The sequence below is a fragment of the Enterobacter sp. SGAir0187 genome (genome assembly GCF_002952735.2).
In the GTDB taxonomy this organism is placed as follows: domain Bacteria; phylum Pseudomonadota; class Gammaproteobacteria; order Enterobacterales; family Enterobacteriaceae; genus Enterobacter; species Enterobacter quasiroggenkampii.
In genome coordinates this window covers 1,938,535-1,995,017 of the sequence record NZ_CP025034.2, presented here as the reverse complement: position 1 = coordinate 1,995,017, position 56,483 = coordinate 1,938,535, and the positions used below count along the sequence as shown (strand labels likewise).

General features: G+C 49.9%; 59 protein-coding genes and 1 tRNA gene (2 of these 60 only partly in view). 32 read left to right on the top strand and 28 right to left on the bottom strand.

What is annotated here, in order from left to right; all coding sequences use genetic code 11:
• Both argF and argL read right to left on the bottom strand, forming a co-directional pair.
• Positions 1-91 carry the beginning of an ornithine carbamoyltransferase gene (gene argF, locus CWR52_RS09610; protein ID WP_032675854.1) on the bottom strand. The gene continues 914 nt to the left of window position 1, outside the view, so 91 of the gene's 1,005 nt are visible here — the first part of the coding sequence; the start codon lies at positions 89-91; its stop codon lies beyond the left edge, outside the window.
• Positions 61-156, bottom strand: a complete 96-nt coding sequence (gene argL, locus CWR52_RS23330; protein ID WP_213014347.1) for a putative translational regulatory protein ArgL — start codon at positions 154-156, stop codon at positions 61-63. The genes argF and argL overlap by 31 nt, the downstream gene beginning before the upstream one ends.
• Before the next feature lie 99 nt (positions 157-255).
• Here argL and rraB point away from each other — a divergent pair, with 99 nt between their 5' ends.
• From rraB to CWR52_RS09545, 13 genes are all read left to right on the top strand, one after another.
• Positions 256-681 (top strand): ribonuclease E inhibitor RraB, encoded by a 426-nt coding sequence (gene rraB / locus CWR52_RS09605; RefSeq protein WP_023324077.1) that lies wholly within the window; start codon positions 256-258, stop codon positions 679-681.
• Positions 682-728: 47 nt separating this feature from the next.
• Complete coding sequence (gene miaE / locus CWR52_RS09600) at positions 729-1,487, top strand: tRNA isopentenyl-2-thiomethyl-A-37 hydroxylase MiaE (RefSeq protein WP_104949514.1); 759 nt, start codon at positions 729-731, stop codon at positions 1,485-1,487.
• A gap of 30 nt (positions 1,488-1,517) precedes the next feature.
• Complete coding sequence (locus CWR52_RS09595) at positions 1,518-2,240, top strand: hypothetical protein (RefSeq protein WP_045350682.1); 723 nt, start codon at positions 1,518-1,520, stop codon at positions 2,238-2,240.
• Positions 2,241-2,346: 106 nt separating this feature from the next.
• Positions 2,347-2,431, top strand: a tRNA-Leu gene (locus CWR52_RS09590).
• 189 nt (positions 2,432-2,620) lie between these two features.
• The gene (locus CWR52_RS09585) at positions 2,621-3,871 is read left to right on the top strand and encodes a tyrosine-type recombinase/integrase (protein ID WP_040252005.1); all 1,251 of its coding nucleotides are present in this window, start codon (positions 2,621-2,623) and stop codon (positions 3,869-3,871) included.
• Between the two features lie 110 nt (positions 3,872-3,981).
• Positions 3,982-4,791 (top strand): DUF6387 family protein, encoded by an 810-nt coding sequence (locus CWR52_RS09580; protein WP_104949513.1) that lies wholly within the window; start codon positions 3,982-3,984, stop codon positions 4,789-4,791.
• Between the two features lie 166 nt (positions 4,792-4,957).
• Positions 4,958-5,173 (top strand): helix-turn-helix transcriptional regulator, encoded by a 216-nt coding sequence (locus tag CWR52_RS09575; RefSeq protein WP_040252000.1) that lies wholly within the window; start codon positions 4,958-4,960, stop codon positions 5,171-5,173.
• 21 nt (positions 5,174-5,194) lie between these two features.
• Entirely contained in the window at positions 5,195-5,494 is a 300-nt protein-coding gene (locus tag CWR52_RS23425; RefSeq protein ID WP_024170864.1) for a hypothetical protein, read from the top strand.
• Between the two features lie 295 nt (positions 5,495-5,789).
• Positions 5,790-6,992, top strand: coding sequence for a tyrosine-type recombinase/integrase (locus CWR52_RS09565; protein WP_104949512.1), 1,203 nt, complete (start codon positions 5,790-5,792; stop codon positions 6,990-6,992).
• The gene (locus CWR52_RS09560; protein WP_072040436.1) at positions 6,985-8,289 is read left to right on the top strand and encodes a tyrosine-type recombinase/integrase; all 1,305 of its coding nucleotides are present in this window, start codon (positions 6,985-6,987) and stop codon (positions 8,287-8,289) included. Before CWR52_RS09565 ends, CWR52_RS09560 begins: the two co-directional genes overlap by 8 nt.
• Positions 8,286-10,160: a DNA-binding protein gene (locus CWR52_RS09555; protein ID WP_040251990.1), complete on the top strand. Its 1,875-nt coding sequence runs from the start codon at positions 8,286-8,288 to the stop codon at positions 10,158-10,160. Before CWR52_RS09560 ends, CWR52_RS09555 begins: the two co-directional genes overlap by 4 nt.
• Positions 10,161-10,174: 14 nt before the next feature.
• Complete coding sequence (locus CWR52_RS09550; protein ID WP_001062149.1) at positions 10,175-10,561, top strand: hypothetical protein; 387 nt, start codon at positions 10,175-10,177, stop codon at positions 10,559-10,561.
• A gap of 96 nt (positions 10,562-10,657) precedes the next feature.
• On the top strand, positions 10,658-11,083 hold the full coding sequence (locus CWR52_RS09545) for a hypothetical protein (protein ID WP_022065655.1): 426 nt from the start codon (positions 10,658-10,660) through the stop codon (positions 11,081-11,083).
• Between the two features lie 52 nt (positions 11,084-11,135).
• On the opposite strand, the gene CWR52_RS09540 is transcribed toward CWR52_RS09545, so the two are convergent.
• The 5 genes from CWR52_RS09540 to CWR52_RS09520 all read right to left on the bottom strand — a co-directional run bounded on the left by CWR52_RS09540 (position 11,136) and on the right by CWR52_RS09520 (position 14,077).
• Positions 11,136-11,450, bottom strand: a complete 315-nt coding sequence (locus CWR52_RS09540) for a hypothetical protein (RefSeq protein WP_040251977.1) — start codon at positions 11,448-11,450, stop codon at positions 11,136-11,138.
• A gap of 18 nt (positions 11,451-11,468) precedes the next feature.
• Positions 11,469-11,855 (bottom strand): hypothetical protein, encoded by a 387-nt coding sequence (locus CWR52_RS09535; RefSeq protein ID WP_022065656.1) that lies wholly within the window; start codon positions 11,853-11,855, stop codon positions 11,469-11,471.
• A gap of 41 nt (positions 11,856-11,896) precedes the next feature.
• Positions 11,897-12,169 carry a hypothetical protein gene (locus CWR52_RS23420; protein WP_072040435.1) on the bottom strand — a complete coding sequence of 91 codons (273 nt, stop codon included), beginning with the start codon at positions 12,167-12,169 and terminating at the stop codon, positions 11,897-11,899.
• Positions 12,170-12,393: 224 nt separating this feature from the next.
• Positions 12,394-13,671 (bottom strand): relaxase/mobilization nuclease domain-containing protein, encoded by a 1,278-nt coding sequence (locus tag CWR52_RS09525; protein ID WP_104949511.1) that lies wholly within the window; start codon positions 13,669-13,671, stop codon positions 12,394-12,396.
• Positions 13,640-14,077, bottom strand: coding sequence for a hypothetical protein (locus CWR52_RS09520; RefSeq protein WP_104949510.1), 438 nt, complete (start codon positions 14,075-14,077; stop codon positions 13,640-13,642). Before CWR52_RS09520 ends, CWR52_RS09525 begins: the two co-directional genes overlap by 32 nt.
• A gap of 274 nt (positions 14,078-14,351) precedes the next feature.
• On the opposite strand from CWR52_RS09520, the gene CWR52_RS09515 reads away from it, so the two are divergent.
• Positions 14,352-14,579 carry a hypothetical protein gene (locus CWR52_RS09515; RefSeq protein WP_047736981.1) on the top strand — a complete coding sequence of 76 codons (228 nt, stop codon included), beginning with the start codon at positions 14,352-14,354 and terminating at the stop codon, positions 14,577-14,579.
• Positions 14,580-14,598: 19 nt separating this feature from the next.
• Here CWR52_RS09515 and CWR52_RS09510 read toward each other — a convergent pair whose 3' ends face one another.
• Positions 14,599-15,213, bottom strand: a complete 615-nt coding sequence (locus CWR52_RS09510; RefSeq protein WP_000855770.1) for a hypothetical protein — start codon at positions 15,211-15,213, stop codon at positions 14,599-14,601.
• 477 nt (positions 15,214-15,690) lie between these two features.
• On the opposite strand from CWR52_RS09510, the gene CWR52_RS09505 reads away from it, so the two are divergent.
• The 3 genes from CWR52_RS09505 to CWR52_RS09495 are packed head-to-tail and all read left to right on the top strand — an operon-like array spanning position 15,691 to position 19,577.
• Positions 15,691-17,751 (top strand): HsdM family class I SAM-dependent methyltransferase, encoded by a 2,061-nt coding sequence (locus tag CWR52_RS09505; protein ID WP_104949509.1) that lies wholly within the window; start codon positions 15,691-15,693, stop codon positions 17,749-17,751.
• The gene (locus CWR52_RS09500; protein WP_104949508.1) at positions 17,744-18,856 is read left to right on the top strand and encodes a hypothetical protein; all 1,113 of its coding nucleotides are present in this window, start codon (positions 17,744-17,746) and stop codon (positions 18,854-18,856) included. Before CWR52_RS09505 ends, CWR52_RS09500 begins: the two co-directional genes overlap by 8 nt.
• Before the next feature lie 49 nt (positions 18,857-18,905).
• Complete coding sequence (locus CWR52_RS09495; protein ID WP_001122580.1) at positions 18,906-19,577, top strand: hypothetical protein; 672 nt, start codon at positions 18,906-18,908, stop codon at positions 19,575-19,577.
• Positions 19,578-19,641: 64 nt separating this feature from the next.
• Here CWR52_RS09495 and kwaB read toward each other — a convergent pair whose 3' ends face one another.
• The 6 genes from kwaB to CWR52_RS09460 all read right to left on the bottom strand — a co-directional run bounded on the left by kwaB (position 19,642) and on the right by CWR52_RS09460 (position 26,489).
• The gene (kwaB, locus tag CWR52_RS09490) at positions 19,642-20,589 is read right to left on the bottom strand and encodes an anti-phage protein KwaB (protein WP_104949507.1); all 948 of its coding nucleotides are present in this window, start codon (positions 20,587-20,589) and stop codon (positions 19,642-19,644) included.
• Positions 20,586-21,173, bottom strand: a complete 588-nt coding sequence (gene kwaA, locus CWR52_RS09485; protein ID WP_104949506.1) for an anti-phage protein KwaA — start codon at positions 21,171-21,173, stop codon at positions 20,586-20,588. The genes kwaB and kwaA overlap by 4 nt, the downstream gene beginning before the upstream one ends.
• A gap of 935 nt (positions 21,174-22,108) precedes the next feature.
• Complete coding sequence (locus CWR52_RS09480; RefSeq protein ID WP_104949505.1) at positions 22,109-23,239, bottom strand: beta family protein; 1,131 nt, start codon at positions 23,237-23,239, stop codon at positions 22,109-22,111.
• A 16-nt stretch (positions 23,240-23,255) separates the two neighbouring features.
• Positions 23,256-24,467 (bottom strand): ImmA/IrrE family metallo-endopeptidase, encoded by a 1,212-nt coding sequence (locus CWR52_RS09475; protein WP_104949504.1) that lies wholly within the window; start codon positions 24,465-24,467, stop codon positions 23,256-23,258.
• A complete protein-coding gene (locus tag CWR52_RS09470; protein WP_104949503.1) occupies positions 24,467-24,727 on the bottom strand; it encodes a type II toxin-antitoxin system HigB family toxin in 261 nt (86 codons plus the stop codon). Before CWR52_RS09470 ends, CWR52_RS09475 begins: the two co-directional genes overlap by 1 nt.
• Positions 24,728-25,619: 892 nt before the next feature.
• Positions 25,620-26,489, bottom strand: coding sequence for a phosphorothioated DNA-binding restriction endonuclease (locus CWR52_RS09460; protein ID WP_104950905.1), 870 nt, complete (start codon positions 26,487-26,489; stop codon positions 25,620-25,622).
• Between the two features lie 300 nt (positions 26,490-26,789).
• Between CWR52_RS09460 and CWR52_RS09455 the strand changes: the two genes are divergently transcribed.
• Positions 26,790-27,263: a SymE family type I addiction module toxin gene (locus CWR52_RS09455; protein ID WP_104949502.1), complete on the top strand. Its 474-nt coding sequence runs from the start codon at positions 26,790-26,792 to the stop codon at positions 27,261-27,263.
• Between the two features lie 74 nt (positions 27,264-27,337).
• Here the strand turns inward: CWR52_RS09455 and CWR52_RS09450 are convergent, their stop codons facing one another.
• The 5 genes from CWR52_RS09450 to trpS all read right to left on the bottom strand — a co-directional run bounded on the left by CWR52_RS09450 (position 27,338) and on the right by trpS (position 30,507).
• A complete protein-coding gene (locus CWR52_RS09450) occupies positions 27,338-27,709 on the bottom strand; it encodes a hypothetical protein (RefSeq protein ID WP_104949501.1) in 372 nt (123 codons plus the stop codon).
• 115 nt (positions 27,710-27,824) lie between these two features.
• Positions 27,825-28,304: an Hcp family type VI secretion system effector gene (locus CWR52_RS09445; RefSeq protein WP_045348372.1), complete on the bottom strand. Its 480-nt coding sequence runs from the start codon at positions 28,302-28,304 to the stop codon at positions 27,825-27,827.
• A 2-nt stretch (positions 28,305-28,306) separates the two neighbouring features.
• A complete protein-coding gene (locus tag CWR52_RS09440; RefSeq protein ID WP_104949500.1) occupies positions 28,307-28,654 on the bottom strand; it encodes a hypothetical protein in 348 nt (115 codons plus the stop codon).
• Positions 28,647-29,330 (bottom strand): hypothetical protein, encoded by a 684-nt coding sequence (locus tag CWR52_RS09435; protein WP_104949499.1) that lies wholly within the window; start codon positions 29,328-29,330, stop codon positions 28,647-28,649. The genes CWR52_RS09440 and CWR52_RS09435 overlap by 8 nt, the downstream gene beginning before the upstream one ends.
• A gap of 172 nt (positions 29,331-29,502) precedes the next feature.
• Positions 29,503-30,507 (bottom strand): tryptophan--tRNA ligase, encoded by a 1,005-nt coding sequence (trpS, locus tag CWR52_RS09430; RefSeq protein WP_104949498.1) that lies wholly within the window; start codon positions 30,505-30,507, stop codon positions 29,503-29,505.
• Positions 30,508-30,706: 199 nt separating this feature from the next.
• On the opposite strand from trpS, the gene fosA reads away from it, so the two are divergent.
• Positions 30,707-31,132 carry a FosA/FosA2 family fosfomycin resistance glutathione transferase gene (gene fosA / locus CWR52_RS09425; protein WP_104949497.1) on the top strand — a complete coding sequence of 142 codons (426 nt, stop codon included), beginning with the start codon at positions 30,707-30,709 and terminating at the stop codon, positions 31,130-31,132.
• Here fosA and CWR52_RS09420 read toward each other — a convergent pair.
• Positions 31,118-32,125, bottom strand: a complete 1,008-nt coding sequence (locus CWR52_RS09420) for a LacI family DNA-binding transcriptional regulator (RefSeq protein WP_028015352.1) — start codon at positions 32,123-32,125, stop codon at positions 31,118-31,120. The two genes, fosA and CWR52_RS09420, sit on opposite strands and share 15 nt — an antisense overlap.
• A gap of 185 nt (positions 32,126-32,310) precedes the next feature.
• On the opposite strand from CWR52_RS09420, the gene CWR52_RS09415 reads away from it, so the two are divergent.
• A complete protein-coding gene (locus tag CWR52_RS09415; RefSeq protein ID WP_104949496.1) occupies positions 32,311-33,399 on the top strand; it encodes a cellulase family glycosylhydrolase in 1,089 nt (362 codons plus the stop codon).
• Positions 33,400-33,449: 50 nt separating this feature from the next.
• The gene (locus tag CWR52_RS09410; protein WP_104949495.1) at positions 33,450-34,871 is read left to right on the top strand and encodes an MFS transporter; all 1,422 of its coding nucleotides are present in this window, start codon (positions 33,450-33,452) and stop codon (positions 34,869-34,871) included.
• On the opposite strand, the gene CWR52_RS09405 is transcribed toward CWR52_RS09410, so the two are convergent.
• The 4 genes from CWR52_RS09405 to CWR52_RS09390 are packed head-to-tail and all read right to left on the bottom strand — an operon-like array spanning position 34,834 to position 39,580.
• Positions 34,834-35,655 (bottom strand): alpha/beta fold hydrolase, encoded by an 822-nt coding sequence (locus CWR52_RS09405; RefSeq protein ID WP_032675870.1) that lies wholly within the window; start codon positions 35,653-35,655, stop codon positions 34,834-34,836. The genes CWR52_RS09410 and CWR52_RS09405 overlap by 38 nt on opposite strands.
• A 30-nt stretch (positions 35,656-35,685) precedes the next feature.
• Complete coding sequence (locus CWR52_RS09400; protein ID WP_024909511.1) at positions 35,686-37,305, bottom strand: MFS transporter; 1,620 nt, start codon at positions 37,303-37,305, stop codon at positions 35,686-35,688.
• Entirely contained in the window at positions 37,302-37,709 is a 408-nt protein-coding gene (locus CWR52_RS09395) for a DoxX family protein (RefSeq protein WP_104949494.1), read from the bottom strand. Before CWR52_RS09395 ends, CWR52_RS09400 begins: the two co-directional genes overlap by 4 nt.
• On the bottom strand, positions 37,709-39,580 hold the full coding sequence (locus tag CWR52_RS09390; protein WP_104949493.1) for an amidohydrolase: 1,872 nt from the start codon (positions 39,578-39,580) through the stop codon (positions 37,709-37,711). Before CWR52_RS09390 ends, CWR52_RS09395 begins: the two co-directional genes overlap by 1 nt.
• A gap of 218 nt (positions 39,581-39,798) precedes the next feature.
• On the opposite strand from CWR52_RS09390, the gene CWR52_RS09385 reads away from it, so the two are divergent.
• The 5 genes from CWR52_RS09385 (at position 39,799) to CWR52_RS09365 (ending at position 47,021) form a co-directional block, all read left to right on the top strand.
• Entirely contained in the window at positions 39,799-40,485 is a 687-nt protein-coding gene (locus CWR52_RS09385) for a hydrolase (RefSeq protein WP_028015361.1), read from the top strand.
• A 61-nt stretch (positions 40,486-40,546) separates the two neighbouring features.
• Positions 40,547-40,768 carry a DUF1427 family protein gene (locus CWR52_RS09380; RefSeq protein WP_024909508.1) on the top strand — a complete coding sequence of 74 codons (222 nt, stop codon included), beginning with the start codon at positions 40,547-40,549 and terminating at the stop codon, positions 40,766-40,768.
• Positions 40,765-41,025 carry a XapX domain-containing protein gene (locus tag CWR52_RS09375; protein WP_010427264.1) on the top strand — a complete coding sequence of 87 codons (261 nt, stop codon included), beginning with the start codon at positions 40,765-40,767 and terminating at the stop codon, positions 41,023-41,025. The genes CWR52_RS09380 and CWR52_RS09375 overlap by 4 nt, the downstream gene beginning before the upstream one ends.
• 23 nt (positions 41,026-41,048) lie before the next feature.
• Positions 41,049-41,429, top strand: coding sequence for a response regulator transcription factor (locus CWR52_RS09370; RefSeq protein ID WP_104949492.1), 381 nt, complete (start codon positions 41,049-41,051; stop codon positions 41,427-41,429).
• 9 nt (positions 41,430-41,438) lie between these two features.
• Positions 41,439-47,021 (top strand): trifunctional serine/threonine-protein kinase/ATP-binding protein/sensor histidine kinase, encoded by a 5,583-nt coding sequence (locus tag CWR52_RS09365; RefSeq protein WP_104949491.1) that lies wholly within the window; start codon positions 41,439-41,441, stop codon positions 47,019-47,021.
• Positions 47,022-47,024: 3 nt separating this feature from the next.
• Here the strand turns inward: CWR52_RS09365 and CWR52_RS09360 are convergent, their stop codons facing one another.
• Positions 47,025-47,642, bottom strand: coding sequence for a response regulator transcription factor (locus CWR52_RS09360; protein WP_104949490.1), 618 nt, complete (start codon positions 47,640-47,642; stop codon positions 47,025-47,027).
• A 273-nt stretch (positions 47,643-47,915) separates the two neighbouring features.
• Between CWR52_RS09360 and CWR52_RS09355 the strand changes: the two genes are divergently transcribed.
• Positions 47,916-48,518 (top strand): ATP-dependent Clp protease proteolytic subunit, encoded by a 603-nt coding sequence (locus CWR52_RS09355; protein WP_024909504.1) that lies wholly within the window; start codon positions 47,916-47,918, stop codon positions 48,516-48,518.
• A gap of 135 nt (positions 48,519-48,653) precedes the next feature.
• Positions 48,654-49,775, top strand: a complete 1,122-nt coding sequence (locus CWR52_RS09350) for a cupin domain-containing protein (protein ID WP_104949489.1) — start codon at positions 48,654-48,656, stop codon at positions 49,773-49,775.
• 61 nt (positions 49,776-49,836) lie between these two features.
• Here the strand turns inward: CWR52_RS09350 and CWR52_RS09345 are convergent, their stop codons facing one another.
• A complete protein-coding gene (locus CWR52_RS09345) occupies positions 49,837-51,255 on the bottom strand; it encodes a PLP-dependent aminotransferase family protein (RefSeq protein ID WP_104949488.1) in 1,419 nt (472 codons plus the stop codon).
• A gap of 176 nt (positions 51,256-51,431) precedes the next feature.
• On the opposite strand from CWR52_RS09345, the gene CWR52_RS09340 reads away from it, so the two are divergent.
• On the top strand, positions 51,432-51,593 hold the full coding sequence (locus CWR52_RS09340) for a DUF1127 domain-containing protein (RefSeq protein WP_104949487.1): 162 nt from the start codon (positions 51,432-51,434) through the stop codon (positions 51,591-51,593).
• 85 nt (positions 51,594-51,678) lie between these two features.
• On the opposite strand, the gene CWR52_RS09335 is transcribed toward CWR52_RS09340, so the two are convergent.
• Positions 51,679-53,067, bottom strand: a complete 1,389-nt coding sequence (locus tag CWR52_RS09335) for a PLP-dependent aminotransferase family protein (RefSeq protein WP_104949486.1) — start codon at positions 53,065-53,067, stop codon at positions 51,679-51,681.
• Between the two features lie 101 nt (positions 53,068-53,168).
• Here CWR52_RS09335 and CWR52_RS09330 point away from each other — a divergent pair, with 101 nt between their 5' ends.
• Complete coding sequence (locus tag CWR52_RS09330) at positions 53,169-53,648, top strand: carboxymuconolactone decarboxylase family protein (RefSeq protein ID WP_014882392.1); 480 nt, start codon at positions 53,169-53,171, stop codon at positions 53,646-53,648.
• Here CWR52_RS09330 and CWR52_RS09325 read toward each other — a convergent pair.
• Positions 53,635-54,537: a LysR family transcriptional regulator gene (locus CWR52_RS09325; RefSeq protein WP_104949485.1), complete on the bottom strand. Its 903-nt coding sequence runs from the start codon at positions 54,535-54,537 to the stop codon at positions 53,635-53,637. The genes CWR52_RS09330 and CWR52_RS09325 overlap by 14 nt on opposite strands.
• 100 nt (positions 54,538-54,637) lie before the next feature.
• Between CWR52_RS09325 and CWR52_RS09320 the strand changes: the two genes are divergently transcribed.
• Positions 54,638-56,053: an aldehyde dehydrogenase family protein gene (locus tag CWR52_RS09320; RefSeq protein WP_104949484.1), complete on the top strand. Its 1,416-nt coding sequence runs from the start codon at positions 54,638-54,640 to the stop codon at positions 56,051-56,053.
• 151 nt (positions 56,054-56,204) lie between these two features.
• Positions 56,205-56,483, top strand: partial view of an antibiotic biosynthesis monooxygenase family protein gene (locus CWR52_RS09315; RefSeq protein WP_023618387.1) — the 5' portion only. 45 nt of this gene lie beyond the right edge of the window; the window shows 279 of its 324 coding nt (coding positions 1-279); it begins with the start codon at positions 56,205-56,207; its stop codon lies off the right edge, out of view.

The following is a 56,483-nucleotide window of genomic DNA, read 5'->3' as shown; positions in this document are numbered from 1 at the left end:
TGAGCTGTGCGGCAAGGGTCAGCAGAGAAGTGAACTGTGCAGGGGTAAAGTCGAGCAATTTCAGAAAGTGTTTCTTGTACAGATCAGACATTTTATCCTCACATGGCGAACGCCACTTATTGAATTAAAATTCACTTTATATGTGTAATTATTCATTTGCAACCCCGTTTCACAAATCTTTCCAACAAAGGTGGAGGCAAACCCGTCCGTGTGTGAAAATAGAAGTATCTGCCGCACTTTAAAGAGGATTGAGCCATGGCAAACCCGGAATTACTGGAAGAGCAACGCGAAGAGACGCGTCTGATTATTGAAGAGCTGCTGGAAGACGGTAGCGATCCGGACGCGCTGTACACCATCGAGCACCATTTCTCTGCGGATGATTTCGACGCGCTGGAAAAAATGGCCGTGGAAGCCTTCAAGCTGGGTTACGAAGTGACCGAGCCGGAAGAGCTGGAAGTGGAAGAGGGCGACACCGTCATCTGCTGCGACATCCTGAGTGAAGGCGCGCTGAAGGCGGAGCTGATCGACGCGCAGGTAGAACAGCTGATGAACCTGGCCGAGAAGTTTGACGTGGAGTACGACGGCTGGGGAACCTACTTCGAAGATCCGAACGGTGAAGACGGCGAAGAAGGTGACGACGAAGATTACATTGACGAAGACGATGACGGCGTGCGTCACTAAGCGTTCCAGGCGGTGGCGCGCGCCACCGCTTTTTTCAAGGCAGAACCATGGATTACCCGCAGATACTCGCCCCCGTACTCAACTTCCTCCAGTGCCCGACCCCGCAAGCATGGATTGATAAAGCCCGCGACCCGGCAAACCTGCCGCTGCTGCTCACCGATCACATGGTGTGCGAGCTCAAGGCCGCCCAGACCGCGCTGCTGCTGGTGCGTAAATACGTCGCCGACGAAAGCGGTGCCGACGCGCCGCTCGACTGGCTCAAACCCTACGAACAGTTCACCTTCCGCGACGGCCCGGAGCCGGACTTCATTGCCCTGCAAAAGCAGATTGGCAAAAGCGTGATGCCCAAAACCGACGACCCGTGGGGCCAGGCGCTCATCGACAGCATGGTGCTGCTGATTAAAGAGGAGCTGCACCACTTCTGGCAGGTGCGCGAGGCGATGCTGGCCCGCGACATTCCGTACGTCAAAATCACCGCCAGCCGCTACGCCAAAGGGATGCTGAAGGAAGTGCGCACTCACGAACCGCTGACGCTGATCGACAAGCTAATCTGCGGCGCCTACATCGAAGCGCGCTCCTGCGAACGCTTCGCCGCGCTGGCTCCGTTCCTCGACGACGACCTGCAGAAGTTTTATCTCTCGCTGCTGCGCTCGGAAGCGCGCCACTATCAGGACTACCTGACGCTGGCCCAGCAGGTGAGCGACGACGATATCTCACCGCGCATACAGCTTTTTGGCGAAATTGAAGCCACACTTATCTCGACACCGGACAACGAGTTTCGCTTCCACAGCGGCGTGCCGGTGTAAACCGGCATAGCGAAAGGATAAGGATGCGAGATGAATAAAACGTGGACCCGTATTGTGATTGTCGTCGTCGCGGCCGCCGCCGTGGCGTTCTGGGTATTCTTCGATAAGCAGCGCGCCCCCGAACACCAGATTGATACCACCCTCAACGCGATGCCCGCCTGGCAGGTGATTAAGGAGCAGGAGCCCGCGCTGCATCAGCGCATCCTCGACCAGATGGCCGCTCTGCAAAAAGCGGGCGAGCCGGAGCAGCAGATTATCGACACCATCCAGCCGCAGATCCTGCATCTACAGATGTCGCGCCTGCAAAACGCCCCGGACGCCAACGTGGTGAACTACATGACCATCAACATGGAGCAGACCGCCGCCATCCAGAAGGTGAGCGACGACGCCTGCTTCCGCTTCCTCTACCCGATGGTGAAGGGCGGCGTGAACCCGATGCGCATGCTGGATAAAGACCTGATGACGCGGCGCATGCAGGCCGATGCCGACATGATGCGCGCGGCTTACGGCAAAAACCGCCACACCGTGACCCCGGCCGAACGCGAGGCGGCTGTCGAGGATGTGCGACCCATTATGAAGGCACTTGCCGATAAGTACGGCGAGGACATCCAGCTGCTGCAGATGCCGGAGAAGGCGGCGGGCAAAGAGAAGCTCTCCTGCGATATGGTGCAGGAGATGTGGGCAAAGGTGCTGGCGCTGCCGGAGCAGAAGGCGGCGAGGGTGATTCGGCTGGCGGTGTCTGAGCTGGACTGACGAAGGACGCTGGTTTTTTGGGCACTTAGCGCGGGTTTCGCGCGTCGTCGCTTGCATGGCGGCGCGCGACAGGTATAATCCACAACGTTTCCGCATCCCCTTCAGTGCCGAAGTGGCGAAATCGGTAGACGCAGTTGATTCAAAATCAACCGTAGAAATACGTGCCGGTTCGAGTCCGGCCTTCGGCACCATACAAAGCTTTTTTTAAGTCTACTAACGTCTACTTTAGTCCATAAAAACAGTAAGTTAAGCGAATTTCTGACTTGGCTTAGTCTGTTCACGTCTACTCAATTCCTTGAACATATACCAACCGATGATGGTATAACTGATGGTATTCCCGGTTCGATTGATTTTGGTACCAACACTGGAGGTATCAACTGATGGCTCTCACCGATATCAAAGTTAGGACTACCAAGCCCTCCGACAAACCTTTCAAACTCACAGATGGGCAGGGTATGCACCTGCTGATCAACCCCAATGGTTCAAAATACTGGCGACTTCAATACCGTTTCGATGGCAAACAGAAAGTTTTAGCATTGGGTGTTTATCCAATGGTCTCTCTTGGTGAAGCTCGCAGGAAACGAGATGAGGCCAAAAAGTTGGTATCTGTTGGTATTGATCCTTCTGAGAAGAAAAAAGCCGACAAGATCGAGCAGAGCGAAGCTCTTACTTTTGAATCTGTTGCCAGAGACTGGCATAAGGCTTGTAAAAGGAAATGGTCAGATTCCCATAGCGAAAGAGTTCTAAAAAGCATGGAAGATGGTCTCTTTACTGCTATTGGTAAAAGAAAAATATCCGAGCTTAGTACCAGAGATCTTCTTGCCCCTATCAAGGCTGTTGAAGCTTCTGGGCGACTGGAAGTTGCTTCCCGCCTACAGCAAAGAACAACGGCAGTGATGCGATATGCTGTCCAGAACGGGCTGATAGATTACAACCCTGCTCAGGAGATGGCAGGAGCTATTGCGGTAGCAAAAAGAACCCACCGACCGGCATTACCGTTTGATCGCTTCTCTGAACTCCTGGAGCGAATTGAAATATTCAAAGGTAGAAAGCTCACGAAGTTAGCCGTAAAGCTTACATTGCTCATTTTCATTCGTTCGAGTGAACTCAGGTTTGCTCGTTGGTCAGAGATAGATTTCGACAATGCCATGTGGACTATTCCTGCAGAGCGAGAGCCATTACCCGGAGTGAAACATTCGCATCGTGGTTCGAAAATGCGAACTCCACACCTTGTTCCTTTGAGTTGTCAGGCATTGTCTGTGTTGATGGAAATTAAAGAGATCAGCGGTGACCATGAACTCGTGTTCATTGGCGACCATGATTTCAGAAAGCCCATGAGTGAAAATACGGTAAACAAGGCTTTGAGGTCTATGGGCTATGACACAACCGTGGAGGTCTGTGGACATGGATTCAGAGCTATGGCTTGTAGTGCTTTAATTGAATCCGGTTTGTGGTCGAAAGATGCTGTTGAACGGCAAATGAGCCATCAGGAGCGGAACTCAGTTCGTGCTGCCTACATACATAAAGCAGAGCACCTTGATGAGAGAAAGCTTATGTTGCAGTGGTGGGCCGATTACCTTGACCTCCTTAGAATACGACAAGTTTCACCATTTGATTTTAAAAAGATTTAACTATGAATAAGTAGATTATCAATCGATCTCCCTTATCGATCTTGTTAAGGGAGAATTAATTCAAATAAGCAGTGTTAACTCATTTAAGCTTTGAATACAGTGGAGGATTAATGAAAGTAGTAAGCCCTTATGAAGAATTAAAAAGCTGGTTTAGTCTCGAAAACTATGAGCAGTTAAAATCACTTACAATCAAAGAACTGCATACTGAGCTTGCATTTAGAGAAGCGATTTTCGACAGTGTAAATTTTGGATGGGAAGATGATAATCAAAATTTAAGGTCTATCCTGGAAGGCAATCCTATTTTAAGCAGACGAGATAATAATCATGGTCATTTTGGCAAGGGGCAAAGGCATGTTGCGCAGGTTAGCTTTGGTGATATAAAAAAATTAGAGAACAAGTTAATAATGTTTAGCATGGATTTTTTTGAGGAAAATGGTGATTTCAAAAAAGAGTTGAAAAAGAAACCAATAACAAAAACTATGAGAGACTTTTTTCTAAACCAAAATAGTAGCAAGATGTATGTTTCCTTTGATTTAGGCTTATCCAGCGATGAAGAAATTATAACAGCCTTACAAACGATGTTACCAGATCTTAGGAAAGAATATGAAATTGAGCCAGTCAAAACAGAAAAAATTGGACTTGCAAAAATAAGAAAATTTGTCGATTACAATATTATCCCAATGATGGATCTATTGATTTGGGCAAAATTTAAAAAAGTAAAAATCTCAAATATGGTCTTGTCTCGTGTCTTGTATCCCGACTTTACAAGTGAGATCAGAGGAGAAGATCACATTAAAGATACAGACAGGCCTGTTGCAGAGAAGTCATTGAGTGGAGAAACAACCCGTAGTCTGGAACATTTTATCAGCAAAAACAGCCATCTCCTCAACATACCGATTTCGGAACTAGGCTCTTTCTAGTTGTAAATCATCATGTTAATTGTCAAGGGGAGGGCATAAATATTTTTCTTCCCTGGAATTTCCTTTCATTCTTCCCTCATCTAACTTTTCAGTTATCAGCATTCCCTTCATAGATACAAATCTGTGTGGCTAATATCTTCGTAACGGAAGCGGAGGAGGTAGCCAAATGAATACAACCGATACAACCAATCAAAGCTTAATTCGTTTACCAGAAGTCTTGAAACGAACTGGTTTCGGCAAGGCCTGGATTTATCGTCTGATCAGTGAAGGTCGGTTTCCGGCCCCCGTTAAGATCGGTGTTCGTGCCGTTGCTTTTGTCGAGAGTGAAGTTGACGAGTGGATTCAATCAGTTATCGAATCAAGCAGAATTAATGTTGCTTAATTAAACCTGGGAGAGATTTTTATGAATATCGAAGAATTTGTGAGTGAAGATAACCATATGTGCAATTTATGCGGAGATCGGTTTTACAAGATCTTTGACCAAGAAGTGATTTATGACTTACCCAATAACGAGTTTAATAAAGAAATAATTTACTGGCTCAGTCAGTACCTTGTAGGAAATTTGAGAGAACCTTTAGACTCGATCTCTGAGCTTAATGCTTCCAAACAGATATATGTTTACGAGACCTGGTTCTCGCTAATTAAATGCCCTGATGAAATGAAACTCTTGGCGAAGCGGATAATTCTATATCTGTTGGATTAAGAAATATTTATGAAAATGTAAAGTTTGGCTGCATATTTTTGCTTAAAACTTTACAGAATAACTTACATTATTTTTATGATCGTTTATTAGCAAGGCAGTGAGATAGTTTTCGAGGTATTAGGTGTACATAATAATAACTAGATCTACCAGATGATAATTTGACAGGAATAATCGTCTATCTCACTGTTTTAATTTAACTAAATGGCTTAATCGATTCAAATAAATTTGTAAATCTACGAAATGCTTATTATTAATATATTGGAATTATACTTTTTGTAAAGTTTAGGAGGAAAATATGTATAGTATTTGTGTGGATTCTTTTATGTTCGAAAATGGTGAGAGGTATTGTCATATCGTAAATAAAGATACTGGTGAACCATTGTATTATCCTAACTTGTATATAACAACACAGGTCAGGAATCGGTCAGAGTCTATATCAACAATGAAGGTTATTGCCGGTAGCATTTCATTGTTATATCGATTCTTTATGAGGAAAGAGATCAATATTGATGAAAGAATTCAGAAAAAAATATTTCTGGCTCCTCATGAAATTGAAGATTTGATTGAATTCACTTCATTCAATTTCCGAGATGGCGAGGATGATAATTTTAGAAGTTCAAATGTCAAAAAACCAACTAAGAACTTTCGGATTACAACCATAGCTAACTATCTGGAATGGCTGTGCAAAATACATCTTTCTCATAGAGGACAGAAGGATACTCTAAAATATATTTTAGATTTCATTAACAACATAAAACGAAAGAAACCGAGAAACAATGACAAATATAATATGGATATAGAAAAAAGCTTAGATAAAGAACAATTGGATTCTTTGTTTAGCATTCTTGCACCAGGTAATAACTTAAATCCTTTTTCAGGAAAAGTGCAAAAAAGAAACAACCTAATATTCCTGTTATTACACTGCTTTGGCCTAAGAGCAGGTGAACTTTTGAATCTGCGAATTGGTGATATAGATTTTGCAGAATCGACAATTGCAATAAGAAGAAGAGCAAATGATAAAACAGATCCGCGAGTGTATCAACCATTAGTTAAAACTTGTGAGAGGAAATTAATTGCTGATACAAAGCTCATGTTTGAAATTTCAGATTATATTCTGAATGATCGAAGAAAGATAAAAAATTCTAACAAACATGATTTCCTGTTTATTACTTATAAGGAAGGAAAAACTCAAGGGCAACCTATTTCATTTTCTTCATATCACAAAGTGGTGAGTGTTGTTCGTCAATCCTCCTCACTTCTAGGGGGATTGACAGGTCACAAACTCAGACATACATGGAATTATGAGTTTTCGAAAGCAATAGACAGGAATCAGGACATATCCGATGAAAAAGAGCAACAAATCCGTTCTTATCTCATGGGATGGCGACCGGGTTCAGAAACTTCAATGATTTATAATCGCAGGCATATTTATGAGCTATCGAAAAAAACTGCACTTGAACAACAAGAGCAACTATTCAAAGGAGAATTTGATGAATAATTTAATTAAAAATAAATCTGATAAAATGTCTTTGCATGAACATAAAATCGTCAGTTCGATTGAAAATAACGGAATCAATCTTACAAACTTAATATATGCTATGAACGAAAATTTGGTTTGTGGGTTTGTATATACAGTACAATATTATTTTAATAGCAACAGCTATTTGTATGTGAAAAATATTGTTAGAAATATGGAGAGTCTTATCCGTAAACTATCTCCTACTCATATTGATGATAAGGTTCTAATTGAATATCAAAATAATAAATTATCAAAAGCCCCAGCATCATTTCGCGTTTTACGACCATTTTTGATTAAATGGTTTGAGTTAGGATATCCGGGAATAGATGAAAGTGCGGTAGAACTGTTAAAGCATTTGGACCTAAAAATAAAAAAATCTGGTCAGTCTGTGCTTCAAGATGATCCAACAGAGGGACCATTAAATAAAGAAGAACATACTTCTTTGATTAAGGCTATGAATCATGCATATAGAAAAGGTGAACTGTCACTGCCACATTATGCAATATCACTATTGATCAGTCTTACAGGTAGAAGACCTCAGCAGTTAGTTATGTTGAAATATAAAGACCTTCTTCAAAAGAACTTAGATAATGGCAAAGTAGAATATGTAATTTCAGTGCCACGAGTAAAACAACGGGGTAAAGAACTACGATACCGAGAACTTGCAATAATATCAGAGGTTGCATCAATTGTTCAATTGCAAGCTAATCAATCAGTGAAACTTGTTGAGCAAGCTCTTGGAAAAACTCTTGATGATTATTCTAAACGAGAAGTTCCTATTTTCTTAAATGAGGAAAAACTCTCAGATTTATCCATAACAGGTTCAATTCTTCTGGAATATAATAAATTATATGCGAAGCCTACAATTGCTAATGTAGCATTGAAAAGTATTGTTAATAATGGGAATGTAATATCCAACCGTACCGGTTCGATACTAAATATTACTCCTCGTAGGCTTCGTTATACAATAGCAACTATGCTGGCTAAGAATGGGCATAATGTTAATACTATAGCTGAATTATTGGATCATTCATCTACTTCAAGTGCGGGGATTTATATTAAAAATCATGCTGACAGTGTTGAAAGGATTGATTCCGCTGTTTCAGAACAATTGTCATTTGTCGCTGATATTTTTATGAACGGAATCAAATCGAAAAAGAGTAGTCATTTCAAATTTTTTTCTTCAAGTAGATGCCAGAGTCAGAATTCAGGATTTCCTTGCAATCAATGTATGTTTTTTATTCCGATTGATCGCAGTGAGGTGAATCAACTATGAATAATATTATTTTGTTCAAATCAAAAAAACATATTCTTGTAGAAGAAAATTATAATGAGTTCATAAAATTTTGTCGCTATCAACTGTCCGGACTAACCCAAACTCAGGATTGGGAGCAGTATGCCTGGAAAGGATATGTCACATTTAGAAAAATAGGGATTGGAAATAAAATCTTTGATTCCATTGATGCAATGCACGAAGATTATATCAATTTTGCGAAAGCATATATCAGATATCAACACACATTGAAACCATTGAAAAATTATGGGGTTATTATGATGGCCTTGCGATGTCTCGAACAGGCCCTTTTGCAGGTTCAGAACACTGGTCTCATTTATAATGTTACAGCCGTTGTTTTCGATGAGGCAATGCAGATCGGGAGTAAATATTTTGAAGGTAACGTTTTGGCTAAATGTGGAATACAGCTTGAAAAAATATCAAAGTTTCTGTGTGAACATAATCTTGTGAAGTCAGGATATATCTCATGGAAAAACCATGTAAAACAGAAAGTCAAAAACAATTATCTTCCTGAGATTGAGGATTATCACCGAAGCGATAAGTTACCAGATGAAGAAGCATTGCTCGCTATTGCTGAAATTTTTTCTCAAAATGATGAGTTACTGAGTCCAAGGGATAAGTTCACCAGTTCAGTATTTGCACTTCTACTTTGTTGTCCGAGCAGAATTTCTGAAATTTTAGCCTTACCTGCTGATTGTGAGATTACACAAATAGATGGCAAGGGTATCGAAAGATATGGTTTGAGATTTTATTCGGTAAAAGGGTATGGCCCTAATATCAAATGGATTCCACGGGTTATGATACCAGTTGCAAAGAAAGCGATTAGAAGATTACTTTCCTTATCACAAAATGCAAGAGCACTTGCTCACTGGTGCGAAAAGTACCCGGATAAATTTTACCGACATGAGCTTTGCCCAACAGTTGATGAAAAAGCTAAATTGACCGTTGTACAAGTTTGCCATGCACTGGGGTATAATTTATTTGATCATAAATCATGTGTTTTAAAAATTAAAAGAACGAGTTTGGATGGTGGGAAAAGTTTCTTAAACCACAATGATTACAACTATTCATTGAGTAATTTGTGGGAAATTATTAGTTCTAATTTTAGCAGAGATTTTCCATGGTATGATAAAGAAAAATCCATAAAATTTAGTAATGCTTTATGCTTGCTCAATACTGATCAATTTTCTTTATCAAGAATGACTTCAATTTTCACATTTTACAAACCTACTAAAAGTTTCTTTTTCAGTGACATACAAAGAAAAAAAAGCTATGAGATGAATTATAAAAATATATTTTCTCGATATGGGTATTATGATGATGAAGGTAAACCACTACTTATTCGCTCACACCAGCCACGGCACCTTTTAAACACAATAGCCCATTATGGTGAAATGTCTGAACTGGATATAGCTAAATGGTCTGGTCGTATCAATGCGAATCAGAACAGAGTTTATAACCATGTGTCAGAAGAAGATATGTTAGATAAAATCAAAGCTATTAAATTGAATAGGAGTAATTACTGTCAAAGGGAGTCAATACCCACAAATGAATTGACAATTGATTTTGATAACCTTAATCAAGGTGCAATACATTTAACTGAATTTGGTTACTGTGTACATAACTATTTAATCAAGCCTTGTACAAAAATTAATCATCTTATTGAATGTGATAATGAAACACCGGACATTAACTCAGTAGATAGAATTAGACTGCAATCTGTCCGAGAGAAAGTAATGCAATTAAAGAGAATAACTCAGATCGCTTATGAAAATGGTGATTATGGTGCAGACAAATGGTTGCAACACCATGAAAAAAATTTGGAAAGAATTAATAAGCTTTTGAATAATTAAAACAGGAGATACTTATGGCAAAACATTTGAACAGGAGTGAAATAAAAGCAATTAAACACATTATACTGACTTGGGACGGTAAAATCACATGGAGTGATTTATGTGAATCAGTGTATAAGAATCTAAACAGAACTATCACAAGGCAATCTTTAAGTGCTCATGATGAAGTTGTTGAAGCATATAGAATAAAGAAAAGTTTGTCCAATTTGAAAAAATCTGGTCTAAAGAAACCAGCTAACTTAACTATTGCGGCACAACAAATAATAAACCTTAAAGCCGAAAACGAAATGTTGAAAAAACAGAACAATAGATACAAAGAGCAATTTAGCTATTGGCAGTATAATGCTTATAGACACGGTCTTACTATGGAACAGTTGAATAGGCCATTTAATAAAAAATAATATTTGATAGGTTACACCTATTGACAAGTTTAATAAATGCGATAAATATAAATATATGGTCAGGAAGACTATTTAACTAATGCAAGGATGCATTTTATGGACAAGAACATTATCTATCCAGAGTTTACTCTGGAAGAGCAACTTATCATTATCGTCGATAAATATATCTCAAAACGATACCAGCCAGGTGATAAAAATTTCTCATACCAGCTTTACTTAATTTTTGTGGGATACCATTTGAAGTATTTCTACCCTAAAAGGATTTATTCCAAATCCAATCGTAATATTGATAACATAATGACTATGTTTAGCTCGGTATACAAAAGTCTGACAAGCAATCTTCTACAACGATTAAATAACAAAGAAGGAGTTATTAGGGAACTAAACTCGCTTGTTAATTACATAGATAACAATCAAGAAAAAGCAGAGGAAATCTATGCTACTGTCAGAGCACAATACGAAATGAAAGTAATTGAGAAAGAGTTAACCCATGAAGTTCGCGTAAGAACCGTCAGGTTATAGGCAATAAATAGCCCCTATGCAGGGGCTAAAAGAGACTTCTTGATATAGGCTACTACTGAACTTCTTTCCAGATACCATCAGCTTTCACAAGCTTAACAGGCTTTGTCTGTTTCATATTGCTAATTGAGGCATCGACAATGCAGTTATAAACATTATTTGCTTCTTCTGTGCAACTAACTTTTCTTACATAATCAATTTTCAAAAGGTCTTTTTCGGGAATACTTGAGTTCAGAGCTTTCATACTTGCATTTGATCTATCTACGACACTTTTGAAAGCATTGTATATATCGTCTTGGGATGGCTCACTGTTACATGCGGTTAAAAGAAGTGTGGTAAGGAAAACTGTGAGGATTGAGTATATTTTCATTTTCTTATCCAGAAATAATTAATTAAGAATACCAGTCTTGGTGTTGTTGTTATCAGAGGAGAAAGTCCATTTACTTACGGTCTCTCCCTTGAAGTCGATCTCAAGAGTTTTAGACTGAGTCTGAGAACCGCCAGTAAACAGCCCCACAACTGGAATGAAAGTCGTTGCACTGAACTGATTGTTAGACATGAAATATTTCCACTGCTCATTTCCGTCATCGAGTGTGGTTCTTGTATCAGGCTCACCTAACTTAGAGAGTAATTCTGTCTTAGTTGTTTTGTTTTTAATGATCTTTGACTGGAGGCTTTGTGGTGTTTCGTTTTTAAGGTTCTGGTTCCCTGATGTTGAACAGCCAGAAAGCAGGAAGACAATAATAAAAAAAGAGGACGTTATAAATCGGTTCATTTACTTTCTCATTTTATGTTTGCGATAGTGTGAAATTAATTTCACCGTATAAAAACAACTCTGTCTGCATACATTCTTTTGATTTTATAGATAAGAATAATGATGCTTACGAAAAACGTAATGACTGATACAAGAGTGCTGTCGGTCCACGAAAATGCTAACCACGCGAGACCAAATGCCACGAATTGAAACAGGAATGCCACACTGAGCGGGCTTTCACCGTAAGCAACCTTTGCATGACACCCTTTGCAAATCCGCACACCATGAGGACTTTGTGTAAAGCAGAACGGGCAATTTATTGTTTCGTCTTTCATATCAACCCCAGGGTGGAAGATTAAATGGTGCGTTTACAGAGATTCTCGATGACCGGCTCGCTTTAGTAAAATTGCTTGTACCGATCGATGGTTGTTACTTGATAGGTTGTATCTATCATAAATGTTTTATCGATCTGTAATAACGATCAAAATTTTTTTGACTAAACACAAATTTATTACTAGGGAATAGAGTGTGGTTACGAAAGATGTTTACAACTAGCTGTCTATAAACGAATTTTTCTTGCGGGTTTCAGATGATGTGTTGAATAGACTTCTGAGAAGTTTGTAGGAACCTTGTGGAGGATGCTCCTTCCATATTTTCTGAGAAGCTCTATGAGCCGTTGTAAAAAGGGAATCCAGCCGGTGAGCCTGAGATGCTTTTGCTGTTTGACTGCATTCTTTTGAAGAATCTTTTCTACGATTTCGTTCCGTTTGTCTTCTCTGAGCCGTAGTTCCAGTTCTGCAATTTTTTTACCGATACTTTCCTTTCTCTCAGCGGTTTTCAAAACTGTTGCAGGAGCAGGAGCAGGAGCAGGAGCAGGAGCAGGAGCAGGAGCAGGAGCAGGAGCAGGAGCAGGAGCAGGAGCAGGAGCAGGAGCAGGAGCAGGAGCAGGAGCAGGAGCAGGAGCAGGAGCAGGAGCAGGAGCAGGAGCAGGAGCAGGAGCAGCAGGGTGGTCTTTTGTTGGTGTGTTGGTTCGTATCGCTTCTAAGTGGTCAGGGTTGTAGCTAAGTTGCTTTTGAAGATTTGCCCAAGAGTAACCCTTGCCTAACTGCGAAGCTTTGAAAGCAATATCGCGGTAAGAAAATGAGAAGCCGTTCATTTTCCCGGTAGAAGCGACATTCGCCGTCCAGCCGACTTCTGCTTCTTCCAGCCTCTTGATAAAAGTTAAAAGGTCAGGTGTATCTGCCAAACTTTTATCGAGTATCTGCTGGAGAGCTTTTTTTGAGGAGGGAAGGCCAGTCCGTTCTGAAAGCATCTGTTCGTTGCGAGAGATTCTTTTCCGCTTCGGTTGTTGATTTGGGAGGGATGGTGCTGTCTTGGTCACTGTCAGACCGTGAGCGATTTCGAGTTCACTAATGATCCGTGTGCTTATAAGGTTTTCGTTCCTACCCAAGTAGAGCTTCCCACCGGCTATGTCGATTCTGCTGGCGATAATGTGTATGTGCTGACCAGCCGGATCGTCATGAAGCACATAGCAACGAAGGTGTGTATCACTGAACCCCATCCTCTTCATGTAGTCATCTGCTATGTTTACCCATTGGTCATTTGATAATGTTTCTCCGTCAGGCAATCGTAGCGAGTTGTGCCAAACTGGTTTCTGAACATCGGGCCGAAGCTGTTTAGTGTCATCAAATTCAGTGATCAGTTTAGAGGCTGAATCACCTAACATGTTCCCGCCAATGACGACTGGATCGCTTTTATGATGTGCTCCCGGCTTCAATGCATATTGAACAACACCTGCGAAGCTTTTACCCCTCTTGATCTTCCGCATACCCTTCACGTGGGATACTCCAAAAATCTGTTCTTAACAAGTTGTGACGAAGCTCTTCAAGTTGTCGCTTCACAGCGAAAAGCTCTGTATGAGTAAGCTGGCTATCTTTGCTCTTACCATCGATATGGATCGCAATTCGATTTAACTTTTGCGATATATCAGTTAAAGCTTTCCAGGCTTTGGTATTAATCGTTGGTATAACAGGAGGCAACTTTTGAAGGGAAGCCATACGAAGCCACTCTCCTTTTTTATAAGAGCCTCGCTTTATATTCAGGAGTTGCAGTTCTTCAACATTCAATCGGACACTGACACAATAACTTCTTACTGCTTCTGAAGGAATTTTAATTTTATTAAAACCACCACGGCGGGAAGTTTTGGATAGATCTAAATTATCTGTATAAATACTCTCTTTCATATAAACTCCATTTTATATGTTACTGATTGATAAGCATAATCCGTATGCTTCATATATCATTTATACAATTAATTAGTAGTTTGTCAATCAGCAATCTTGATTGTGTAGGTGTTCTTTTATTGTCTGACTGAAAGGAAGCAAGAAAAGCAAGGGCTTTATAGAACGGTGCAACCGCTTCTATAAATTAGCTCTTGCTTAATGCCGCTACATAGTTATTTGACATTCTTGTTTTTTAATGATAAAGGATAATAAACTAAACAGGAGGTAATAAAAAATGAAAAAAATAAATTTCCAAATGATGAATTATTTAATATTCTCTGTACTGGTATTGATTAGTGCCATGTCCTTTCTTTATGTGTATTTTAAACATAGCGAATGGCAAGAAGCATTATTAATATTAACCAGTTTAAGTGGATGTGCATTTGGTGGATGGTTAGCTTTCACAATGATTTTTTTACCAACATTCTCTTCCTTTAAAATTTTTGAAATAAAAGGCAGATAAAACCTGCCTTTTTCGTAAGCTATTTGTCTTTATAGTTTTTTAAATCACGTAAAGAAATTAGGAACTTAAGAACGGCAGATATAGCGAATGTGGTAATTATTGAATATACAAGAGTAAAGATAACAGCAAAGAAAAATTGAGAAATCAAATTTCCATCATGTAGGGCATATATTTTCCCTATATAAGGATTCTCAGAATCAATAGTTTTAAATATAAGTATACATGCTGTCAATCCAGATGAAGCGAAAGTAATTGTGTCTACAAATTTTTTAAAATAGTCTAAGTCAACTGTGCCGCTTTTAACAACCATAGTATTAAGTATTATACCAAAAATGATAGGTATTAGAAAAAGAATTAAATGAAAGTTAGAGTCAAAAATCAAATCAAATATTATTGCTATCAGAAGAGCTAGAAATGGCAAGTAAAAATAAAAGCACATTTGCCATTGGGTTATTTTTCTGGGCAGCTTTGATATGTCAGATTTGTTTTTAACAGCATCTTTAAATGTTAATTCAATATCGCATTTCAGTTCAATACCTTCTATTTCCCCTTTCAACTGAGCAATTCCAACATTGCGGGGAATGTTTTCATTGTTTGATTTGCATTTTTCTTTATTAACATCATTTGTTTTCATTAAATTAACCTCGCAAATAAATATATTAAACAGAGTGAAAACTTAAATTTCATATTAAATTAATATTAATCAAAAGCAATCTCAATATTTTCAGAGTTTGTGCTGCATTGTGACTATACAAAAAGAGTCGTTCTATGGGACCCTCTTTCTTTAAGAAACTTAAGAGCTTTTTCTTTAGTTTTATCAGAGTGTTGAATCTCATCGCTCATAGTTAACATTCCTTAGATATCAAAAAATTTGGTTGTGTCAGATTGGTGTTGATTACTGATGCTACCAATGAAAATAGATTGTATATCTAACTCATCGTTATCACTTATGGTGGTACAGTTGATATCACTTTTCATCGAGATGCAATATTTATGTTAATGGATTGATATGTAATGCTTTTTTTTTGAATAAAAGATGGGGTTTTGAGCTTTATTGTGGTAACATGGTGAAAATTTTTCTGTCTGATAACTTACGATATAGAGTTTTGATATGAGTGAAGAGCTAATTCAGCTATCCCCAAAATCCTTAGGTCGATATCTGTACTATCGAGTAGGTAGTTCTACCCTATCTCAGCTTAAAAAGAATAAAGTAATAAAAACGAAAGTTAATGCTGATATTGCTACTAAGAAGCCAGATGGTCTGGTAGTACTCGCTGGCGGTGATGTAAAAGCAGTCATCGAATATAAACAGCCTTCTGAACTTAGAACAAACGCGTTGATTGAAAAGGCGATTAATCAAGAGATTGAGGTAGCCAAAAGCTTGTGTAAGTTACTTATTGTCACTTGTGGCAGTAAGACTATATGGATCAATGCCTTGAATGGTGAGCGAATTCATGATGAAAACGGACATGAATTAAAAAAGCTCTTTGACGTCAAATATATTGAGGATGGTTCTCTTACAAATGAGCAACAACTAGAATTTGAAAAGTTAATAGATAAAATCGACTATTCGCTGACTGAGAATAACAATACTATTACTTTGCCAGAAGTATTAGATCCATCACAACTGGCTAAAACATTATGGCAAAAAATTTGGATTAATACAGGTAAGGAACCAGAAAGATGTTTATATAATGTTGTTGAACTTTTTGTATTTAAGTTCTTAAGCGATGTTGGTGTATTAAAGAAACATCTTAATTTTACTTCTGTTTATAATCTTTTGCAAACCGAATCTTCTTCAGAAGCTCTTAAACATTATGCAAATACTTGCCGTAAAGAAATTAGAGATCTCTTTCCAAAAGGGGCTGACGGCACTACGGTCATAAACGGCACCATTTTTGTTAATGAAAAAGGTGAACCTAATACTGCTCAATCGAGTTTGTTCGGTGAGGTATTAAAAGACCTACAAGATTATGATAGTAAATTTGGTTCTTTCAAATATATTCGCCGGGAGTTTAAAACACGTTTATATGAATCTTTTTTAAGACAGAATGCAGGAGTAAGATCTCTTGGGCAATATTTTACACCTCGAAATGTTGTTCGAGCCATCGTTTCTATGTCTGATTCTTCTAAACTTAAAAAAGGAGCGAGAGTCTGTGATCCATTCTGTGGAGTTGGTGGATTTTTGCTCGAACTAATTGCAGAAAACAAAAATATTTGGAAAGAATTTGAACCTAAGAATGGTTCGATTGATCCTGCAATTGATATTGTTGGTTATGATAAAGGAAGTGACGAAAAGGAAGACGAAAGAACAATTATATTAGCTAAAGCTAATATGCTTATTTATTTTTCCGATTTATTAGTGAAATATCATACTCCGGATTATCTTAAAGCTTTTTCGGAAGGTGCTTTCAACAAAGTTTTCCATTTATTAAGATCAAATTTAGGTACATTTGGTAAAGTTAACGATGAACCTTATGATCTCATCTTAACAAACCCACCATATGTTACGAGTGGTTCCAGCAGTTTAAAACGTTCTATCGATGAAGAAGGTTTAGCTACTTATTACACTTCTAATGGTCGTGGTACTGAAGCTCTTGCTATGGAATGGATCGTCCGAAATCTTAAACCTGAAGGGCAGGCTATAGTTGTGGTTCCTGATGGGTTATTAAATCAAGAATCTATGCTTGAATATTTAAAAACTCATTGTTTCATTGAAGGAGTAGTTTCCTTACCAACTAGGACGTTTTATTCTACACCTAAGAAAACCTACATCATATGTTTAAGAAAAAAAGCTGATATAAACGAGCAACAAAGAAGCTCTGTTTTCGCTTATCTTGTTAGCGAGATTGGTGAGACAAGAGATGCTAAAAGATGGGTTACTGAGGAAAATGACTTAGATCAACTTGTCAATCTTTTTAATCAATTTAAAGGTTCGCCAAATTATTTCACTACAGATAATAAGAGATGCAAAGTTATAAAATTTGAAGAGTTTGGTGAAAAAACTAATTGGATGATCGAAAGATGGTGGTCTAAGGATGAACGAGTAGCTTTGGGGGTAACTTCAGAGGCAAATGAGATCACTCAGGCGGAGTTAATTGATAAAATCACATCAATTTCACAATTAATTAATGAATTCATTGCAACTGTAGATGAGGTTAACGATGAATAATTCAAAAATTATTAGTCTTGGTGACAATAAAATTTTTGAGTTCGTTTCCCTTAAAACCGGCTGGACTAAAGAGGTTTATACTAAATTTGATACTAAGGATAGTTCAGTTGGTTATCCTGTATATACGGCCGCTGAATCACCAGTAGCTCATGTTGAGGTTGAGAATGATAAACTAATTTTAGTAAATGAAAGCGATCAAATATTCTCTTTTGCTTCGAATGGCGATGGTAGTGCTGGACGCAATTTTGTAATACACAAAAGCAGTTTTTATATTAGTAATGATAGAACCGTAATTAAAATTAAAGATTCCACTATCGATATTGGTTATGTGTTGTTTAGCATTCGGAATATGAAGGAAGATTATGGTTTTGATTTTTCCTATAAGGCTATTCCAGCTAATGTTTCTCTTGTCACATTGAATATTCCTTTGGATTCTACTGGTGGGTATAACCTTCTGGAGCAAAAGAAAGTCGCGGAAAAATATAATCGGATTACTGATTTTATACAAAATGCTGAATTCTTTATCAATGAACTTGATGAGTGCTCTGTGTCATTAAAAGAATTCATGAGTGGCTGTAATACGATAGAAGTTTCTTTATCCTACAGCAACTCATTTTTATCTTCCATCGGTGATAGATTATTAAAAAAAGACCAATTAACCCAAGGCATTGAGGTATATAGTGCTAATGTTAATAAACCTTTTGGTTACGTCAAAGAGACCAAATTAGATAATTTTAAAATGCCATCACTTATTTGGGGTATAGATGGTGTTTTTGACTGGGCTTATATCCCTGAAAATAAAGTTTTTGAAATCACAGATCACTGTGGCCGATTGCAAATAATTAACAATAAAATTTTCCCAAAATATGTTTATTATTTTTTGAAATCGACGAAGGATCAATATGGATTCGATAGAACTTTTCGGGCATCGCTAACTAACCTCAAAGAGAATGTAATTATTGAGTTACCTATTGATGTTAATGGTGAATACGATTATCAAAAACAGGTCGAAATTTCTGAAAAATATGAAAGAATTTTCTCTTTTAAAAACATGATTGTTAGGAATTTATCAGAAACCATTGAAGATAATATTCAGATTGATTAAATGAGTAAGATAGGCAGAAGTATCTGCCTATTATTCATCGGAGACAATTATGCCTATACGTGAATTCAGCGATGAAGAATATCAAGGTCGATTTATAACTGAATCCAGAATTAACAATAATGCATTGCAACAAGCTTTGGATATTCGGAAATATGAGATAGATCATTACTGGAAACGAGCAACTTATTTCTGGACCTTTATAGCGGCAACTTTAGCTGGTTTTGTTGCTATACAGACTTCCTCTTCTACAGCTAAGACTGATTTATCCGTGTTACTATGTTCACTGGGTATTGTATTTTCATTCGGTTGGCTCTGTGTTAACCGTGGTAGTAAATATTGGCAGGAAAACTGGGAAAAACATGTCGATATGTTAGAAGATAATATTAATGGTCCACTATATAAAGTGGTGTTATCTCGTGCAAAACCGAAAGGAATAAAAGAGGTTTCGGTTCATTTACTTACTGGTCCATCTCCAATATCAGTATCTAAGATAAACCAAATTATTAGTTTATTTATAACTATTGTATGGATAGGGTTGCTGGTGTATTCGTTACCTCCTTTTGATTTGAAAGCTCCGCTTAATTTCTATTATGTTTTCCTGATTTTAATGACAGTAATTACCTGTACTGGATTTATTACTATAGCAAGAACATATAGTGGTGGGTATTGGCATTCGGCAACAATTAGAACATCCAGCATAAATAATCAAGCACGCGAATGATTAGTAATAGTGACAAATATATTTCAAGAATGGTTTATAATATTTGTCACTTCTACTTAAAATTCTATTCATCTAATCTGTCTTTTGCTATGCTCATGTATATTATTTTGGTTAGATCTGATTGTAAATAATCATCGCTCATGAGTTTAATGAAATGCTTCTGTGATGTCTTGGTTTTAATTAATAACTTATCTCCCGCTTCATTAATCTGAAGTATTGCAGATAAATATTTATGTTGGGATACATAATCAATAATTGTTTTAGTATCTATTTTCCCCAAAACAGGAGAATGTTTGGAGATTTTTGCCAACTTTCTAGCGAATGAAATTTCTCTCGAACTCTTTTCTAAACCTGATATGTCTTCAATTAGTAGTGAATCCCGTAAAGAATTTAAAGCAATAACTGCTTGGGCTTCAATCACTTGATGAAATTTCATTTGAGTTTCAAGAGTCTTGTGATTTTTAATGTAAAAATCCTCACCAATTGAAAATAGATCATAATTGAAATCTAACCGTAATATCTCATTAGGGAGTTGTTTCAAGTATCCATCAGGGTCAGGGACTAAATTAAACATTTTTCTGCTATTTCTCAATACTGCAAGGTTAGTTTTGTTTTTATAAAGAGCCAGGCATTTGTTATCTCCACTTATTAAAATTATAATTCCTTTCACATCTGTGAATTTATTTAAAGGGTTATAATAATCTTGTGAGTTAGGAGGGATAGCGATGGCCTGAGTGATTTTGTTAAATTCTTCAGGATATTGTTCGTAATCAAATTTAAACAAGGCATTTTTTCTATCATCAAAATTGGACAGCAATGGTGAGGTGAGATCTTCATTATTTATAATGTCTTCTTTGATTTTGTTAATAAACCCTTCAGCTATGCTATTTAATGCACTCCCTTCAATTCTGGAAAGCTTTAGTTCATTAGCAGTAGTAGTAAATACAACCCTGATTCCGCTAAAGTTATCAATTATTTTTGAAATTTTTTCTTTTAACTGCTGAGTAGTCATATTTTTTTCCTTGCTATAAAAACAAATTCATCAAAGAAACTATAATAAACATTATCGTCCACTTTTAATACATCATTTGAAATAGCTATCAGATTTTTTGTTTCTCCACTTCCTGGGTGTAGTATATTTACCCTGTATAGTTTAAAGCCAAACAGAGCTAAAGTTGGATTCGCATAATACTTGTCTGTTTTAATAAAAATAATGCCTATTACTACTACAAGCAAAAGATATGCTATATTCTTTTGCATGTCTTCAAAACTAAACCCCATAAAAGGTACAATGTATGTTGCTAAGAATGTTAAACTTTCATAGCTTTCGCTTTGACATGATGTTATTTTAACGCTATCTTGTCCATTGTATTTTGTTATGTTTTTTAATCTATTATAAAAATAAATACTAAATAGCAAAAATACAAAGCAAACAATAGGAACAATATTTTTTAATACAAGTTTCTTCAAACCTATGAAGCTACAATCCGAAGTGAAGCAAAAGGGGATTTTGGCAGTCAGGATAATAATAAAAACAAAAAGCATAGCTAAAGATAGGATGTATAGACCTACTTTGTTGTATGTGTTCCTTTGCATAAACACCCTCCTATCCGACAAATGTATTATAAATGTTCAACAATTGAACACAATAGTGATTCTACCATTTTTTACTGGGTTTATATACAGTTGTTTTTGGTGTGTTAACTATATGAAATGAAATGTAGTTTTTATATGAAATTATTTTTCTTAAGTATTGTGTTAAAAATTTTTCCACTGCATTAAAATGGTAGATCAAAGCATTCAATCTTATGTTGAAGCATAAATTGTTTAGTCATATTTTATTACTGTTCGATTATCATCAATCGGGTCTGATGGTATCAATGATGGTATCATCGACAATGTAGATTGCTTTAATTACTAAAGATCATAAGGATAGTTGCGATGTTCGAGTCCGGCCTTCGGCACCAAAAGATGCAAATCAAAGTCGCTTAAGGGCGGCTTTTTTTGTGTCCATATTCATCTAAATTTACTCATCTCCAAATGTAATAAAATCAAGTTTATTGGTGATAGATAACAATAGATATTGCGTGAACATGCTGCATATAAGTGGTCCTTTCCCGGCAGAGTTTGAAAAGCAGAATGTTAAACAGGATGCTTAACAAATCCCTGGCAATATTATCGTTACCACTTTCCCTTATGTGCATGAGCATGGTCCAGCTTGAGTGGCATAGCATCCGCGTGTCCAAAGCTACGGTTGAACGCTGCAAGATGGCAAGGCGTACAAAGATGCACTTTCACATAGTTGCTGTCGGCATATGCCCTGTAGGGTAGGATCGTCTACCGGGGCGGGGTCAGTCCAAGAAGGCCGAAGATGTGGAGTTGAAAATGGTAGCAGAGGCGAGGACATTTAGCTGAGTTCAGCTAATCATAAAGAGGTCGATTATAGTGGCGATTGATATGTACACCATCGTTGTTGAGGCATTTAAAACCAATATAGAATCACGCCCAAATTAATGGGCGTGATTTTTTTGTTATATGATTGCTGTTTTTTTTGCTGCTCTATCTCTATTGAACTCAGTGATTTCTTCAACCACATAACTTATATGGTGGTTTGTGTCATGACTGACCCATTCAGTGTTACCACCCAATATCTCTTTTTTACTACATGCCAGAATACATTCATCACCCCAACTAAACTCTGGGCCTAAATAATGTGGGGATTTTACTAATATTTCAGATAATCCATGAAGTTGCTTGTATTCTTCGTCTTTGTTTTTTGCGTAACCACGAACGACAAAGTATTTATCGTCAATGGTGTATCGGATTTTACCATTTGCATTAGGGGCTATAACATCATCTTTCGCTTTAGGGTTTCTGATACCATAATCAGAAAAAATAAGTGGTGACGTTGAATCATCAACGAAAGATTTCCAGACGTGAATCTCGCGTCTTGTTACATAATCTGTTGAATTTTCATCTTTAACTGCTTTATTTATGAATGCGGGGAGGGAACCGCCTGAAATAATAATGCACGAAAATTCATAATCGGAAAATATATTTAACACATGCTTAACATGATCATTTAATGACTCAATTGATTTATTTGTAATGTCATCAAAATCAAGCATTATCATAACTTCTTTACTTGATAACCCAAGATCCTCCATGATTTTTTCAAGGGTACCAGTGAAATAATCGACATCGTAAGAATCATCGATAATAGAAGATGAATCAATTCTAATGCAATAGTTAGTCCCGTCAGGGATGTTTAAGTTTTTCAATGCTATTTGGTAATCTAAAATATCCCATCTATCGAATCCCACCACAGGATGAATAATCGCGCCGCTTTTGGATAATTCTTTGTGAAGATAGCTTAGTACATGCTCACCACTTTCAATATAACTGTCAGCTTTCCATTGCGTGATGTCAAAGAAAAAGGCATTAGATTGACAGGAGGAAACGAGTTTTTTTGCCGTTCTTTTCAGATGATCCGTTAAAGGCTGTGTCGATTCCACGAGCCACTTTGGTTCTTTTTGTTTTCTTACTAAAATAGGAATCTCGAAAAATGGTGCTATTTTTTCGGAGTAAGCAGCCTTCAGTTTTTTTAAAGCGGTGAATTCACCTTTTTTTGCTTTGAGAATAGGTACATATGTAGGGTACATAATAACTCTCCTGCGTTTAGTTATCGAAGGCCGGAACCAATAGTGCTTTTACTTCACCTTGACCAATCAATTCATTGAAAATTCTATAATTTCCGCTTTCACGCCTTATCCGACCTGCAATAATCGCAGGCGTAATTTTTAGCTCTCTTGAGAGGCTATCAATTGCCTCTTTAGATGGGGATGAATAAGCCTGGCTTCGCTTCCATGTTGACCTAGGTATAAATGCTTCCCTGGCAAGCCGATTTGCTTCTGACTCCTGTCTATCATCTGTATTAGAGTCGATGTCATCCAAGAAAATCTCATTAGAATCAATGTGTTTCCATATGTGGGCAACTTCATGCAACAAAGTAAACCAAAAGTTATCTAACCGATCATATCGTAAGCTCAAACCAATGATCGGCAACCCGTCAACGTCTTTTAGCGCAGCTCCATCAATCCTAGTTCCCTTTAGACATGGCTCAATCACTATCGCAATGCCATGTTTTTCAAGGAACTCAATTGCTAATAAAGGGCCTTTTTCGAACCAACTTAATTGGGCAAGATCACGCAAAAAGCTGGCTGATAAGACATCTGGATTGAAGATACCTAAGGAGTTCTTGCGTTTACGTGCCTGTTGGACCACTCTGCTGACCCATGCAAACAGCGCATATTTTGTAGCAGGTGAATAAGCATCACCAGAAAGCGTCCGTTTGAATGAAACGCTGCTACTTGCCTGCCAACCCACTTGATCAATAAAGTTCTTTATAATTTCTTCGGTATTTTTCTTAGTTCTATCAACTACATCTGGAAGCCAACCTCTGTTTATCATTTCCTTAACTGGAAATTTAGACCAGTCAATGTGATCTTCAGAAGAATGCTCATTACCAGCATTTATCCCAACTAACGTATCTGTGGAAATGCCCAGTCCAATAGAAAGCGCTTTGATCATTGACACCGTCAAAGGTCTTTTACGGGCAAGGATTTCTGAAACCCTGCTTCTTGTTCCCAGATAGGGTACAAGATCAACCTGCTTTAGACCTTTCTCATGCATTCTGAAAAGAATGGCATCAATGGGGTCAGGAGGTTCGATTGGATACTTAGAGTTCTCATATGCTTCCACAATAGTTATTAGCAATTCTAGGTCTTCATGCGCCTTAGAATGAATGGGGGGCATTTCCAGCATTAAAGAGTGAATCTTCTTTAAATACTCCTGATGCTGTTGCTCTGTTTTTATAACTTTGATATCCATTACATTACCTTTATTGAGGTAATAAGCACCAGTAACATGTTGAAATCAATGATGGTTTCAACAGCGATGTTGCTACCATCAACTTTGAATATGAAAGAGCGTCCATCAATACTGGAGGCGTTTGGAAACTGGTTCATAACGTCATGGACTGATTTCCAAACCACCGAATCTATCTCTGCTGCCCATGCATTGATCCAAACAATACAATCTGGTGTGGTTTTCTTTAACTCATCCAGATGATTTCTTCCGCACAATCTCATAGTTTGTTCCTAATATGGGAACATCATAGTGTTCTCTGTTTGCTGTGTCAACTTGTTCCCAAAAATGGAACCTAAGAAATTTCAGTGGTTACATTTTACCCCGTTACAGTAATTATTTTCATGAATTTAATCAACAGAATAGCCATTTTTGCTTTTAGTGATTGTAACGTCTCTTACTGCTCAAACCAGAAAATCAACCATCAATCGGTTAATTTTTCTACATGCTTCATCAATCTGAATCCGCTGTATTGTAGGTTTTCAAGCTTGTGATCTGTTCTGCGCTGATAGTTGACAACAAGCGCTTATGTTCTGCCCACCTTGTGCCAGAAGCTGTCAATGATAATATTGTGAAATAGAACAACTAGTGAGGGTCAGGAGAAATGATTGTAACCAGGGAAAGCATGAAACAATGGATCATCGAGTGTCTTCGGGAGCGAGGTGGTAGTGCTTGGCCGCGTGAAGTTTCAAAATACGTATGGGACAGTTATGAGGCGGAGCTTAGGGGGCAGGGGATATGTTGTATACGTGGCAATATGACATTCGTTGGGCCGCTCAACAATTGAGAAACGAGGGTACTCTAAAACCAGTAAATAGACGCAGAGATTTGCCATGGGAACTAAGCATAGCAAAGTAAGGTTTAATGTTCATTTCGCGGCCATATCTGACTTTGTTCTGAGTGGATGGGAATTGATACCTCTGAATAAAATTTCCCTATCTGCCAGAATCTTGCTTTGATGACTATATCGCTGTTCTTCTGGTAAGGCTTTATACCCACTAGTAATGTCTATTTTTTGGTTTGTGGGTACAAGTGAGGATATAACTATTTATTTCTGCTTATAAACTACATTGATATCAGTACATTAGGTGTGAAATTTGAGTCCAGCCTTCGCACTCATCCTCTAAACACCTCCCTCCGATGCCATTCCACAAACCCTTCCCCTGGATAATTCCCTTTCACCATCGGCAAAGCAATCTCCTTCCCGGCAAAATCCCAAAACAGCCGCCCAACAATCCCGCCCCCATTCACCGCCTCGGAAACCAGCACCCGCATACTCTCATCCAGCCCAATCGATCCCTTATCAAACGCCTTATGATGAATCGCACACAGTGCCAGTCCGTTCGGAATCTCACACGGCCCGCCAAACTGCTTCCACTTGATATGTGCGGCTTCAAGTCCAACAGAGGCGTTATCATGTCGCATGTTAAACCCGCAGATTGCACACTCATAGTTATAAGCTCGCAGAACCTCCTGGCGGAACAGCGGGTCGCGAACCTTACGAATCTGCTGGATATCAAAACCCATCTCATCCGCAATATCTTCCTGTATGCTTTCTGGAAAATACGCTTCAAGGATTTGCTGCGCCAGCGAGCCGATCAGGTTTTTGTTCTTACTCAGCAGCGCAAAGTGTTCTTCATCAAATCCGCCTGCGACGTTATGTTCTACAAGTTCTTTAACAGGCGGTTGTTTACTGCCAGTGGTCGAACAAAACTCAGTATTCTTCAGATCCCAAAAACCGTCTCCTTTGAGCCGCCAGAAGGGCATATTTGGATAATGTGCCTTCCTCTGCGGGCCAAAGCGTTCAAACAGGTTAAGTAGCTGCCCGTGGACCTCAGTTCCGTAATCAAACAGTCGCGCATGCCCCTGCTGATAGTGCGCCAGTACGTACAGAAGCAATAAAGGCTTATGCGGCGCACGCTGTTCGCCTTTGCGCCAGATGGTGATGTCGGCAATTGCCTGTTCGAGAGTTTTGCTGGAAGCTATCGCGTTACGGAAGAAGGTAAATAATTGCGATGATGCTCGCAAAACTCAGGACAGGCAACCTACAATCAACTAAAACATGACCTTACCGCACACTACGCTATTTCCTGAATCCCCCTCGCAAATTTCAAATTTACTCCACACCAAACCGCTGTATTTATATTCAGCCCTGTATAATGAGCACCAGAAATTACGCCGAACGGCAAAGGAAGTATCGAAGAATATTTAAATAAGAATTCGCGATATGAAGGTGCTGCAACACCCCCATACCGCTAACCACAAACAACTATAGAGGAGTTGAAAATGGCTGCGACGAATTTTAAGCCAGAGTTTACTGTTTGCAAAACAGAATCAGACGCTTTCACCGGCATGATTGAAAACCGCGAGCTGGTACGCAAAAATAGCGCCCGCCGTCTGCACGGCAACCCGCCCAACGCGGCGCCCGTCCACCCTCGCGCGGAAACGCCGCAGGACAGTGCCGCCTGCTGCGAACTGTATGCACGCATAGACATGAAATATCTTCTCCTGGGCGGCGAGTGGTTAACCCGTGCGGGCTTTATCGACGGCATGCCCGTAAAAATCCGCGCCATGAAAGACTGCATTGTGATTACGCCGCAGCATACAAGAGAATTATGGGGATGCCTGGAAGGTATGAGTGTGGTGAATATCAATAAACAGAAAGTCGCGCAGTGGTTGAAGACCTTTCCGGGAGCGCTGAATGATACAGGCGATATACCGGCTGTTAAGCGTGGAACAGGGCAGGCGATGTCGGAGTAACTGTGCTTCCCATATAATGTAACGCTTGAAGCAATAAAACGGGCATGTCATGTCATGCCCGTTTTAAGTAAAAATCAATCGTGCTTAACCTGCTCTTTCACCGCCTTAACCAGCGCAGCGTGAAGTTTGCCGACGGTTAAATCACATATAACAGGTTCGGGTATGCCACGTATCCAACGGATAAACCGACAGATGCCAAAAAAGTCTATGCCTTCACCCGTAAACAGATACTCATTCTCTGCGAGAGAGAACGTTTTCCTGTAGCCATCTTCTTCCGTGGCAAGTTTAACGCCAAACGCTTCTTCGCAGTCTTCCAGTAGGTCTTCGCCGTCGATACCGCAAATATGCAAATCGGCCTCAATCAACGTATTGCTATCGATAGGTTTACGATGCTCACCTGAGGAGTTTCGAACAACCTCAATGACTTGAGAGAGTGTGGGTTCCATAATGATGCTCTCCTTTAAGGCGGTAGAAATAATCGCCAGCGCTTCCCGGCGGCGCTCCGCTTGGTCGGACCGACAAGCGCAACGTTACCCCGGCCCGAGAAATTTTAAAGTCGGTTCAGGCTATCGCCATATGATTCCAGGCATCTCTGTAAACAATATTCCCGTCACAGTGTTTCCAGGTGATTGCCTCATATCTTAGCTCGATCGTCTCTGTATGCGTTCCTGTTCCAGAACCCGGGAACAGATTTGGCGTGATACCCGTGATTTTTACATTCTCCAGGATAATGTTGAAATATTCTCTCTCGATTCCTGCATCATCAATTTGGTACATTTTTATCGTAGCCGATTTCAGTGTTTGGTTTTCACACAGTGCCCTGATGAGAACCGGTGTCGTTTTATCAAACTCTTTCTGAACGGCAATCGGTGTATGTACGCGGGTACCTGTTAGTCGGCCTGTATTTTCACTCACAGGAATGGTGAGGTGATGAGCGACTGCCTTTAATTCAATAGCACCAAACCGGCCGGACACCATGGAACCTCCTACGACGGGTGAGCCATTAGCATCGGTTAACCAAAGATACGCTGGATTTGACATAATTATTCCTCATCTATATTTACATAAGAAGGTAGGTGCAACATCGCCACGACCCATATGAATAAGCCAATAATTTTCAGCGGCCAGGGTTCAAGTACAGCTATACAAGCAAATGCACCGATGATCAGTAAGGGACCTGATAACACATCCAGGATCCCGCCAAAAATATGTATCTTTCCTGGCAGTAATTTATTCATTATTAATGAAATAATGTAAGCGCTTAGGGTAATGATGCAAAAGGCGATTGTTTTATCATGCCAGGTTTCGAATTCAACCCAGCTAAGGATATAGGCTAAAACTAAATATGAGCAAAGAAGCAGGTTTATAATGGGGATGATAAACTTACTCATACGCGCCTGCCGTAGTGTATGCAGTTAGTTTTTCATTAACTTTCTTCATGATCTGATTAAATACAGGCTTTCCTTCTGAATAACCTGCATGGATAGCATCTACGAAAGGCTGGACGGCATCAGCGAACAGAAAATAAAGTAAGTCATAGTCTCTTGGTCTCAGAAGTTGATATACCTCTGGGGCTTCGGCTTTGAGTCTGTCAGATGTTCTAATTGAACGTTCAGCCATTCCCCCAAACAAAAGGAGTGTGCTCAGTGCCGTGATTGGGTTTTTTTTCCCTTTGAAAACAACAAACGTGAAGGATGTTCTTTCAATAACATGCTTTGCGATTGTTGATGCGATAATATTGGTTGATATTCTACCTGCAATTGAAGTCATTACAGATCTGTATATTTTATCCTGCTCATCCTCGGTTAAATATCTATTGAACACTTTAAAAATAATTTTAACTGCGTTGACAATGTTCTCGTAATTCAAAATGTCGTTTTTTATGGCAGTCATCATTCTTATACGTTGAGTTTCACGAGCATACCTGGAATCCGTATCAAAGATTCCATAAACCAGATATCCATAATCTAGCGGTACAGATAGTCCTCCATTTATAAGCCCAGTAACTGTATCAGGAGAAGCTATTATGTTGCATAATCTCCGGGCTATATCTTCTACATCGGCCATAATAATCCTTTAAATGCGCAATAAAGGATTTATCAATGTAATATTAATGTGACTGAAGCAATTTATTTTATCTAAACAAGAAATTAAGAATTGTTATAGGTATGAATTTTATCTTTAATGAGATAATCAGCGGCTTCATGCCATTTCCCCGCATTCCACCGCTAAATCGACTTTAACTAAACACCGGCACCCCCAGCCCAACCTTCACCTCCTTCAACGTCTCCTGCGTCACCCCCTGCGCCCGTTCCGTCCCGCGCTTCAGCATCGCCATCAGCTCCCCCTTATCCCGCATATACATCGCCCTCCGCTCCCGCATCGGCGCAATCAACTCCTGCAAACACGCCTCCAGCTCGTTCTTACACGCCCGGTCACCCAGCCCACCCGCCTGATAGTGTGCCTTCATCGCCGCCACTTTCTCCTTGTCCGGATGAAACGCGTCGAGATACGTAAACACCACGTTCCCCTCAATCTGCCCCGGGTCGCTCACCTTCAGGTGGTTCGGGTCGGTGTACATGGCGCTGACCGCACGGTGAATCGCCTCTTCGCTGGCCGAAAGGTGCAGCGTGTTGCCCAGCGATTTCGACATCTTGGCGCTGCCGTCGATGCCGGGCAGGCGGCTGGTGTCGCTCAGCATCGCCTTGCAGTGGCGCAGCACCGGGGCGGGCAGCAGGCTGTTCATCTTGTGCACAATCTCGTTGGTCTGCTCAATCATCGGTAGCTGGTCGTCGCCGACGGGCACGCATTCGGCCTTGAACGCGGTGATGTCCGCCGCCTGGCTGATGGGGTAGGCCATAAACCCGACCGGCAGCGAGCGGGCGAAGCCCTTCTGCGCAATCTCGTTTTTCACCGTCGGGTTACGCTCCACGCGGGCGACGGTGACGATGTTCATATACAGCATCGTCAGCTCGGCGAGGGCGGGCAGGGCGGACTGCAGGCAGATCGTGGTCAGGTTCGGGTCGATGCCAGCGGCGAGGTAGTCGGCCAGCACTTCGGGGATGTTGTCGCGAATTTTTTGCGGGTTGCTGCCGTTGTCGGTCAGCCCCTGCAGGTCGGCGATCAGCACAAACTGGTTGTGCGTCTGCTGCAGCGCCACGCGCTGGCGCAGCGATCCGACGTAGTGGCCGAGGTGCAGCGGGCCGGTTGGGCGATCGCCGGTGAGGATGGTTTGCGGGTTCATAAAGACTCCTTAACGTTGTAATGCCGAAAGGGGTCTTAGAAATGTGAAAGCCGCCTTTCGGCGGCTATCTGAAAATGGGGAAAACTACTCCGTGCCGCCTTTAAGAAGGCAGCCACCAGCGGTTTACGGTGAGCACGGCGTGGTTTATGTTCATCTCTTTACCGTATCACGTCCGGCGCGAAAAACAAAAGGGCACGTCATGCTGCAATCACTCAACCATCTGACCCTCGCGGTCAGCGACCTGCAAAAAAGCGTCACTTTCTGGCACGCGCTGCTGGGCCTGACGCTGCACGCCCGCTGGAATACCGGGGCCTATCTCACCTGCGGCGATCTGTGGGTCTGCCTGTCGTACGACGAGGCGCGCCAGTACGTGCCGCCGCAGGAGAGCGACTACACCCACTACGCGTTTACCGTGGCGGAAGAGGATTTTGAACCGTTCTCGCACAGGCTGGAGCAGGCGGGCGTCACCGTCTGGAAGCAGAACAAAAGCGAGGGGGCGTCGTTCTATTTTCTCGACCCGGACGGCCACAAGCTGGAGCTGCACGTGGGCAGCCTCGCCGCGCGGCTGGCGGCGTGTCGCGAGAAGCCCTATGCGGGCATGGTGTTTACCTCAGACGAGGCTTGAGGCGCGCACCTTCAGCCTGCCCGCCAGCGTCACGTGCGTGGCGGCATCTTCCTGATTGCACAGGTACTCCACCGCCAGCCGTCCCAGCTCGCTGTAGGGTAGCTGGATACTGGTCAGCGGCGGGGTGAGCTGCTCGGAAATCTTCTGGTCGTCGTAGCCCGCCAGCAGCATGTCCTGCGGGATGCGCACGCCGTTCACCGCCAGCGCCTGATAGCAGCCAATCGCCAGCCAGTCGCTGGCGCAGAAGATGGCGTCCGGGCGCTCGGCCAGTTCCAACAGGGACGTGGTGGCGGTAAAGGACTCGCTGAACTGCCAGTTGGTCTGGCGCACCAGGCCGTCGTCGCACGCGAGTCCGGCCTGCTGCAGTGCCGCCTGGTAGCCCGCCAGACGCTGGCGCGAGGCCTCCATCCAGCTCTCGCCGGTGATGTGGGCGATGCGCGTTGCGCCGCAGGCGATGAGGTGTTTAGTGACCTGGAAAGCGTTGGCGTAGTCGTCCGGGATAAACGACGGCAGCAGCGGCGAGCCGGGGTCGCGCTGGTTGAGCAGCACCAGCGGGATGCGGGTGCAGTCCTGAAATGCCGTCATGTCCACCAGCGTGGTGACCGGGGATGCGAGAATAATCCCGATGCAGTTGCGCTTCTCCAGCTGGCGGATGATGTTCAGCGCCAGCTCGATATCGTCGCCGTAGTCGTAGACGGTGAGCAGGGTCTCGTTGCGCCACGCCGCTTCCCGCGCCTGGCTGATGGCGTCGATAAACGGGTCGAAGCTCTGCATGGAGCTCACCAGCAGGGCGATCTCTTCCTGGTTGCGCGGGGCGTGAACGGCGGGGAGGCGGTCGTAGCCGAGCTCGGTGGCGACGCTAATCACCCGCTGGCGGGTGTCGTCGCTGAGCTTGATGTTGCGGGACTGGTTAAGCACCAGCGATACCGTCGCCTGCGACACCCCCGCCGCCCGCGCAATATCGTTCATCGTCACTTTTGTTTTTCGCTTCATCCGTCCTCTCCCTTTCGCGAATTCGCATCATACCCTAACCGCACGCTTACGCGCCGTCGATCACGTTTCTCATTCATCGAAGCGCGAACTTTGTGAGGGGCATCGCTTTTCTTCGTGCGGGAAATTGCGCATTTATCCCGCAGCTAATATTTATTAGCTAAATATTATCAGTAAGAGGACGCGTAATGAAAGAGCAGTGGAGCAGGGAGCAGGCACAGGCGTGGTATCAGCAGAAGGGCTGGCTGTGCGGGTTTAACTATCTGCCGTCGACGGCGGTGAACTGGACCGATATCTGGCAGGCAGAGACCTTCGATGCTGAAACTATCGACCGCGAGCTGGGCTGGGCGGCGGAGGCGGGCTATAACACCCTGCGCATCAACCTGCCGTTTATCGTCTGGGAGCACGACCGCGACGGGCTGATGGCGCGCATCGACCGCTTTTTGACGATTGCTGACGGCCACGGGTTCAGCACCATGCTGACCCTGATGGACGACTGCGGCTTCTCCGGCGACGAACCGTACCTCGGCCCGCAAAAGCCGCCGGTGCCGGGCAAGCACAACAGCCAGGCAGCGGCGAGCCCGGGGCGCGACAAGGTGTGCGATCCGGACTGCTGGGCAGACATTGAGCGCTATATCCGCGACGTTGTCCGCCAGTTCCGCGAGGATAAGCGCGTGCTGTTGTGGGATCTCTACAACGAGCCGGGCAACCGCGGCATTTTCGCGACGGGCACGCAGGAGGTGCAGTACGACGCGAAGCTGGAGACCTGCGCCCACGAGTTGATGAAGCTGGCGTTCCAGTGGGTGCGTGAAGAAGATCCAACCCAGCCGCTCACCGTCTGCGCGTGGCGCCTGCCGCCGGAAGAGGAAGGCGAGACGTTCTTCCAGCATCCGCTGGACCAGACCGCGCTGGCGCTCTCGGACGTAGTGAGCTTCCACGCCTACACCCACACGGGGCGCATGACGGCGATTATCCAGCAACTGCAACAGCTTGGCCGACCGCTGTTCTGTACCGAATGGCTGGCGCGCCACGTGGGCAGCACCATCGAAGAGCAGCTCCCGCTGATGTACGCGGCGAAGGTCGCGCCGTACCAGTGGGGGCTGGTGCGCGGTAAAACCCAGACGTGGCTGCCGTGGCCGGTGGTGATGAAGGAGTCCACGGACTACTGCCGCCTCTGGTTCCACGACGTGTTTGAGGAGAACGGCATTCCGTTCTCGCGCCGTGAAATCGCCCTGATGCAGCAGTTGCGCAAGATCGCCCCGCAGGCGCAGGACTAATAATATCGACCCGGCGGTCCACCGCCGGGCAACCAGGCAGGCATATAACAATGGCAACGACAATGAAAATACCGTCTCGCGAGCTGTGGTCTTATTTTGGTTATGGATTAGGTCAGTGTTTTAGCTTTGGTTTAGTGGGTTCGTTTATTAACTATTTTTACACCGACGTGCTGGGGATCTCGGCGCTGGCGGCGAGCACCATCTTCCTGATTGCCCGCGCGTGGGACGCGGTTCACGATCCGCTGTTTGCCAGCATTATGGATACCATTAACAGCCGGTTCGGCAAGTTTCGCCACTTTTTGCTGATCGCCCCGCTACTGATCACCGGCGTCACGCTGCTGTCGTTCTATAAAATCGAAGCGGACATGACCACCAAAATCCTCTACGCCGGGGTGACGTACATCCTGTGGGGGACGCTGTACGCCATCTCCGATATCCCGTTCTGGTCGATGTCGTCGGTGATGACCAACGACTCCGGGCAGCGCACCCGCGCGGTGACGGCGGCGATGCTCGGGGTGAACGCCGGGATTGCCTGCGCCAACATCTTCTTCCCGAAGCTGGCGGCCTACTTCGCCCAGTACAGCAATGACAAAGGCTACTTTATGGCGGCGCTGGTGATGATGCTGGTGGGCCTGCCGCTGATGCTTAACGGCTTCATGCAGATCAAAGAGCGCGTGCCGCCGAGCCCGGAGAAGGTGACCATCCGCGACACCTTCCACAACCTGCGTCAGAACAAGCCGCTGTTTATCGTCCTGCTGTCGTTCTTCTTCTGCGTGTTCCACAACGTGGCGGGCGGTCTCTATATCTACTTCTTTATCAACAACCTGGGCGACGGCAGCCTGCAGATGGCGATTGGCGTGATGGGAATAGTCGCGGCGGTGTTGTGCCTGGTCGCCCCGATGCTGACGCGCCGGATGCAGAAGCGGAAGCTGTTTATGATCCTCTGCGGGCTGGACGTGGCGGTGCGCGTGGTGATGTGGTTTGTGGGCTATCAACAGGTGACGATGCTGTTTATTCTGCTCGGCCTGAGCACGCTGTTCGTGATGATGACCAACATCCTCACCTCGTCGATGATTGCCGACACCATCGAGTACGCGGAGTACCACACCCACAAGCGCTGCGCGGCGATCACTTTCTCCGGGCAGACCTTCACCGGCAAGATGTCGGTGGCGGTAGGCGGCGGGTTAATCGGCGTGTTTCTGACGATGATCGGCTACGTGCCGCAGGCGCAAATTCAGAGCGAGAGCGTGCTGTCAGGGCTGTTCTTCGGGATTTGCCTGCTGCCGGCGATTGGGTCGCTGATCCGCATGGGCTTTATGTCGCGCTTTACCTTTACCGAGGAGAAGCACGCGGAGATTTGTCGGCTGCTGGCGGAGCGGAACGCGTCTGCGAAAGCGCCGGGTGGCGGCTGCGCCTTACCCGGCCTACAGAAAATTACAGCGACTTCACAAACGCCAGCAGGTCTTCGTTGAGCTGGTCCTGGTGGGTCAGCGCGAAGCCGTGCGGCGCGTTGTCGTACACCTTCAGCGTGGCGTTTTTGATCATCTCTGCCGCCAGCTTGCCGGTGCTTTCAAACGGCACGATCTGGTCGTTGCTGCCGTGAATAACCAGTGTCGGCACGTCGATTTTCGCCATATCCGGGCGGAAGTCGGTTTCGCCGAACGCGGTCACGCAGTCGATGGTGCCCTTCAGGGACGCCAGCAGGGCGATGTTCAGCGTCTGCGTCAGCGCGCCTGCGGACACGGTCTGCCCGGCGTTGGTGCCGTAGAACGGGGTGGCGAAGTCGCTGATGAACTGGGCGCGATCTTTACGCAGTCCGTCGCGAATGCCGTCGAACACGCTCTGATCCACACCCTGCGGGAAGGAGTCGGATTTGCCGAAGATTGGCGTCACCGCGCCCAGCAGCGCCAGACCGGCCACGCGCGCGCTGCCGTAGTTGTTGATGTAGCGAGTCACGTCGCCGCCGCCCATGGAGAAGCCCACCAGCGTCACGTCCTGGAGGTCCAGGGTGGTGATCAGGTCGTTGATGTCAGACGCAAAGGTGTCGTAGTCGTAACCGTTCCACGGCTGATCCGAGCGGCCAAACCCGCGACGGTCAAAGGCGATGGCGCGGAAGCCGCGCTCGGCCAGGTAGTTCAGCTGGCTGTCCCACATGTCGCCGTCCAGCGGCCAGCCGTGGCTGAAGAGAACCGGTTTGCCCGCGCCGCCTTCTTTGTAGTAAATCTGCGTGCCGTCTTTTGCCTTAAACGTTGCCATAGTGTGTTCCTGTGCAGGTGATGGTTGTGGTTATACCGGCGCGACCAGATAACGAATGGCCGGTGATGTTGTGCCCTGATGAAAAGCCAGAACGCGGCTCTGCAGCAGGAGGTCATTCATGGTGTGGCGCTCCTGCTGGCGCAGATGCTCAATCCAGGAGCCCATCAGGAAGGTCTCGATAAACAGGCCGGGACGCTCAATATCCTCGTACACTGCCCAGCTCATCGCCCCGGCGCGGCGTCGCACCCGGCGCAGCTCGTGGACCGCCTCCAGGAAGGCTTTCGCGTTGTGCGGGTCGATGATGTACTCGTGCGAGACCAGCACCGGGCCGCGCTCGTTCGGCAGGTCGATCTCCACGCCGTCCAGCGGCTGGCCGCTCAGGTCGAGGTTTAATTCCGGGTCTTTCTCCAGCTTCCAGCGGAACACGGTGGCGCTTGCCAGCACCATACCCAGCGTGGCGACAACCAGCGCGGTCGGGGTGCCGAACCGGGAGGCAATCTGCCCCCAGATGGCGCTGCCCGTGGTCATCGAGCCGAAGAATACCGTCAGGTAGACCGCCAGCGCGCGGGCCTTCACCCAGCGGGCGGCGCTGCGCTGGGCGCCGAGGTTCAGCGTCGAGAGCACCGCAATCCACGCGAAGCCGGTGAAGAACTCAAACAGGTTGAGCAGCCAGACGTGGCGCACAAACGCCAGCGCCAGCATGGTGAGGGCAAAGACCAGGCTCGCGGCCACCATCAGGCGGTCAGCGTTCAGCCGCTGGCGCAGGCGCGGCAGCAGAATGGCCCCGGCAATCGCCCCCAGGCCAATGCACGCCAGCATCACGCCGTAGCCCGCCGGGCCCAGGCCCAGCTCACGGCGCGCCACCAGCGGCAGCAGCGCCCAGCCCGCGCTGCCGAAAACGAAGAAGGCCACGGTACGCACCAGCACGTTGCGCAGCACCGGGGCGGCGTGCACGTAGCGGATGCCGGTGCGCACCGCAGAGAAGAAGTGCTCCGGCGGCAGACGCTGAATGGACGGGGCCGGACGCCAGCGCCACAGTACCCATGCCACGCCCACCACGGACAGCGCGTTCAGGGCAAACACCATCCACGGCCCGGCAAGCGACAGCAGGAAACCGCCCAGCGCGGGGCCAATCGCCCGGCTGATGTTCACCCCGAGCGAGTTCAGCGCCACGGCGGCGCCCAGCTCCGGCTTGCTCACCAGATCGGGCACCACGGCCTGGAACGGCGGCGAGCTCATCGCCGCCCCCACGCTCAGCAGAAACGTCGCCACCAGCAGCACGGTGGGGGTGACGTGTCCGGTGAAGGAGAGCGCCGTCAGCCCGGCGGCGGCGATGAACACCCACAGCTGGGAGAAGAGCAGGTATTTACGCCGGTCAACGATGTCCGCCATCACCCCGGACGGCAGGGCGAAGAGGAACATCGGCAGGCTGCTGGCCGCCTGCACCAGCGCGATATCCAGCGGGTCGGCGCTCAGGGTCAGCATGCTCCAGTTGATGCCGACGTCGCTCATCCATGAGCCGACGTTAGAGACCACCGTGGCGATCCACAGCATGCGGAACACCGGCTGGCTCAGCGGCTGCCAGGGTGAAACCGTCGGTGCGGGCGTCGTCTCGACGTGTGCGTCGCGAACGTCGTTAACCTGGGTCATGCGAACCTCTCCGCTGCCTTACGCTGCAGCCGCCACTGGCCCGGCCCGGTGAGGGCGAGAGTGGTGAAGATAATCAGCAGCAGCCAGCCAAACTGCCCTTCGGCAATCGACCAGTTCGGGTGGACCGCCAGCATCGCCACCAGCAGCACGCCGATAATCGGCAGGCACGCCAGGCGGGTGTAGACGCCCGCAATGATAAACAGCGGGCAAACCACCTCGGCGACAATCGCCGGGATCAGGCTGGCGTAAGGCCCGAAGCCGAACGGATCTTCGATGCGCGTCAGCTCTTCGCTGAAGTGCAGCACCTTCGGCAGGCCGTGCACGTACAGCAGCAGCAGGCTGCCGGTCAGGCGCAGAAAGAACAGCCCCAGGTCGACCCGGGGCGGGGTAAAGGTGTTTTTCATCAGAATGCAAAGCAGCTGCAGCCCAGCGCCCCCCAGAAAGCGTTATCGTCGGACACCGGCATCGCTGACGTGCGGGCGAAGTCATGCTGGTGGCTGTGAACCCCGCACGGCCCGCTGCAGTGGTGGACGGCGCTCATACCCACGCGTGCGGCCTGCGGCGGCGCGCTGCGGTAGTGGCCCGGCACCTTGACCACCGGGGACCACTCGGGCAGAACCGGGATGGCCGGCGGCGCGAGCGGGCCAAAGCTGCCCGCGGCATAGACGATGTCGCCGTTGACCACCGTGAGAACGGACTCGATGCCCTTGATCTCCTCTTCCGGCACGCGGAAGTAGTCTTTGCTCAGCACCGCCAGGTCGGCGAGCTGGCCGACTTTAATCTGCCCCTTCTGGTTCTGCTCGCTGGAGAACCACGCGCTGCCCTGGGTCCAGAGCATCAGGGCCGTATCGCGGTCCAGACGGGCGCTGTGATCGTACATCTGCATCCCGCCGACGGTGCGGCCGGAGACCAGCCAGTAGAGCGCGGTCCACGGGTTGTAGCTCGCCACGCGGGTGGCGTCCGTTCCCAGGCCCACCGGTACGCCGGTCTCGAGCATTTTCGCCACCGGCGGCGTGTGGCGGGTGGCTTCGATGCCGTAACGCTCGGCGAAGTACTCCCCCTGGAAGGCCATGCGGTGCTGGACGGCAATGCCGCCGCCGAGCGCTTTGATGCGGTCGATGTTGGCCTGTGACACGGTTTCCGCGTGGTCGAAGAACCAGTGCAGGCCGTTGAACGGAATGCCGCGGTTCACCTTCTCGAAGACGTCCAGCATGCGGCTGATGGATTCGTTATAGGTGGCGTGCAGGCGGAACGGCCAGCGGTGCTCCACCAGGTGGCGCACCACGCGCTCCAGCTCGTCCTCCATGCCCGGCGCGAGATCCGGGCGCGGCTCGAGGAAATCTTCAAAATCGGCGGCGGAGAAGACCAGCATCTCGCCCGCGCCGTTGTGGCGGAAGAAGTCGCTGCCCTGGCCCGGCGTGAGCATGTCGGTCCATTTTTCAAAGTCTTCCAGCTCGTGGCCCGGACGCTGGGTAAACAGGTTGTAGGCGATACGGATGGTCATCTGCTTTTTCGCGTGCAGCTCGGCGATCACCTCGTAATCTTCCGGGTAGTTCTGGAAGCCGCCGCCCGCGTCGATGGCGCTGGTCAGCCCCAGGCGGTTGAGCTCGCGCATGAACTGGCGGGTGGAGTTGACCTGCTGCTCCAGCGGCAGCTTCGGCCCTTTGGCCAGCGTGGCGTAGAGGATCATGGCGTTCGGACGGGCAATCAGCATCCCGGTCGGGTTGCCGTTGGCATCGCGCTGGATCTCCCCGCCCGGCGGGTTTGGCGTGTCTTTGGTGTAGCCGACCACCTTCAGCGCGGCGCGGTTGAGCAGGGCGCGGTCGTACAGGTGCAGGATGAAGACCGGGGTATCCGGCGCGGCGTCGTTAATTTCGTCCAGTGTTGGCATGCGGCGCTCGGCAAACTGGAACTCGCTCCAGCCGCCGACCACGCGCACCCACTGGGGCGACGGGGTGCGCAGGGCCTGCTCTTTCAGCATCCGCAGGGCGTCGGCCAGGGACGGCACGCCTTCCCAGCGCAGCTCGAGGTTGTAGTTCAGCCCGCCGCGGATCAGGTGCAGGTGCGAGTCGTTGAGGCCGGGGATGGCGGTGTGGCCTTTCAAATCCACCACTTTGGTGCCGTCGCCGTGGTGTTGCATCACCTCGGCGACGGTACCCACTTCCAGAAATTTTCCGTCGCGCACGGCAACGGCTTCCGCGACAGGATTCTCGCGATCGACGGTGTGAAACTGGCCGTTAACCAGAATGAGATCGGCTTTACCTGGGGTATCCATAACTGCTCCTGACTGAGAGGGGAATGGTCAGGATTATGGGAACCGGTTTCGGCAAAGATCCAGTTATACAATAGGATAGGTATACCAAAGTATAACTATACCTAAGGTTAACTATACGAAGAGATAATTACGCGCGGAGAGGGAAAACCGCAGGATGAGGGTGACTTTATCGTCGCGGCGCTCGCGGCGATTTCTACCCTTAACCACTGGAAAATGCTATGACCTCTTCAAAGCTCGAAGTGTTAACCCCTGCGAACTGTCAGGTAATCTTTATCGATCACCAGCCTCAGATGGCGTTTGGCGTGCAGTCGATTGACCGCCAGGTGCTGAAAAACAACACCGTGGCGCTGGCGAAAGCGGCTAAGGTGTTCAACATCCCGACCATCATCACCACCGTAGAGACCGAAAGCTTCTCCGGTAACACCTATCCTGAGCTGCTGGACGTGTTCCCGGGCCAGGACATTCTGGAGCGTACCTCCATGAACTCCTGGGACGACCAGAAAGTGCGCGACGCGCTGAAGGCCAACGGCAAGAAGAAGGTCGTGGTTGCCGGTCTGTGGACCGAAGTGTGCAACAACAGCTTTGCCCTGTGCGCAATGCTGGAAGGCGACTACGAAATTTATATGGTGGCGGACGCGTCCGGCGGCACCTCCAAAGAAGCCCACGACTTCGCGATGCAGCGCATGATCCAGGCAGGCGTGATCCCGGTGACCTGGCAGCAGGTGATGCTGGAGTGGCAGCGCGACTGGGCGCGTAAAGAGACCTACACCGCGGTGATGGACATCGTGCGCGAGCACTCCGGCGCGTACGGCATGGGCGTGGATTACGCCTACACCATGGTGCACAAAGCGCCGTCTCGCCAGAAGAGCGAGCACCGCACTTTAGCGCCGGTCCCGGCTCGCTAAGTCCCGTCGGCGGGCTGGCCCCTCATCCGGCTCGCCGCTGCCTCTTTCACTGGAGTTCACGATGAGTACTGGGCTGATATCCCTTGCGGCAGGCGTGTTGATTGGCCTGATGTATGCCGTGCTGAAGGTGCGCTCCCCCGCGCCGCCCGCGCTGGCGCTGATTGGCCTGCTGGGGATGCTGGCGGGTGAACAGGCGACGCGCCATCTCTTATCCCGCGACGGCGCCCCACCTCCTCAGGTGACCGTTCCGCAGGCGGCATCGCAGACGGGAGCGTCATCATGAAAGCATGGATAATTTCGCTGGTGTGCGGCGTGGTTGCTGGGGTAATTTACGCTCTGCTCGACGTCCATTCCCCGGCACCGCCGGTTGTCGCCCTGCTTGGCCTGTTCGGCATGCTGGTGGGCGAACAGCTCATCCCGGTGGGACGACGTTTACTGAGTCGCGAACCGCTCACCCTCGCCTGGTTTCGTCACGAATGCGTACCGAAAATCAGCGGCACGGCGCCCCCTGCGCCCGCGAAGGACGATCGCGACGTTTAATGACTGGTTAGAGGAATAACAGCATGACGCTGCCGTGGCGCATTGCCATCATTGATGACGAACGTTCCGTCCGCAGCGGGTTGAGTAATCTCCTGGAGTCGGAAGGCTATTCAACCGACACGTTTGATTCGGCAGAGGTATTTCTGAGCCATCCGCTTGCCCTGTCCGGCGCGGCGCTGGTGATCACCGATATCAAGCTCCGGGGCATGAGCGGCCTTGAGCTGTTTGACAAGCTGCGGCTGCTGGCCGTACCGCCGCCGCCCGTGCTCTTTATCTCCGGTCATGCTGATGAAAATATGCAGCGGTACGCTCTCGGTCTGGGCGCCGCTGCTTTTTTGCGTAAGCCGATTAACATCGATATTCTGCTGGATCATATTCAGCGGGAGCTGGCCCGCCGACGATAAGGATCGCGGATGAACGAACACGAGCAGCCTGCATTCTGGCCCGCCCAGGGAAATCTTCACCAGGGGCGGGTTTTTGTCCTTAAAGAGGATGTGATTTTTACCGTGCTGGCGCAGGAGGGCGGAATCGCCTGGATGCATGCGCGACATCCTCATTCCGGCGGCTCGTTCATTATCGCCACCGCGGTCAGCGACGAAGAGGAAGAGCGGGCCACCCGGCTGCTGAAAAACGAGTTTGCGCTGCGTGACGCGCTGCAGGATAGCTGGGCCATTCGCGCCGTCGCGTCCACCCAGTACCGGGGACGCTTCGCGCTGGTGTACGCCCCGTTTTCGTTTGAGCTGCTGGCGCGGCGCGCGGGCAGGGCGATCTCGGGCATCGCGCGCTTTATCGAGCTGGCGATCCAGATCTGCGTTCCTCTGCGCCAGATGCATCTGCAAAACCTGATCCACGGCGATATCAAGCCCGGCAATATTTTTGTTCATCACGATGCCACCTGCCGTCTGGGCAGCTTTGGCCTTTCATGCAGCCTCTCCGGCGCCTTCGCGCAGACCCGGCTTGCCGTTTCAGGCGGCACGCCGGCGTATATGTCCCCTGAGCACACCTCCCGCACCCAGCGCCCCGTCGATGGTCGCAGCGATCTCTACAGCCTCGGCGTGGTGCTGTATGAACTCCTGACCGGACGCCTGCCGTTTGAACTGGGGGAGGACGATCGGACCAACTGGGCGCATTACCATATTGCCTCGGCGCCGCTGGCCCCGGACGCGATACGCCCGGATGTGCCGGGAATGCTGTCGACCATCATCCTTAAGCTGCTGGAGAAGCACCCCGATAACCGCTACCAGACGGTTGACGGGCTGATTGCCGACCTCCGCCGCTGCCAGGCGACGTTGACCGGTGAGGGCGAGATCGTTGCCTTTACCCCCGGCCAGCAGGACCGCACCCCGGCTATTCTTCTGGCAGACTCGCTGTTCGCGACGCATCCGCAGGCGAATGACGTCATTGCCGCGTTTGAGAGGGTGGGGCAGAACCGCGTGCCGGAGCTGGTGACCATCGGCGGGCCGTCGGGGATCGGCAAATCCTCCATCATTGCGACGGCGTTAAAAACGCTCCAGCAGCGTACGGTGCTGCTGGCGGTGGGCAAAGTGGATCAGTTTTCACCGTCATTGCCCTACGGCGTATTAAGCTCCGCGTTCCGCCCCCTGACCCTGCACCTGCTGGGCCTGCCGGCAGACGAGGTGGCGAAGTGGAAAATCCGTCTTTCTCGCGCCCTGGAAGGACACGAGGCGCTGGCCGTGAGCCTCGTGCCCGAGCTGGGCCTCCTGCTTGAGCGCAAACCGCGCTTCCCGGCAGATACGTTTTCCATTGATGCCCGGGCGCGCTTCAGCCATATGGTGCTGGCGCTGGTGAAAACCTTTGCCTCGCAGGGCTGCCCGCTGGTGCTGGTACTCGACGATCTCCAGTGGAGCGACGCCGCCAGCCTGCATACGCTCAACTACCTGCTGGTGAACTGCGGCGCGATCCCGCTGCTGGTGGTGGTCGCTCACCGCGACATCGGTTCGTTGTCCGAACCCGCACTGCAACAGCAGCTGGCGAGCCTGCCGGAGGCGGCGCAGCACGCGAGCGAAATTGTCCCGCAGGCGCTGTCGGTCAAAACCGTGTCCCGCTGGCTGGGGACGGTGTTTCGTACCCGCAGCACGGCGACGACCGACCTCGCCACGCTGATCCATGAAAAGACCGGGGGCAACCCGCTCTTTGTACACGAGTTTTTCCGCCGCATCGTCGATGACGGGCTGGTGGTGCACAACAAATATCAGGACAAGTGGCACTACGATCTGCAGGCGATCCGCGCCCGGCATTACACCGAAAACGTCGTCACCCTGGTGCTGGAGAAGCTGGAAGAGTTGCCCGACGAGACGCGTCGCCTGCTGGGCAGCCTTGCCTGCCTCGGCGGCACGGGCGAAATGGAGATGATCTGCCGCGTGGTTGGTATATCGATGGCGGAAATGCGCTACGCGCTGCATCCGGCGGTCATGGCGCAGCTGATCGTGCTGACGGAGAAAGCGTACTCCTTCACCCACGACCGGGTGCAGGAGGCCGCCTTTGCGCTGCTGGATCGGCATGAGAAAAGCCATCTTCATCTGACCACCGCCAGCCTGCTGGCCGACGCCGCGCGGCAGGCGGCGGGGAACGAGCTGCTGTTTCGCGCCGTACATCACGTCACGGCCGCGCTGGACAGCATCCAGCCGGCCCCGCAGCGCCAGATGTTTCGCGAGCTGAGCCTGCTGGCCGCGCGACGCGCGAAACGTTCGGGTGATTACCTTTCGGCGCTGAGCTATATCCAGACTGCCCGAGCGCTGGGCAACGCCGGGACGGTGTCAGACTTTATGCTCGATATCGAAGAGGCGGGCTGCGAGTTTGCGCTGGGGCATCTGGCGCGCACCCGCGAGCTGTGTGACGCCATTCTCGGCTGCCCCGGCGGGCTGACCGAAAAGGCGCTGGCGGCCAATCTGCTGGTGGAAGTGTACATTCGCCAGTCGGACAGCCGCCTGGCGCTGGAGGCGGCGCTCTGCTGGCTGGGGATTTTCGGGATCCAGATTAGCCGCTATCCGGAAGATGCCGACTGCGACGAGGCCTGGGAACACTTCTGTAACCGCGCGGGCGACGCGCCGCAAACCCTGTTTGCCCCGCTCTCGCGGATGGATACCCCGGAAACCGAAGCGGTGATGAACCTGCTTTACAGCGCCAGCATTTGCGCCAGCTTCATCTGTCCGCGCCTGCACTTTTTACTGCTTTGCCGCATGATGCACCTGACGCTCGACCACGGCATTACCGGCGCCTCCACCACGGCGATGGCCTGGTTTGGCGTGCTGATGGGCCACCGCTACGCCGAGTACCGCCTCGGCTTCCAGTACGGCACCCTGGCCCGCGAACTGGTCAATCGCCACGGCTACGACGCATTCGAAGCTAAAACCCTGCTGCCGCTCGACCAGCTCAGCGTCTGGACCCAGCTTTTATCGTTTACCATCGAGTGCGCGAAGGCCTGCTTTACCTCGGCGGTGACCCACGGGGATATGACGATGGCCTGCTTTGCGGCCTGCCACCAGGTGATTAACTTCCTCTCCCGGGGCGATCACCTGGACGGGGTGCTGACCAGCATCGATCGCGGCCTGGCGTTCGTGCGTAAAACCCACTTCCAGGACGTGGAGACCATTTTGATGGTCCAGCGCGGCTACGTTGAGTTCCTGCGCACGCCGGTTATCGGCACCTGGACCGCATCGCAGGTGCTGCCGGAGGCGCTGCTGCCCGCGTCGCCGGAGCAGGCGCCGGAGCAGACCTCCACCATGCTGTTCTGGTACTGGCTCTACCGCGGCATGGCCCACTTTACCTGCGGCGAGTATGCCGACGCACAGGCGGATCTGGAGATGGCGGGGTGGTACGCGTGGTCTGCGCCGGGGCACATCCATCTGCTGGACTACCATCTCTACAGCGCGCTGGCGCTGTCACGTCAGCTGACGCCGGAGACCTTCTCGGCGAACCACCGCCGCAGCATTCACGCCCACTACGACAAAATCGCCCTCTGGGCGCGTATTAATCCCGGCACGTTCGCGGATAAAGAGGCGCTGATCTACGCCGAAATCGTGCGTCTGGACGGGATGAACAGCATTGCGCTTGAGCAATATGAGAAGGCGGTCCGGCTCTCCCGCGAGGGCGGGTTTAATCCGATTAATGCCCTGGCCCACGAGCTGGCGGGCCGCTTTGCGCTGGCCTGCGGCTACCCAACCGCCTCGGACGCACACTTCCGCGGCGCAATTGCCGCCTGGGGCCGGGCGGGCGCGCAGGCCAAGGTGCGCCAGCTGGAGCAGGATTTCCCGCATCTGCTGGCCTCCGGGCAGGCGAGTGCCTATGACACGGTGGCGTTCGCCCAGAACGAGACCATCCGCGATCTGCAGAGCGTCATCAAAGCCTCCCGCGCGCTGTCGGAAGAGATCAATCTTGAGCGCTTAATCGAAAACATGATGACGATCCTCCTCGAACGCGCCGGGGCGCAGCGCGGCCTGCTGCTTCGCGTGAGCGATAACCTGATCCCGGAAATCGAGGCCAGCGCCTGGACCAGCACCGACGGCGTGCGGGTGCGGATCCTGAAAGACGTGCCGACGGCGACCGACATGCCCCTGTCGGTGCTGGCGGCGGTGATCCGCACCGGGCAGGAGATCCGCACCGGTAAGCCGGAGGAGTTTCACCCCTTCAGTCAGGATCCCTATCTGGTGACCTCGGGGGCGGCCGTCATGTGCGTCCCGATGTTCAAACAGGCGCGGCTGGTGGGCGTGCTCTACCTGGAAAACCGCCTGATGCCGGAAGTCTTCACCGCCGAGCATTCTCGCGTGGTCAGCCTGCTGGGCGCACAGGCAGCGGTATCCCTGGAGACGGCGCGGCTCTATGCCGAGCTGCTGGCGGAGAACATCCAGCGCCGTCGGGTGGAAAAAGAGCTGCGCGCCAGCCAGACCTCGCTGATGCTGGGCGAGCAGATCAGCCACACCGGCAGCTGGCGCTGGGAGCTGGAGCAGGATCTGATGTTTGTCTCGGAGGAGTACGCCCGCATCCTCGGCCTGCCCGAGCAGCAAAAGATGATCTCCATGGCGGAGTTTTTGACCTTCGTTCACGAAGACGACTACGCCCGCATCAGCACCATCGTCACGCAGAGCGTGCGCGAAGGGCTCTCCATGCGCGCGGAGTTTCGGGTCAAGCGTACCGACGGTTCAACGCGCTATATCCTCGGCATTGGCGATCCGGTGGGCGTGGGCAGCGAGGTGAACGAGTATTACGGCATCATCACCGATATCACCAGCCAGCGCGCCGCGGAGGATGCCATGCGGGTGGCGCAGGCGGATCTGGCGAGGGTGTCCCGCGCCACCACCGTCGGGCAGCTGACCTCCTCCATCGCCCACGAGATCAACCAGCCGCTGATGTCGATCGTCTCTAACGCCGGAGCGAGCCTGCGCTGGCTCAGCCGGGAGCCGGCCCGGCTGGATAAAGTGCGGGAAGGGCTGGAAGAGATCGCCGCGGAAGGCGCGCGGGCGGGGGAGATCATTCGCAGCATCCAGTCCCTGACGCGCAAGCAGGATCCCACCTTCTCGCGCATCGATCTGCACTATCTGATCCACCATATCATCGCGCTCTCCCGCAGCGAGCTGGAGCAGCGACACATTAGCGTTGATTACCTGTTGAAGGCGCAGGACAGCTTTATCACCGGCGATAGCGTGCAGATCCAGCAGGTGCTGCTTAACCTGGTGATGAACGCCGTTGAGGCGATGGCCGAGGTGAAGGATCGCGCCTGCACTATCACCCTCAGCACCAGCAACGCGGACGGGAAAGCGATCGTTGAGATCGCCGATACCGGGAGCGGCATTGAGCCCGAGCGGCTGGAGCAGATTTTTGACTCGTTCTACTCCACCAAGCCACAGGGGATGGGGATGGGGCTGACCATCAGCGCCAGCATCATTGAGCGACACTGCGGGAAGCTGAGTGCGCGCCGCCGGGAGCCTTACGGCACGGTGTTTGCCTTTGCGCTGCCGCTGGCGGCGCAGGAAGGGTAAACGTTACTCCGCGGGCTGGCTTTTGGTCAGGCGCTCAACGGCCCTGACCAGCTCGGCAACCGAGCGCACCTGCATTTTCTCCATCACGCGGCGACGGTGCACCTTCACCGTGATCTCACTGACGCCCAGCTCGGCGGCAATTTGCTTGTTCAGCATGCCGCTTATCGCCAGCGTGAGCACCTCGTGTTCGCGCGGCGTGAGGGAGAGATGGCGCTGCTTCAGGGCGTAGTGCTCTTTATTGCGCTCGGCGTTGTTCTCCGCCAGCTGCAGCGCGGACTCAATGGCGTCGATGAGCGCGGTGGATTCGACGGGTTTGGTAAGAAATTCGTAAGCGCCGCCTTTGATGGCGCGCACCGACATCGGAATGGTGCCGTGGCCGGTGAGAAAAATAATCGGGATCTCGCGCCCGCTGTCCTTGAGGGCATCTGCTACATCAAAACCGGAGATGGTGGGCATCTGCATATCGAGGACCACGCACGAAGGGAGCTCTTCAAAGCGGTGCTGAAGAAACGCTTCTGCCGATGAAAAGCCGATGGCGTCTAAATCCGCAGATTCCAGCAAGCCGAGAACGGACTGCCTGACCGCGTCGTCGTCGTCAACCACATACACAATGTGTTCCATTCACCGCCCCGGTGCTGATTTAAAAGAATGGAAACAGCCCCAACGGTGAGGTAAGAGACTGTTTATGCTGCCTTTCATCTTAACACATTAACTATCATTATCATTTAACAATATGATAACCGTATGAAGAGGAAGTATAGCGAGCCGTGGCCGACTGGTGTACGGTTTGCCCGGGTCGTCTTCATCATTGTTTTCGCGCTTTGTCTCTGAGGACTTTACCCCGTAAAACAGGCTACACTCTGGTTTTGAGCGCTAAATGCTGAGGACATAACAATGCACTACACACTGAAAGAGAGCGACAAGGAAAAAGCGGAAGGTTCAAACGGCGCGGGCGCTCTGCAGCAAAAACTGCTGGAGTCTCGTTCGATTGTGATCTCCGGTGAGATCAACCAGGAGCTGGCGCAGAAAGTGATCACCCAGATGATCCTGCTGCAAAGCGTCAGCAACGATCCGATCAAGCTGTACATCAACAGCCAGGGCGGTCACGTGGAAGCGGGCGATACCATCCACGACTTCATCAAATTCATCCGCCCGGAAGTCCACGTCATTGGCACCGGCTGGGTGGCGAGCGCCGGGATCACCATCTTCCTGGCCGCGAAAAAAGAGCACCGCTACTCGCTGCCAAATACCCGCTTTATGATCCACCAGCCGCTGGGCGGCGTGCGCGGTCAGGCGACGGATATTGAGATCGAAGCGCGCGAGATCATCCGCATGCTGGATCGCGTGAACAAGCTGATCGCCGATGCCACCGGCCAGCCGCTGGAAAAAGTGAAAAAAGACACTGACCGCAACTTCTGGATGTCCCCGGCGGAAGCGCTGGACTACGGTATCGTGGGTAAACTGATTACCCACTATGACGAGCTGAAGCTGGATTAAGTTTTCGCGGCGTGTTTGTGTCGGGTGGCGGCTTCGCCTTACCCGACCTACACGTGCTGGTTTGACCCATGACAAGTTCCCCCTCTGCCTTCTTGCCTATAATCGCGCCTGTTTCCCTTCTCACTGGTGCTACCCATGGCGTATCAACTGAACCTGAACTGGCCGGAATTTCTTGAGAAATACTGGCAAAAGCAACCCGTTGTGCTGAAAAATGCCTTCCCGAATTTTGTCGACCCGATTACCCCGGACGAGCTGGCGGGTCTGGCAATGGAGCCGGAGGTCGATAGCCGTCTGGTGAGCCATTTCAACGGTAAATGGCAGGCCAGCAATGGTCCGTTTGAGCACTTTGACGATCTGGGCGAAACCGGCTGGTCGCTGCTGGCGCAGGCGGTGAACCACTGGCATATGCCCGCCGCGGAGCTGGTGCGTCCGTTCCGCGTCCTGCCGGACTGGCGTCTGGACGATCTGATGATCTCCTTCTCCGTGCCGGGCGGCGGCGTGGGTCCGCATATCGATCAGTACGACGTGTTTATCATTCAGGGGATGGGCAGCCGCCGCTGGCGCGTGGGCGACAAGCTGCCGATGCGTCAGTTCTGCCCGCATCCGGCGCTGCTGCACGTGGATCCGTTCGAGCCGATCATCGACGAAGATCTGGCCCCGGGCGATATCCTCTACATTCCACCAGGATTCCCGCACGACGGCTTTACCCATGAAACGGCGCTCAACTACTCCGTCGGCTTCCGTGGGCCAAACGGTCGCGATCTGATCAGCAGCTTCGCCGACTACGCGCTGGAAAACGATCTGGGCGGCGAGCACTACAGCGATCCGGATCTGACCTGCCGCGAACATCCTGGCCGCGTCGAGCAGTACGAGCTGGATCGCATTCGTCAGATGATGATCGACATGATTAGCAAGCCGGATGATTTCACAAAATGGTTCGGCAGTTTTGTCTCCACGCCGCGCCACGAGCTGGATATCGCCGCCGCCGAACCGCCGTACGCGCCGGAAGAGGTGCTGGACGCGCTGCAGGGCGGCGAAACGCTGTCTCGCCTGAGCGGCCTGCGCGTGCTGAACATCAACGGCAGCTTCTTCATCAACAGCGAACAGCTGGAGACGGTAGACGCGAAGGCGGCAGATGCGCTGTGCCGCTACACCGAACTCGGTCAGACCGAGCTGGGCGATGCGCTGAAAAACCCGGCGTTTGTTGAGGAGCTCACCGGGCTGATTAACCAGGGATACTGGTACTTCGACGAGTAGTGCTGCCCGGTTTTCTCCCTCTCCCTGTGGGAGAGGGCTGGGGTGAGGGCATCAGGCCGCTCTAGCCCTCCTCCATCGCAATCACAATCGCCTCTCCCATCTTCTTCAACGCCTCGCGATTCTTCTCCGTCGGTGGCAGCGCCACGTTGATCCGCAGGCAGTTGCGGTACTTCCCGGAGGCGGAAAACAGCGACCCGGCCGCGGCCTGGATTTTCAGCCGGCACAGCTGCTTGCTGACGCACACCATATCGACCTTCTCCGGCAGCTCAATCCACAGCAGGAAGCTCCCCTGCGGGCGCGTGACGCAAATCTCTGCCGGAAAATACTGCCGCACCCAGCAGGTGTAGGTTTCCATATTCTGCTGATAAATCTGGCGCATACGGCGAACGTGACGATGGTAATGACCGTCGCGAATAAACGCCGCCACCGCCATCTGCGTGCCCGGCACGTTAAATCCGCCGGCGGCGTATTTCATGTGCATCACCCGGTCGTAGTAGCGTCCCGGCACAATCCAGCCGACGCGCAGGCCCGGCGCCACGGTTTTGGTAAACGAGCTGCAGAGGATCACGCGGCCGTCGATATCCATGGAATGAATGGTGCGCGGGCGCGGGTACTCCGCCGCCAGCTCGCCGTAAATATCATCCTCGACAATCACGATATCGTGCCGCTGGGCGAGGGCCAGCACCTGCTTTTTCCGCGTCTCCGGCATGATAAACCCGAGCGGATTATTGCAGTTGGGCACCAGGATCACCGCCTTGATCGGCCACTGCTCCATTGCCAGCTCTAACGCTTCGATGCTGATCCCGGTCTCGGGATCGGTAGGAATTTCAATTGCCTTGATGTCAAACCCGCGCAGCATCTGCATGGTGCCGTGAAACGACGGCGATTCCACCGCCACGATATCCCCCGGTTTACACACCGAGAGCAGGGCGATAGACAGCGCGCCGTGGCAGCCGTTGGTAATGACAATGTCGCTTGCCGAGACGGTGGAGCCGCCGTCGAGCATCAGGCGGGCGATCTGCTCGCGCAGCTCCAGGCGCCCGTCGAGCACGTCATAGCTCAGCATCTCGCCGGGGTTATGCTGCGCGATGCGGCTCATCTCGCGCCACAGGGGCTTCAGGCTCGGCTGGTTAATGTCCGGCGAACCGCCGCCAAAGGAGATCATCTCTTTGTCGGCGCGGGCGTCCAGCAGCATCATCACCTCATCCCACTGGGTAACGTCCACGGGGCGCTGCACCGGGCGCGTCATCGCCGGGACGGGCGGCTGGGCTTTGCGCGGTGAGACAAAATAGCCGGATCGCGGTTGAGGCGTGATCAACTGGAGGTTTTCGAGGATCTGGTAGGCCTGCTGTATGGTGCTGATGCTCACGCCGTGCTCCTGGCTCAGCGTGCGCACCGACGGCAGACGTTCGCCGCTGCGATACAGCCCTTGCTCAATGCGTTCAGCCAGAAGATTGGCCAGATGTTGGTAGCGTGTCATGCTGTATCCTTTGTTTTCACCATACAGATTATAAAACCAGTACAGATTGCTGCGAAAATTGCCATGCAGATACTGTTTTAGCGGATCTGTATGTTAAACAAAAGGTGTTTTTGCATCTGTATTGCACGGGTGTATTTCCGGGATGATAACCCCACTGACACAGTGAGGAGAGCATCATGGAATTCTACGAGAATCGTTCAAAACGTCCGTTTATTGTGTTCGTCTGGATCGGGAAAACGATCTGCAACTGGTATCGCATCAACCGCACCCGCCGCATATTGAGCCAGATGAGCGACGAGCAGCTCAAGGACGTTGGGTTGTCGCGGCATGATGTGTGAGGTATTTATCGCCCGGTGGCGCTTCGCTTACCGGACCTACGGGATCGAGTAGGCCGGGTAAGGCGAAGCCGCCACCCGGCGATGTTTAGCGCAACAGCGTAAACGTCTGCCATTTCGGCCTTTCCAGCAATTCCAGCGCCTCCTGATACGACCGCACGTTGTTATAGCCCATCACCAGCCCGTAGCGCTTCCCGGAACCGCGGTACCACTCCGAAAGCGCATTGACCTGGAGCTGCTGTTCCTGCCAGCAGCGCGCCACTTCCCGGTCACGGCTTCCTTTGGTCAGGAACGCCACGATATGCATCCCACCGTCGTTTTGCTCGGTGAAAAACAGATCGCCATACACCTCCTGCAGGGCGGCAATCATCCAGTCGCGGCGGGTCTGATACAGCGCGCGCATCTTTTTCAGATGACGGAAAAAATGCCCTTCGTTGAGAAATGCGGTGAGGATCTTTTGCGTCAGCACCGGCTGGCCGCTGGTGGTGATGTCTGCGCAGTCGGTAAAGGCGCCGACGGTACTGGCGGGCATCACCACGTAGCCCATGCGCAGCGACGGCATAATGGTTTTACTGAAGGTGCCCATAAAGATCACCCGGTCGTGATGGTCGAGGCTTTTCAGCGACGGCAGCACCTTGCGGGTGTAGTGAAACTCTCCGTCGTAATCGTCTTCAATAATCCACGCCGCGTTCTGGCTGGCCCAGTCGAGCAGCTGCTGTTTACGCGGCAGGGAGAGCGTCACCGCCAGCGGGCTCTGGTGCGACGGGGTGACGATGGCAAAACGGGCGTCGCTATGGTGACGAAGCAGGTATTCCGTGTCGATGCCGCTGCGATCGACCGGCACCGTGTGAAGCCGCGGCACGATCCGCTTCAGCAGCTGCTGGCCCATAAAATAGCCCGGATCCTCAAACACCACCTTGTCGCTGCGGCTGGCGAGGGTATCGAGGATCAGCCGCAGGCTGCCGCTGTAGCCGCTGGTGATCAGCACCTGTTCGGCGCTGCAGGACAACCCACGCGAGATATTGAGGTAGCTGGCGATGGCCTGGCGCAGTGGATACCACCCCAGAACGGGCGGGTTGAGCATCTCCTCCTGTCGCATAGCCCGCGTCGCCTGGCCCGCCAGCAGCAGCCACTTTTTATACGGGAAGCTGTCGAGGGCGGGGATGCCGGGACGCAGAAACCCGGCCCGCTCGCGCTGGCTGATGAGCGAGGCCGGAAGCGCTCCGGTAGGCTGCTCCGCAGGGGCAGTCTTATCCGGCAGCAGTAAATCCGGGTTAACCCGCGTGCCGCGCGCGCCCTGGCTCACCAGATACCCTTCACCCGTCAATATGGCGTACGCCGTTTCGACGGTTTTACGCGCCACCTTCAGCTCTTCCGCCAGCACGCGGATGGCTGGCACCCTGTCGCCCGGCTTCAGCACGCCGCGCGTGATGTTGTCGCGATAGCGGGAATAAATCTCGTGATAGCCCGGCTTCATGTCCTACCTCGTTTCACGCTTTTTGTATCTTTTTACTATGTCATGAACGGCGTAGATTTGCCTCATCGCATGACATATGCCGCACAAAAAGAGGAAAGACCATGAGCACTCGCGTCAACCACCATAAAGTTACACCTGCCCTCGCCAACGCCCTGTCCGCTCTGAGTATGGAGGTGGCAAAAACCTCCATCGACCCGGCGCTGAAGCACCTGATCGACATTCGCGTGTCGCAGCTGAACGGCTGTACGTTCTGTCTGGATATGCACTCAAAAGAGGCCAAAATCGCCGGCGAGCGCGAACTGCGCCTGTACCATCTGGCGGCCTGGCGCGAGTCTCCGCTGTTCAGCGCCCGCGAGAAAGCGGCGCTGGCGTTCACCGAAGCGCTGACCCAGATTGGCGTTCACGGGGTGAGTGACGCGCTGTACCGCAGCGTGGCGGAGCACTTCTCTGACGTGGAGATTTCAGAGCTGAACTTCGCCATCGTGGCGATCAACGCCTGGAACCGTCTGGGGATCACCTCCCGCATGGCGCCCGGTTCGCTGGATGCGGCGTACGGGCTGAATAAGGCTAACCTGGAATAATCCCGCGCTCGCGGACCATCGCCACCAGCGCCCGCAGTCCTGGCGGAACGTGGCGATGGCCTGGGTAATACAGGCGCAGCCCGGCAAACGGCTGCGCCCAGTCGTTTAAGACGCTCACCAGCTCCCCGCTTTTCAGCTCGTCCCGAATATAGAGTTCCGGTAAAAATCCCACCCCTAATCCCGCTTTCACGGCGCGGATCGAGGCAAAAAGATCGGACGTCGCAAAGCGCGGCGGCACGGCAAGCGCGTACGTTTCCCCCCGACGGGCCAGCTCCCAGCGGTAGATCCCACCGTGAGCCATACGCATGCCGATCCCCTGATGTGAAAGCAGATCGTCCGGCGTCTCGGGTATGCCGTGACGTGCAAAATACGCCGGCGTGGCGGTGACGAGCTGGCGGATCTCACCGGTCAGCGGCACGGCGATCATGTCCTGCGGCACGGACTCTTCGAGGCGGATCCCTGCGTCATAGCCTTCGGCAACGATGTCGATCATCCTTGCTTCACTCACCGTTTCCACGCGCATTTTCGGGTAGCGGATCATGTAGTCGATCAGCAGTTGGTCCAGAAACAGCGTGCCGATATGGTTTGGCACGTTCAGACGCAGCGTGCCGGCGGGTTCTCCGGTGTCGCTGTGGATCTCTTCACTGGCGAGACGGATCTCCTGCAGGGCGGGGCCGATACGCGCCACGTAGCGCTGTCCGGCGTCGGTAAGCGCCACGCTGCGGGTGGTGCGGTTGAAAAGTCGCGTCTCAAGGCGGCTCTCCAGCCCGGCGATGGCGTTGCTGACCGCCGTGGCGGACATCCCCAGCTCCTGCGCTGCGCCGCGAAAGCTGCCGCGTCGCACCACCGCTATCACCACTTCCAGCTCTGTCAGACCTGAACGATGCATAGATTATCCTGAAAATCGAAACAACCCTTGCAGCATAGCGTGGATTATCGCAACGGAGAAGCCATGCCAGACTGGTCTTACACAGCCTGAGGAGGGTTATATGCACACTATCGAACAGATCTTTATTAACGGCGCGTTTGTTACCCCGCACGGTACCGAACGGTTTGATTTGTACAACCCGGCGACGGCGCGGGTCATCGGCCAGGTTCGTCTGGCGGATGAGGTCGACGCAGCGCGCGCCATTGCGGCGGCGAAAGCGGCGTTTCCGGCGTGGTCGCAGACCACAAAGCAGGAACGCATCGCGGCGCTAAAACGTATGCACGCCGCCGTGGCCGCCCGTCACGACGATCTGCTGGAAGCGGTCATTGAAGAGTACGGTGCGCCCGCCTCGCGCTCGGCATGGATGGCAAGCTATCCGGCAGAGGTGATTGCGCAGGCCATCGAGGCGCTGGAGGCGTTTGAGTTTGTCACCCCCGCAGGTGCCGCAACGGTGCAGATGACGCCGCTCGGCGTGGCCGGGCTGATTACGCCGTGGAACAGCGACGCGGGGTTTATCTGCGGCAAGCTGGCGGCCGCGCTCGCCGCAGGCTGCACGGCGGTGATCAAGCCGAGTGAAATGAGCGCCCTGCAAACCCGGATCGTCACTGAAGCGCTGCGCGATGCTGAATTACCGCCAGGGGTATTTAATATCGTCACCGGGCGCGGCGAGACGGTAGGTGAAACCATTAGCCGCCATCAGGACGTGGCAAAAATCTCGTTTACCGGTTCGACGCATACCGGCAAGGCGATCCTGCGCAACGCGGCGGAAAGCTTTAAGCGCGTGACGCTGGAGTTAGGCGGGAAATCGCCGACGATCCTGCTGGATGACGTGGATCTGGCGCAGGCGATCCCGCTGGTAATTCAGGCCGGGTTTATGAACAGCGGGCAGGCGTGCGTGGCCGGGACGCGCATTCTGGTGCCTTACTCGCGTAAGGCGGAGATCGAAACCGCGCTGGCGCAGGCCGTGGCGGCGGTGAAATCCGGCGACCCGCGCAACAGTGCGACAGACGTCGGCCCGATGGTCAGCGAGAAGCAGTGGCAGCGGGTGCAGGGCTATATCCGTAAAGGCCTCGAAGAGGGGGCACGCCTGCTGGCGGGCGGTGAAGGTCGGCCGGAAGGCACGCAGGACGGCTGGTTCGTGCGTCCGACGCTGTTTGCCGACGTGAACAACCGGATGACCATTGCCCGCGACGAGATTTTCGGTCCGGTGCTGTGCGTGATCCCCTATCGTGACGAGGCGGAGGCGATCGCCATTGCCAACGACACCGACTACGGCCTGAGCGCGATGGTGCTGGGCGGCGATGTGGACCGCGCACGACGCGTGGCGCAGCAGATTGTTTCCGGTCGCGTGCTGGTGAACACCCTGGCCCATGAACCGAAAGCGCCGTTCGGTGGCTTCAGGCACTCCGGTTTGGGACGCGAGATGGGCGAGTGGGGAATTCGGGCGTTTATGGAGCCGAGGTCGATGGTGGGCTAAAACCTGCCCGGTGGCGCAGCGCTTACCGGGCCTACCTGAGCCGTAGGCCGGATAAGCGCAGCGCCATCCGGCACAATACTTCGCTCCTTGCCGAAGCATTGTGCTTTTCCCTCCTGCATTCTCTCCCCAACATCACAACGGAGAGAAAACCATGATCGCAGTCCTTTTCGAAGCCAAAGCCGCGCCTGCCCATCAGGCGCGCTATCTTCAGCTTGCCGCCGAACTCAAGCCTTTGCTGGCGGACATCGACGGCTTTATTGATATCGAACGGTTTCAGAGCCTGACCACCGACGGCAAAATCCTCTCCCTTTCCTGGTGGCGTGATGAAGAGGCCGTCCGCCGCTGGAAGCAGAACGTGTTTCATCAGGCGGCGCAGGCCGAAGGGCGTGAGTCAATTTTTGCGTACTACCGCATTCGGGTAGCGCAGGTC

Coding starts and splice junctions, on each gene's coding strand:
- argL (WP_213014347.1), bottom strand. CDS start 156: ATGAATAATTACACATATAAAGTGAATTTTAATTCAATAAGTGGCGTT.
- rraB (WP_023324077.1), top strand. CDS start 256: ATGGCAAACCCGGAATTACTGGAAGAGCAACGCGAAGAGACGCGTCTG.
- miaE (WP_104949514.1), top strand. CDS start 729: ATGGATTACCCGCAGATACTCGCCCCCGTACTCAACTTCCTCCAGTGC.
- CWR52_RS09595 (WP_045350682.1), top strand. CDS start 1,518: ATGAATAAAACGTGGACCCGTATTGTGATTGTCGTCGTCGCGGCCGCC.
- CWR52_RS09585 (WP_040252005.1), top strand. CDS start 2,621: ATGGCTCTCACCGATATCAAAGTTAGGACTACCAAGCCCTCCGACAAA.
- CWR52_RS09580 (WP_104949513.1), top strand. CDS start 3,982: ATGAAAGTAGTAAGCCCTTATGAAGAATTAAAAAGCTGGTTTAGTCTC.
- CWR52_RS09575 (WP_040252000.1), top strand. CDS start 4,958: ATGAATACAACCGATACAACCAATCAAAGCTTAATTCGTTTACCAGAA.
- CWR52_RS23425 (WP_024170864.1), top strand. CDS start 5,195: ATGAATATCGAAGAATTTGTGAGTGAAGATAACCATATGTGCAATTTA.
- CWR52_RS09565 (WP_104949512.1), top strand. CDS start 5,790: ATGTATAGTATTTGTGTGGATTCTTTTATGTTCGAAAATGGTGAGAGG.
- CWR52_RS09560 (WP_072040436.1), top strand. CDS start 6,985: ATGAATAATTTAATTAAAAATAAATCTGATAAAATGTCTTTGCATGAA.
- CWR52_RS09555 (WP_040251990.1), top strand. CDS start 8,286: ATGAATAATATTATTTTGTTCAAATCAAAAAAACATATTCTTGTAGAA.
- CWR52_RS09550 (WP_001062149.1), top strand. CDS start 10,175: ATGGCAAAACATTTGAACAGGAGTGAAATAAAAGCAATTAAACACATT.
- CWR52_RS09545 (WP_022065655.1), top strand. CDS start 10,658: ATGGACAAGAACATTATCTATCCAGAGTTTACTCTGGAAGAGCAACTT.
- CWR52_RS09540 (WP_040251977.1), bottom strand. CDS start 11,450: ATGAAAATATACTCAATCCTCACAGTTTTCCTTACCACACTTCTTTTA.
- CWR52_RS09535 (WP_022065656.1), bottom strand. CDS start 11,855: ATGAACCGATTTATAACGTCCTCTTTTTTTATTATTGTCTTCCTGCTT.
- CWR52_RS23420 (WP_072040435.1), bottom strand. CDS start 12,169: ATGAAAGACGAAACAATAAATTGCCCGTTCTGCTTTACACAAAGTCCT.
- CWR52_RS09520 (WP_104949510.1), bottom strand. CDS start 14,077: ATGAAAGAGAGTATTTATACAGATAATTTAGATCTATCCAAAACTTCC.
- CWR52_RS09515 (WP_047736981.1), top strand. CDS start 14,352: ATGAAAAAAATAAATTTCCAAATGATGAATTATTTAATATTCTCTGTA.
- CWR52_RS09510 (WP_000855770.1), bottom strand. CDS start 15,213: ATGAAAACAAATGATGTTAATAAAGAAAAATGCAAATCAAACAATGAA.
- CWR52_RS09505 (WP_104949509.1), top strand. CDS start 15,691: ATGAGTGAAGAGCTAATTCAGCTATCCCCAAAATCCTTAGGTCGATAT.
- CWR52_RS09500 (WP_104949508.1), top strand. CDS start 17,744: ATGAATAATTCAAAAATTATTAGTCTTGGTGACAATAAAATTTTTGAG.
- CWR52_RS09495 (WP_001122580.1), top strand. CDS start 18,906: ATGCCTATACGTGAATTCAGCGATGAAGAATATCAAGGTCGATTTATA.
- kwaB (WP_104949507.1), bottom strand. CDS start 20,589: ATGACTACTCAGCAGTTAAAAGAAAAAATTTCAAAAATAATTGATAAC.
- kwaA (WP_104949506.1), bottom strand. CDS start 21,173: ATGCAAAGGAACACATACAACAAAGTAGGTCTATACATCCTATCTTTA.
- CWR52_RS09480 (WP_104949505.1), bottom strand. CDS start 23,239: ATGTACCCTACATATGTACCTATTCTCAAAGCAAAAAAAGGTGAATTC.
- CWR52_RS09475 (WP_104949504.1), bottom strand. CDS start 24,467: ATGGATATCAAAGTTATAAAAACAGAGCAACAGCATCAGGAGTATTTA.
- CWR52_RS09470 (WP_104949503.1), bottom strand. CDS start 24,727: ATGAGATTGTGCGGAAGAAATCATCTGGATGAGTTAAAGAAAACCACA.
- CWR52_RS09455 (WP_104949502.1), top strand. CDS start 26,790: ATGGCTGCGACGAATTTTAAGCCAGAGTTTACTGTTTGCAAAACAGAA.
- CWR52_RS09450 (WP_104949501.1), bottom strand. CDS start 27,709: ATGGAACCCACACTCTCTCAAGTCATTGAGGTTGTTCGAAACTCCTCA.
- CWR52_RS09445 (WP_045348372.1), bottom strand. CDS start 28,304: ATGTCAAATCCAGCGTATCTTTGGTTAACCGATGCTAATGGCTCACCC.
- CWR52_RS09440 (WP_104949500.1), bottom strand. CDS start 28,654: ATGAGTAAGTTTATCATCCCCATTATAAACCTGCTTCTTTGCTCATAT.
- CWR52_RS09435 (WP_104949499.1), bottom strand. CDS start 29,330: ATGGCCGATGTAGAAGATATAGCCCGGAGATTATGCAACATAATAGCT.
- trpS (WP_104949498.1), bottom strand. CDS start 30,507: ATGAACCCGCAAACCATCCTCACCGGCGATCGCCCAACCGGCCCGCTG.
- fosA (WP_104949497.1), top strand. CDS start 30,707: ATGCTGCAATCACTCAACCATCTGACCCTCGCGGTCAGCGACCTGCAA.
- CWR52_RS09420 (WP_028015352.1), bottom strand. CDS start 32,125: ATGAAGCGAAAAACAAAAGTGACGATGAACGATATTGCGCGGGCGGCG.
- CWR52_RS09415 (WP_104949496.1), top strand. CDS start 32,311: ATGAAAGAGCAGTGGAGCAGGGAGCAGGCACAGGCGTGGTATCAGCAG.
- CWR52_RS09410 (WP_104949495.1), top strand. CDS start 33,450: ATGGCAACGACAATGAAAATACCGTCTCGCGAGCTGTGGTCTTATTTT.
- CWR52_RS09405 (WP_032675870.1), bottom strand. CDS start 35,655: ATGGCAACGTTTAAGGCAAAAGACGGCACGCAGATTTACTACAAAGAA.
- CWR52_RS09400 (WP_024909511.1), bottom strand. CDS start 37,305: ATGACCCAGGTTAACGACGTTCGCGACGCACACGTCGAGACGACGCCC.
- CWR52_RS09395 (WP_104949494.1), bottom strand. CDS start 37,709: ATGAAAAACACCTTTACCCCGCCCCGGGTCGACCTGGGGCTGTTCTTT.
- CWR52_RS09390 (WP_104949493.1), bottom strand. CDS start 39,580: ATGGATACCCCAGGTAAAGCCGATCTCATTCTGGTTAACGGCCAGTTT.
- CWR52_RS09385 (WP_028015361.1), top strand. CDS start 39,799: ATGACCTCTTCAAAGCTCGAAGTGTTAACCCCTGCGAACTGTCAGGTA.
- CWR52_RS09380 (WP_024909508.1), top strand. CDS start 40,547: ATGAGTACTGGGCTGATATCCCTTGCGGCAGGCGTGTTGATTGGCCTG.
- CWR52_RS09375 (WP_010427264.1), top strand. CDS start 40,765: ATGAAAGCATGGATAATTTCGCTGGTGTGCGGCGTGGTTGCTGGGGTA.
- CWR52_RS09370 (WP_104949492.1), top strand. CDS start 41,049: ATGACGCTGCCGTGGCGCATTGCCATCATTGATGACGAACGTTCCGTC.
- CWR52_RS09365 (WP_104949491.1), top strand. CDS start 41,439: ATGAACGAACACGAGCAGCCTGCATTCTGGCCCGCCCAGGGAAATCTT.
- CWR52_RS09360 (WP_104949490.1), bottom strand. CDS start 47,642: ATGGAACACATTGTGTATGTGGTTGACGACGACGACGCGGTCAGGCAG.
- CWR52_RS09355 (WP_024909504.1), top strand. CDS start 47,916: ATGCACTACACACTGAAAGAGAGCGACAAGGAAAAAGCGGAAGGTTCA.
- CWR52_RS09350 (WP_104949489.1), top strand. CDS start 48,654: ATGGCGTATCAACTGAACCTGAACTGGCCGGAATTTCTTGAGAAATAC.
- CWR52_RS09345 (WP_104949488.1), bottom strand. CDS start 51,255: ATGACACGCTACCAACATCTGGCCAATCTTCTGGCTGAACGCATTGAG.
- CWR52_RS09340 (WP_104949487.1), top strand. CDS start 51,432: ATGGAATTCTACGAGAATCGTTCAAAACGTCCGTTTATTGTGTTCGTC.
- CWR52_RS09335 (WP_104949486.1), bottom strand. CDS start 53,067: ATGAAGCCGGGCTATCACGAGATTTATTCCCGCTATCGCGACAACATC.
- CWR52_RS09330 (WP_014882392.1), top strand. CDS start 53,169: ATGAGCACTCGCGTCAACCACCATAAAGTTACACCTGCCCTCGCCAAC.
- CWR52_RS09325 (WP_104949485.1), bottom strand. CDS start 54,537: ATGCATCGTTCAGGTCTGACAGAGCTGGAAGTGGTGATAGCGGTGGTG.
- CWR52_RS09320 (WP_104949484.1), top strand. CDS start 54,638: ATGCACACTATCGAACAGATCTTTATTAACGGCGCGTTTGTTACCCCG.